Source organism: Staphylococcus condimenti, from assembly GCF_001618885.1.
Lineage (GTDB): Bacteria > Bacillota > Bacilli > Staphylococcales > Staphylococcaceae > Staphylococcus > Staphylococcus condimenti.
Genome location: NZ_CP015114.1, coordinates 1 through 57,671, shown reverse-complemented (window position 1 = coordinate 57,671; position 57,671 = coordinate 1). Strand labels below are relative to the sequence as shown.

Sequence of the window (57,671 nt, the reverse complement as noted above, 5' to 3'; positions counted from 1 at the left end):
TCTAAATGTATGCGGTAAAAAGCTTTCCCTTGTTTTCTGACACTATCCTTAAATTTTTGAAGTACTTCATACAGACCTTGTTTTGAAGTTTGGCTCGTTTCTATCTTCACTTCATCAAAACGAATATATTGAGTGGGCACGAATGTGACATCCAATTTTAATTCATCGCCTTCTACAAGCAAAAACCCTTTTTCGCCTTGTTCATTAAAATGACGTCCTTGTATGTTTCCTGGATAATAAATTGGTGGCATATCACTCAATTGAACACGCTCATGAATATGTCCCAAAGCCCAGTAATGATATAATTTTGTATTTAAATCTTCCAATAAAAATTCCGTATATCTGTGATTATCAGAAGATTTACTATAAGTGCCATGCAAAACACCGATATGCATACCTTTTTCACCTTGGCTAGACGGATATTCATCTAACTTATTTTCATAACTTTCATCATTTTGATAACTGAAGCCATGTAATAATATTTTCTCACCATGCTTTGTTATCGTTTGATATGTTTCTACATTTTTGTCAAAAACTGAAACATTTGCCGGCCAATCTGTTGTGATTAATTCTGACAACGGGTCATGGTTACCATGACAGATATATACAAATATTTGTTCTTTTTCTAGTCTTTCAAATTGTTCTTTTAAAAAGACTTCTGCTCTTAATGATCGATTCTCTTTATCAAATAGATCACCTGCAATAACAATAAAATCGACCTCTTCACGCAAAGCATGGTCGATAATTGACTTAAAGCTTTCATATGTACTTTTCTTAACATCTTCATAAATATTAGGACTTAAATGCGTATGCGATTTGAATGGGCTATCTAAATGCAAATCTGCACAATGAATAAATTTCACCATAATTCGGAAAGCTCCTTTTTGAGATAAAATTCTTTTTTAAACGGCACTTTTATGTAAAAATTATAGTTTGAGAATAAAAGTATCACTTTATTTTACCATATTTTAAACATAGTAGTCTAAAGAACATACGGCTTAAAATACGTATTAAAGAACGATAAAAAAACTGCTGAACAAAATTGTTCAGCAGTTTTTAACTACAACCTAATTGTTAAATTAGTCAGCGTAAACTTCATCTAAAGGTTTAACAATAATTTGGTTGATTTCTTGGAATACTTGGCTCATTTGTTGTTCTGCAGCCATTAATTCAGCAATATTTTCATCTTTTTCAATTGCTTGAGCTTGTTCTTGGGCTTTTTTCAAATCTTCTTCTTCGATTTGTTCGCCTTGCATTTGCATTTGTTGGAATTTCAATTGAGTTTCACGGAACTCATCGAATAATTTTTTAGATTCTTCATGCGCTTTAACTTTGTCATAAGCATCTTTGATTGCTTTGTATTCTTCGCTATTTCTTAACGCTTCTTCTAGTTTGTGTGCATGTTCTTGTAAATTTACTGCCATTTAAACTCACTCCTTAATATTTGTGTAACTACGCCGTCATTACAATAACATAAATCGAGACAACTGTCGAAACATTTAGTCAGTATGGTATTTAAGCTTTAATATTTTAACCACTTTTTAATTACGGCTCTCTTTATTTACATTCCTTAATTTTCATTCTTTAAACAAATAAAGCAACAATTCCTTGTAAGCAGCCTATGATTCCACCTAATAAGAAACCAAGCAACATAATCAATTTTAATTCTTTGTTTGCAATCTCTATAATTAAGCTTTCGATATAGTCTAAATCAAACGAGTTAATTTGTTCTTCTACAATACCGCTCAAATTAACTTGTTTCATAATCGAAGAGAGATGCTCTGCAGCTTTCTCTACAATCAAGTTTGTTGTCCAAGCTGCTGCATGCTGTTCTGCATACTCCACTAAATTTGGTGCTAATTCTTTTATAGGTTGGTTTACTCTTGTAGAAATGTCAGCATAAGCCAAAATTAGAGGAGTAAATTTCGCTTTAATATTATTGAATTGCTCCGGACTGACTACTGAGCCTAATTCATTATTTTTCAACGTATTGTATTCATTATTAATTAACTGTGCAACGATTTCACGCGCTTTAGGGTGATTAGTTAAACGTATCAATTCCATTTGAATACGTTCTGCGATACTTTCTTTTGTCATAAACATCTGCAATAAACCGATAATTTTACCTTTTTCTGCAAAAAATGTATCGAGCATATTGTAGATATCTTGCTCTCCTTTTGATGACGACAAATAAATTCGCGCACGATCACATAGTAATGGTGTCAGTGCTTCGATTTTTTCATCGAGTTCTGCTTCAAGTTCTGATGGAATTAAAGCTTTTAGTGACTCTTGATTGTGTTCTTGATAGTACTGTTCTAATTTCTCATCTATTAAATTGCTTAATTTATCTTCAGCAGTTTTTGCTAAATCAATTCCAAAATAACTGGCAAAATTTTGCAATGTTGCATCATTGCGTTTCAACTTTTGGATTTGTTGTGAAATAAAACTTTCAATTGCTTCGCGTGCACTTAGCGAACTGATTTTTTCTTTAATTAATGACTCAGTAATGAGATGTTCTTCGATAACATTACCAATTTTATAAGCAATTTCTTCTCTTCTTTTTGGTACCAAACCAGGAGTAAATGGTATACGCCATTTACCAATATGATAAGCTCGTTGAGGGTGAAACAACATTCTGATCGCAATCATATTAGTTATTCCGCCAATCAACGCACCTATTACAATCATAAATAATATGACTAAAAATGCATGCATTTTCGTATCTCCTTTTAAAAAACATTCGTGCAATATATTTTACCGTATTTTTGATTACGAGCATAATTTTAAAATTGCAAAAAAAGATTGATGACCTTCTGTAGCCATCAATCTTTTCATTACTTACTTATTTATGGATTAAGTATTTTAATCTCAATTAGAGATTATGCTATAACCTATAACAAAACAAGTTTTAAGCATGAACTAATTCGTCTTTAGAAATTCTTCCAAAGTATGTTTCTGCTTCTCTTAATTTAGAAGTACCGAAAATAGGTTGTTTATCTTGATTCAAGATACGGTAGATTTCACTTACTTTATTACTTTGTAAGATGTATCCGTTGCGAGAATCTAATGTATTCCAATAGATATCGCTTGTAGTTGGATGTTTAGGATATGCACAATGATTTCTTGAAATTGTTTGTACTATTTCTAATGGATCACAACCGAATGTGCTGTTCAAAACATCTGAATCTCTGAATAATGCACAAATTGACACACAAGTTGTCCAGTTCGGCAACACACGTTCTTTTTCAATTTGAACAAGTGTTTTCTTTGATAAACCGATAGTTTGAGCCATTGTATCTTGTGTATAACCTGCTTCTATTCTAACCATCTTGAACTTTGTTTGAATTAAATCTGTAAAACTTTGTCTATCCATTATATAATCTACCTTTCTATTGTGAAATTTCACCGGACACAAGAAATTGCAATTATACACATTTCTTGAAACACAAATTACATCTTAATACAAAATCAACAAAATTAAAAGAGTGAATACGCATTTTTTAACGTATTTCATTAAAGCCGAAATTGTCTAAATTATCTAACACATCTAATGTGTTTACTATTTAAATTGCATATGCCGGTATTTTTCTATTTTTATTGATATGCAAAGGGGTAATATACTTCAATCTCTATTATGGCGAATCTTATCGTTTTTTCAAGTCATTTTTTTATTTTAATTTAATTTTACCTTAAAAAAGGACTTTTAAACCCAATTAAATCTATCAGATAACATAGAAAAAGACTAAAATACAGATTATTTCTGTATCCTAGTCTTATTAATTAGCTTGTTTTCTTCGCCAGTTTTCTATCTTCTTGTTTTGAAATCATAAATGCGCATGCAGCATCACCTGTTATATTAACCGCAGTTCTTGTCATATCTAATAGTCTATCTATACCTATAATGATACCAATTGCTGCCGGATTTAAATCGACAGCTGTTAAAACCATCGCAAGCATAATTAATCCCACACCTGGAACACCTGCAGTACCTATACTTGCTACAACTGCTATAACGATTACTGTTAATATTTGTACAATTGATAATTGGGCACCTGATATCTGAGCAATAAATATTGTTGCAACCCCTTGCATTATTGCTGTACCATCCATATTAATTGTTGCGCCTAGTGGTTGAACAAATGAAGCAATTTCTGGACGCACCCCCATTTTTTTCGTACATTCCATTGAAACAGGTAATGCAGCATTTGAACTAGAACCACCGAATCCTATTGTAATCGCCGGTATAAACCCTTTAAAGAATTTAATCGGACTATCTTTAGCTAAGAATTTAATTGTACCTCCATAAATAAGGAAGAAATGTAAGATGAGTGCTACAAGCACAACAATGAAGTATAACCCTAATTGTTTAATTGCACCTAATCCTGCTCCAGTGAATGCATGAGCAACTAAACAGAACGTTCCGATTGGAGCAAAAACTGTCATAATCATTGATATAATATACATCAATACATCATTAAACTGTTCGAAAAATTGTTTTACAATAATTGCTTTTTCTCCCATAACCATAATTCCTATCCCAATGAAGATTGAAAAAGTAATAACCTGCAGCATATTACCTTGTGTCATAGCTTCAATTGGATTTTTTGGGAATAAGTTAATTAATGTTTGATCAAAAGTTTGTTTGGCCGGTGCTTCTGCCCCTTCATTCTGTTTATCTAATGTTTTTTGATAAGATGATACATCTGCACTTTTCATTAAATCAGAATGGCCGGCACCTGGTTTTACTGCTAATGCTAAAAGTATTGCAATCGTTATTGCGATGGCTGTTGTACATAAGAAGAAAATAAGTGTCTTTAAACCAATTCCTCCTAATAACTTAGGGTCACCTACCCCTACAACACCTAGTACAATTGAAACAAACACTACTGGTACTACAAGCATAAAAATTAAGTTTAAGAAAATCTGACCCACAGTATTAAAGAAATATTGGTCAATAAACTTAACTGTACCTGACTGCGCAAATATATCACAGATAGAACCAATAACAATCCCTAAAATAAGAGCAATCACGATATTTAATGTTAAGTGTTTACTTTTCATTTTCCATCCCCCCTTGAATCCTATAATTATATTATAATCAGATTTTTCTGAAAAGGGAAACAATATTTTATTTGTGAAAATTTATACAAATAAGAAACGTGCTCATAATTGCTTTATTATTGCATTATGAGCACGCTTCAATATAAATTAAATTAATTTATTTTCCATTGCATAAATTGCTGCTTGTGTTCTATCTGTAACCTGTAATTTTGAAAATATATGACTCACATGTGTCTTCACTGTTTTTTCTGAAACAAATAATGTTTCAGCAATTTCTTTATTCGTTTTACCTTTAGCCATTTCTTTTAATACTTCTGTTTCTCGATTAGATAACTTGTTAATGTGGTGGGGTTTTTTAGCCACATCCTCAATTACCTTTTGTACTTCTGGGTGTATTATCTTAGCGCCTTCTAACACTTTATGTATAGATTCAATAAGCACATCTGGTTCTACATCTTTCATTTCATAGCCATCTGCACCTTTATTGATTGCTGAAATCACATGCTCATCATCTGCATAACTTGTTAAAACTAAAATTTTAATAGATGGATACTCTTTTTTTAATTTTTCGGTTACTTCTATTCCATTCATTTCAGGCATAACAAGATCTAGTAGTACAATATCAGGTTGTATATTTTGTGCTTTTAATTCTTCAAAGAACTGTTTTCCATTTGAATAGGATCCTTCAATCGTTAAATCTTCTATGGTAGAAATTAAAAACTCTAAACCTTGTCTAACGATGTAATGATCATCTATTAATGTTACGCGATTTGCCATTTTTTTACTCCTTATCTATTCTAATCACAGGAATCTTCATACTTATATGAGTCCCTTTGCCTATAGTAGATTGTATATCCAATTCCCCATGGATTTGTTTAATTCTTTGTTTCATATTGTGTATGCCATGCGATTCTTCACTTATAAATTCGGAATTAAACCCTGTTCCTTGGTCGCTGATACTGACGGTAAATATATTATTCTCTTGTATCAATTTTATATCAACGTTATCTGTCTGCGCATGCTTTTTGATATTATTTACCGCTTCTTGCACAATTCTATATACATGCTCTTCTATACTGCTGGATAAATTTATCAGACCTTCTACATGTATTTTAGGCTGTATGCCAATCAATTCGCAGTAACGCTTTACTGCACTTACAAGACCATGTTCTAATCCAACGGGTTTCAATTGCCATATTAATGCACGCATTTCATTTACAGCTTGTTGGCTAGTTGTTTCTATAGTTTGAAATGCTTTTTTAGCAATGGGTTCATCTGTCATTCCATATGCTGCGTGTGCAGTTATTTTTAATGAAAACAACATCTGATTAACTGAATCATGTAAATCACGCGCTAATCGGTTTCTTTCATTCAAACGGGCAGCTTCTTTTTCTTGATTTGTCAGTTCAATACGTTTAATTGTTGAACCGATTTGAAAAGCAACTGATTCGAGCAGTTCCAAATCTTCTTCAGAATATTTTTCTGTATATGGAGAGGCAACATTTAATAACCCGAATTTTTCATTGCCTGAGCGAAGCGGTACTGTTGCATGATGTGTTATGCCTTCCGATTCATTATGATATTTCTTATTAGCTGCACTGATTCTCGAGCAATGTATAATGTTTGAAGCTTTCGTCAATCGCTGGCTATTATAAGCTTGAACACACCAACAAGTACCTTCGCTCATGCTTTTGCAATCTTCCTTCATAAGCGATTGAGGAAGATGGTAATCCGCTACCATTTCTTGAATACCATCTGCATTTATAAAGAAAATCCATCCTGTAGAAAAAGAGCTGCCCTCAATTAAACGTTTTAAAGCACCATGCATCATCGCATAGATTTCAGTCTCTTCATTCAAATATTCAGCTATTTCTTTCAATAATGCCAGACGTGTAGGTTTAACCATCTACTCATCCCTTTCGTTAACCAACTTTACTTTATTATACCTTCTTGAAACAATGAACGATAGTATTCTATTGTTTCGACTCTCTTTAGAAAGTCAAATTGTGTTATGATAAGAAGTAATGATTGAGGGAGGAAACTATGAAATTTAAAGTACCTGAACAATATAATAACTATTCTTTACGAGAAATTTTCCAAGACGTTAAGTTGCCCAAAAAAGAATTACACCAACTTAATATGTCAAAAGATATCAAAATCAATAATGATGAAGCAAAATTAACGGATAAAGTGCAAACAGGTGATACTGCATATATTCCGACTCCTGATGAAAAAAGTAATTATTTGCCAAGTTATCGCTATGCTGAAGTATTCTACGAAGACGATGACATTGCGATTATTAAAAAACCTAAAGGTGTTAAAACACATCCAAATGATCTAAAAGAAAGCAACACCTTAATGAATCATGTCATTTACACAATTGATAGTGATTATGCAGAACCCATTCATCGTTTAGATCAAGAAACTGTCGGTCTATTAATCGTAGCTAAAAACCCATTGATGAAAAAGTTATTAGATCGTATGTTGGAAGATAATCAAATCTCTAGAATTTATAAAGCACGTGTCAAAAGCCAGCTGCCTTTGAAGCCGCAGACAATTGATAAACCGATTGGAAAAGATAAATTCCATTCAAATCGCCGTCGTGTTTCACCAACTGGCCAACATGCAATTACACATATTTTAAATTCTAGAATGATTAAAGAAAATGAATGCGAATTAGACATCAAACTCGATACTGGACGTACACATCAAATCCGTGTGCATTTAGCTGCTATTGGCCACCCTGTCTTAGGTGATCCGCTTTATGGAGATTCTAAATTAAGACAGTTGCAATTGCATAGTCATCAAATTGAATTCACACACCCACTAACAAAAGAAAAAATCTCAGTTTCATTAGATGATGAAAAATAAGAAAGAAGCCGCGCCCCCTCAAAGGAGCACGGCTTCTTATTTGTATCCATTAAGCGTTAGGTTCAACCATATTTTCAGGTTTAATCCATTCATCAAATTGTTCTTCAGTTAAGTAACCTGAATCAATTGCAGATTGTTTTAAAGTGATACCTTTTTTGTGTGCATTTTTAGCAATTGAAGCTGCTTTTTCATAACCAATATGTGGATTTAACGCTGTAACAAGCATTAGTGAACGATTCAAATATTGATCAATATTTTCTTCAATCGGTTCGATTCCTTGGGCGCAGTTTTCGTCAAATGTTCTCATACCATCTGCTAAAAGATAAATTGATTGTAATGTGTCATTCATAATAACAGGTTTGAATACATTCAATTCAAAATTACCTTGAGATGCTGCAATACCTACAACAGTGTCATTACCCATAACTTGAACTGCTACCATTGTTAACATTTCACATTGTGTAGGGTTTACTTTACCTGGCATGATAGATGATCCTGGTTCATTTTCTGGAATACTGATTTCAGCAAGTCCAGCACGCGGACCAGAAGCTAACCAGCGTACATCATTTGCAATCTTCATTAAGTCAGCAGCTAAGGCTTTTAATGTGCCGTGTAATTGTACGACTTCGTCATGTGCTGTTAATGCATGGAATTTATTTTCTGATGATACAAAAGGATAACCTGTATTTTCTTTAATTTTTTCAGCAACACGATCACCAAATTCGGGATGCGCATTGATACCTGTACCTACTGCAGTACCGCCAATTGCTAAGTTTAATAAATGTGCTTTAGACTCTTTTAATAATTCATCACATTTGTCTAGCATATAACGCCATCCGCTGATTTCTTGACCAAGACGAATCGGTGTCGCATCTTGTAAATGTGTACGACCGATTTTAATGATGTCATGGAAATCTTTTTCTTTTTTCTCAAAAGTATCACGTAATTGTTTTAATGCTGGTTCAAGATTTGATTCAATTTCATGATATAAAGCAACATGCATAGCAGTTGGGAAAGTATCATTTGAACTTTGAGATTTATTCACATCATCATTTGGATGAACTGTTTCTTCACTGCCGTGCTTTTTCAAATAGTCATTAGCTACATAGCTGACTACTTCGTTTACATTCATATTACTTTGTGTACCGCTTCCTGTTTGCCATACAACTAATGGGAAGTGTTCATCTAATTCCCCTTTGATTACACGATCGCATGCAAATATAATTGCTTCTTTTTTAGCTTCGCTTAATTTGCCTAAATCATAGTTTGCTAAAGCAGCTGCGCGTTTTAATTGTGCAAAACCATAAACCACTTCAATCGGCATACGTTCTTTTCCAACTGGGAAATTACGTTTGCTTCGTTCTGTTTGAGCACCCCAAAATTTATCGCCGGGTACTTCGATTTCTCCGAAAGTATCATGTTCAATTCTTACTGACATTTGACTTTTCTCCCCTTTTTGAGTGATATTTAATTTCAGTATAGCATTAAATTATTTATATTAAAATCTCTATAACGTTAACGCTTTCATTTATAGTTCAAAATTCTCTGAAAATAGCATAATGTAACAAAAAACTGAGCAGAAACTTCCACGTCTCATACTCAGTCATTTTTTAGTCTACTATTTTATTATTGCCAAAATGCAGTTTAACTGCTTGTATAACAGCAATAGCAGAAAGAATATATAATATGATACTTATGGCTAATGTCACTGGACTAATTGCGATTAAAGTGCCTAAAAAACCTGTTAAACCAGCATAAAAATCACTAATTGCTTTCATTAAAATAAAAGTTATAGCAATACAACATACAACACTGATAATAACACCTTTTTGATTACTCTTAATAAACATTTGAGGATCTCTTTCATTTATGAGTCCTTTTGATAAGTTCATTTGTAATTTAACAACACGGAATAAAACAGGTAAATAAAGTGCACCTAATGCAATAGGAAACCCTTTAATGGATAAAAGTCCGACTATGACTGTCAATATCATCAATAATTTCCAATGCTTATGTAAGTTCTGCATTACGTTAATGCATCCTTTCTTTTATTAATCACTTCTTAAAATATATATGAAATGCAGTATAAAAACAAATAAAAATCCGACAAGCAATTGGTTAAGAAACACCAAGTCCCTTGCCGGAGAATTATCAATTTATACTTTATTAAGCGAAGCGTTCAGTAAAATACTGACGTACATCTTCAGGCAGACCTTTTGCTGCAGCTTCATCTAATAGAACATTTACCATGCGATGTGCTTTTAAGTCTGATGGTACATAACTTGAATTACCGTTTTCCTCATATAATTTTTTAACAAGGTCAGCTTTTTCAGCACCTGTAATTACAAGAATAATTTCTCTTGCTGGCATTAAACCAGTTTTAACAGACACATCTAATTCACCTTTGCTGTTAATTGATAAAACTTGCATTGTGAATTTTGCTTTATTTTCTTTAGATTTGATATTTTCTTCAATTTTTTCAACTGGATTATCATTATATGATAATTCATAAATTTGAGTTGCAGGCACGCCTAGAGTTTCATAATATGACTTGTTCTCGTCATAATCAAATATGTTAACTTGGCTGAAATCTACTGGATGTCTTAAAACATTTTGTTTCAAGTCTTCAAGTACAGGTGCATTATCATCTGCTAAATGTACACCCATAATTGTTGTAGGATTGTTATTAAATTGCTTTCTAATTATATCTGCAGCATAACGTGCAGTTGTATCTGCTGATGGAAAAACTTTAAAGTTCATTGCCATAAATGTACACTCCTCTAATTGTTCTCAGTTAGTATATTGATTCAATGTATACTTTCACAAGCAAGAAAAAGAATCACACAGATTCCTACTTACTATAACGGAATAATTTGAATCCCGTGCATTTAATTATACCCATTGATATTTTTAATACCCTATCGAATTTATATATAAACCCGCAGCATAATTTATATGTTTATCTTAATTATACCGATATCATTATTTAATTTCATCTATCTAGAGTTTTTTCTTAATGCATACCTGGATAATTTTGTTGTCTTAAAGCTTCATATACTAAAATTGCTGCTGTATTTGATAAATTCAATGAACGAATATGATCGTTCATCGGAATTCTTAAAGCAGTATCATGATATTTTTCTTTGACCCAATCTGGCAAACCTGTTGTTTCACGCCCAAAAACAAAATAATGTTCTTCTTCAGGGTCTGAATAATCAAAGTCTGTAAAGGTTGTAGCACCGAATTTAGTGATTAAATAATAATGCCCTTCTGTTTGGTCAAAAAACTGTTCTATATTTTCATAATAAGTAATATTAACATGCTCCCAATAATCAAGACCTGCACGTTTTAACATTTTATCATCTGTACTGAATCCTAATGGTTTAATAAGATGCAAATGTGTATTTGTACCTGCACAAGTTCTTGCTATATTCCCTGTGTTTGCAGGGATTTCCGGTTGAAATAACACGACATGATTTGTCATTTTTCTTAATTCCTCTTTTCTAATCCTTTTACCATTTCTTTTTGAACTTCATCAAGCTCATCTGCTAAATGCTGTTCAATAAAGTCTCGCTCACTTTCTCCAGCAATTTGTCCAATTGCCCAATATGCTGTACCGCGAATCATTGGGCGCGGATCATTGATTGCCACTTCTTTCAATTCTGGTATAGCTGTTTCCTCTTTAAAATGCGCTAAAGCAATGATAGCATTACGCTGAATCGGCTTTTTGCCTCTCCATGCACCTGCTAAATGGCCATACGTATTTTTAAATTCTTTATTGCTCATTTGTAATAATGGAATAAGTCGCGGTTTTAAAATTTCAGGTTCTAATACGATGTCGTCTTGTTCTGTATTGATACCGCGATTTCGAGGACATACTTGCTGGCAAGTATCACATCCATAAAGTCTATTGCCGATTTTAGAACGATAGTCATCTGGGAGATAACCTTTTGTTTGGGTTAAAAAACTAATACATTTTTGGCTATTTAATTGGCCGTCTCCGACTAATGCTCCAGTAGGACAACGATCGACACAAATTGTACAGTCGCCGCAACTGTCTAGAAGCGGGTCGTCAGGTTCAAAAGGAATGCTTACAAGCATCTCCCCTAAATATGTCCATGTGCCTAAGTCAGGATTAATTACAAAGCCGTTTCTTCCTGTGTAACCTAGCCCTGCTCGTTCTGCTACTGCTCTGTCTGATAAAACACCTGTATCGACCATCGATAACATTTCAACATCTGGAACTCGCGTTTTTATATATTCTGCTAATTTATCCAAACGTTTGCGCATAATTGTATGATAGTCTTGTCCCCATGAGGCTCTTGCAAACATTCCTCTGCGGTCTCCCCTGACACTTCGCGGAGCACCTTTTAATTTATTGGGGTAACCTACAGCAATTGCTATAATTGACCGTGCTGTAGGCATTGATAATTTGGGATTTACACGTAATTCAATATCAGATTCTTCAAACCCAGATGCATAACCTTTGGCGTGATAATCAACTAGTTTCTGCTTTAATTCATCAAATGGATCTGCTGTTGTAAATCCTATGCTGTCAATTCCAATTTGATAGGCATATTCAATAATATCTTTTTTTAATTGTTTATAATCCAACATAATGCCTCCATTTAAATCGTCCATTTTGTATTTTAACACAACTTACCATGCTTCGAACGATAAATTCATAGAAAAAGACTGCTGTATTTTACACAACAGTCTAAGTAAGCTTTATCAATATTTAATTAAGTACACGTTGTAAAAATTGTTTTGTTCTTTCATTTGTTGGATGCTCAAATATTTCTTCTGGCGTTCCAGACTCTGCTACAACGCCGTCTGCCATAAATATAACCTTATCGCTCACATCACGTGCAAAGTTCATTTCATGTGTTACAACCACCATTGTCATGCCTTCTTTTGCCAATTCTTTCATAACATGCAATACATCCCCCACAACCTCAGGATCAAGCGCCGAAGTTGGTTCATCAAATAACAGTACATCTGGATGCATAGCTAAGGCACGTGCAATTGCTACTCTTTGTTTTTGGCCTCCAGAAAGTTGAGAAGGATAGCTGTCTCCTTTATCTTCTAACCCTACTTTTTTCAATAATTCTTCTGCTTCTATTTTTAAAGATGAAGTATCATTCTTTTTTAATAATTGTGGTGCTAACATAATATTTTCTCTTACTGTTTTATGAGGAAATAAATTGAAGCTTTGGAAAACCATACCCATTTTCTGACGTAAGTGATTCAAGTTTACATTTTTATTTAATATGTTATCCCCTTCAAAAATAATCTCACCGCTATCAGGTTGTTCTAATAAATTTATACATCTAAGCAAAGTGCTTTTCCCGCCGCCAGATGGTCCGATTATTGCAACTACTTCCCCATTCTCTACATTTAAATTGATATCTTTCAACACATCATTTGTTCCAAAACTTTTTTTAAGTTGTTTTATATTAATCACTGACTTTCATTCTCCCTTCAAAGAAATACATCACTCTTGATAAAACAAATGTCAAAATGAAGTATAAAATTGCTGCAACTAATAAAGGTGTAAATGGATCAAAAGATGCCCCCTGAACTACTTGCGCATTAAACATGATTTCACTAACTCCAATTACTGATACAATTGATGATTCTTTTATAACTGTGACAAACTCATTACCTAAGGCTGGTAAAATATTCTTGATCGCTTGAGGTAAAATAATCGTTTTCATCGTTTGACCATAACTCAACCCTAAACTTCTGGATGCTTCAGTTTGTCCCTTATCCACCGCGTTGATACCTGCTCTAATAATTTCAGCAATATAGGCTGAACAGTTAATAACCATGGCAATCATTCCGCATATCATTGCCGAAATATTCAATCCTAATGCAGCTGTTGTACCGAAGAAAACTAAGAATACTTGAACAAGTAATGGTGTACCTCTAATGAATTCTATATAAATTGTTGCTAACCATTTTAAAGGCTTAAATGTACTTAATTTCATCAATGCAAGTAATGCACCGAAAACAGCACCTAAGACTACTCCTATAATCGAGATTAAAATTGTATTTTTAATACCAGTCACAAAAAATGAGCTGTATTTTGTAAAGAAGTTCCCATCATCTTCCATAGCTTGCGCTGCAGTTTCTTTATATTTATCTATTAACCCTTTATCTTTGATATCTTTAATTGAGGTATTTAATTTATCTAAGAATACAGGTGATTCTTTTGGCAAAGCGATACAAGTATCTTTATCTGGCTCTGAAAATTTTACTTTTGCAAAACCGAGTTCAGGATTTTGTTGTAAATATGCTTCTGCCACAGGTCCTTCAATAATCGCACCATCTGTTTTTCCGCTTTTTAAAGCCATTATTACTTCTGGCAAACGTGTCATTGATTGTATGTCTGCATTTTCAATTTCGTTTTTTGCAAGTTCTTCTTGTGTTGTCTGTTTTTGTGCACCTATACGTTTGTTTGCAAAGTCCTTTAAAGATTTGTACTTATCGATATTTGTCTTTTTCACGACCATAGTCTGTCCAGATTTTAAATATGAATCAGAAAAGTCTACTTCTTTTTTACGCTCTGGTGTGGGCGTCATTCCTGAAATAATCATATCTATTTTCCCAGTCTTTAAAGCACCTAACAAACTGTCAAAGTTCATGTTCACAATTTCTAATTTCAACCCGTTATCTTTTGCGATTTTTTTAGCAATTTCTATATCTATACCTACATACTCACGCTTTCCGTTTTTATGACTTTCAAATTCTAACGGTGCATAATCAGCTGATAATCCAACCTTTAACACACCTCTCTTTTTGATTTTTTCCCATGTTTTATCTTGTGATGCTGCGTTTGCTTTAGATCCAAAACTTCCAAAAACTAAAGTAAATGTCAAAAGCAAACAAGTTACGGTTACTAATGTTTTAAATAATTTATTACTTGTCATAACTACACCCCTCCTGGTTACAGAATTATTATACATATAAACGTATTAATATGCAATAAATAATTTCAAATTTTCAGATTATTTCATCGTACTAGAGCTTCAAATAAAAAAGCCCATCTGTCTGTAACAGATGAGCGATATTTTTATAATTAATCTTTGGGTAATTCAAATTTATAAATATCATCATTATAACCAGGAATTACTTTTTTACAAAGTTGATGAACTAAAAAACCTAAAACAAATGGTATTATAAAATATCCGAAAGCTAATAAAATAATATTCGTTGTAGGATCCCCTTGCATACGCGAAAATGCATTGATAGGTCCGACTAATCCTGTATATCCAAAGCCAGCTGACATCGGTGTTCCTTGGACTTTTAGTACATAAGCAATAATTCCAGTAATTAGACCATTTAATATCAGAGGTACGGCAATAATTAAATGTTTAAAATAAACTGGTATCATCATTTTCGCAGCACCAATAATAAGAATAAGATTTACTCCCAATTTATTGACACGTAATGAGCCCCATAAGAAAGTAATACATGCAGCAACAATACCTAAATTTGCTGCTCCACTTCCTAGACCAGTTAAACCGATTGCTGTAGCAATCGCTACTAATGAAATCGGCGTGACCATTAATAGTGAATATGTTATAGAAATTAATATACTCATTAATAATGGATTCAACTCTGTAAAGGAATTAATCAAACTTCCAATCGCTTTTGTTATATGCGAAATATAAGGTAAAGTAATCAAACCTAAAAAGCCTGAAACAACAGGAATAATCACTGGAAGTAATATCATTTCAAGTGAACCTAATCTTCCTGATAGTAGTAAAAACAATAAGCAAGCAATCATTATTACAACAATGATATTAATAATGTCGCCAATGCCTTTTAATGCAATACCTTCCTTGGTGATCACAACTGCTCCTGAGCCTATCATTGCAGAGGTTCCGATCATTGCAGCTCCTGCACCACTAAATTTAAACTGATGAGCTGCTAAGATCCCAACAATAAATGCCATAAAAGATTGAATAACAATAACAATTTGATAAATAACTTCTAAGTATTCATTTCCATCTTTAAAGAACTTTAGAAGCTCACCTAGCAACGCATTAGGTAATAAAGCAATTACTACACCTGCCCCTACAGCATTTAAAATATTACTAAAAAATACTTTCACATTCATTTCTGATTTAGCCATGAGTTATAAATGTTCCCTTCGTTCTTAAACTATGTATAATATTCTATAACAAACTATCACAAGCTACAATGTAAATTTGTAATATCCATAATTAAGCGTAAAAAAAAGCAGAAACGCTACACAAGATAACGTTTCTGCTTTTCGAACAATACGTAGTATTATTCTTTCAGTACCGGCGGTCGGGGTCGAACCGACACTCCATTGACTGGAACGGGATTTTGAGTCCCGCGCGTCTGCCAATTCCGCCACGCCGGCATAATATGGAGCGGAAGATAGGATTTACACCTATACCTCGTTCCGGGAAGGAACGTGTTCTAAGAGTTGAACTACTCCCGCATATTTTATGGAGCGGAAGATAGGATTTACACCTATACCTCATTCCGGGAAGGAATGAATTCTGAAAGTTGAAATACTCCCGCATATTTTATGGAGCGGAAAATAGGATTTACACCTATACCTCGTTCCGGGAAGGAACGTGTTCTGAAAGTTGAACTATTCCCGCATAAATTAAATGGAGCGGAAGATAGGATTTACACCTATACCTCGTTCCGGGAAGGAACGTGTTCTAAATGTTGAACTACTCCCGCAAATTTCATGGAGGCGGCAACCGGATTTGAACCGGTGAATAAAGGTTTTGCAGACCTTGGCCTTACCACTTGGCTATGCCGCCAAAGTAACTGGGCTAACTGGATTCGAACCAGTGAGTGACGGAGTCAAAGTCCGTTGCCTTACCGCTTGGCTATAGCCCATTAATATTAAAGGGCGACTGATGGGAATCGAACCCACGAGTGTCGGAACCACAATCCGATGTGTTAACCACTTCACCACAGTCGCCATGGCAGGGGCAGTAGGAATCGAACCCACATCAAAGGTTTTGGAGACCTCTATTCTACCGTTGAACTATGCCCCTATTAAATTAAGATGGTGGAGGGGGGCAGATTCGAACTGCCGAACCCGAAGGAGCGGATTTACAGTCCGCCGCGTTTAGCCACTTCGCTACCCCTCCAGAGATGGTGCCGGCCAGAGGACTTGAACCCCCAACCTACTGATTACAAGTCAGTTGCTCTACCAGTTGAGCTAGGCCGGCTTAAAATGGTGGTTCAGGACAGAGTCGAACTGCCGACACATGGAGCTTCAATCCATTGCTCTACCAACTGAGCTACTGAACCACAAAATATTAAATTATAATGGCGGTCTCGACGGGAATCGAACCCGCGATCTCCTGCGTGACAGGCAGGCGTGTTAACCGCTACACTACGAGACCAGACATAATAAAATTGCGGGAGGCGGATTTGAACCACCGACCTTCGGGTTATGAGCCCGACGAGCTACCGAACTGCTCCATCCCGCGGTAATAAAATTATAATGGCGGAGGAAGAGGGATTCGAACCCCCGCGAGCCGTTAAGCCCCTGTCGGTTTTCAAGACCGATCCCTTCAGCCGGACTTGGGTATTCCTCCAAAAAAATTATATGGACCTTGCAGGACTCGAACCTGCGACCGAACGGTTATGAGCCGTTAGCTCTAACCAACTGAGCTAAAGGTCCAATATATAATTCTACAACTAATAATGAGTGGCGGTGGAGGGGATCGAACCCCCGACCTCACGGGTATGAACCGTACGCTCTAGCCAGCTGAGCTACACCGCCATTGTAAAGTTATGTTGTAAATAATAAATATGGTGGAGACTAGCGGGATCGAACCGCTGACCTCCTGCGTGCAAAGCAGGCGCTCTCCCAGCTGAGCTAAGCCCCCATATTATTCTAAGGTTATCGGGAAGACAGGATTCGAACCTACGACCCCTTGGTCCCAAACCAAGTGCTCTACCAAGCTGAGCTACTTCCCGTAGAAATAAAGCGCGCCCGATAGGAGTCGAACCCATAACCTCTTGATCCGTAGTCAAACGCTCTATCCAGTTGAGCTACGGGCGCATTATTTAATTGGTGCCGAGGACCGGAATCGAACCGGTACGATAATCACTTATCGCAGGATTTTAAGTCCTGTGCGTCTGCCAGTTCCGCCACCCCGGCAAAAATAATGGAGCAGAAGACGGGATTCGAACCCGCGACCCCGACCTTGGCAAGGTCGTATTCTACCGCTGAACTACTTCTGCAAATGCGGGTGAAGGGAGTCGAACCCCCACGCCTTGCGGCGCTAGATCCTAAGTCTAGTGCGTCTGCCAATTCCGCCACACCCGCTATTCAAATGGTGAGCCATAGAGGATTCGAACCTCTGACCCTCTGATTAAAAGTCAGATGCTCTACCAACTGAGCTAATGGCTCTGAGATGGTGCCGGCCAGAGGACTTGAACCCCCAACCTACTGATTACAAGTCAGTTGCTCTACCAGTTGAGCTAGGCCGGCTATTTAAAATGGTGGAGAATGACGGGTTCGAACCGCCGACCCTCTGCTTGTAAGGCAGATGCTCTCCCAGCTGAGCTAATTCTCCATTATATAATTGCCTGGCAACGTCCTACTCTTGCGGAACGTAAGTTCGACTACCATCGGCGCTAAAGAGCTTAACTACTGTGTTCGGCATGGGAACAGGTGTGACCTCTTTGCCATTGTCACCAGACAATAGAATGATTATACATTCAAAACTAGATAGTAAGTAATTGTCAATTCAACCAGTCAAAACTTGAAATTGGATTAAGTCTTCGATCGATTAGTATTCGTCAGCTCCACATATCGCTATGCTTCCACCCCGAACCTATTAACCTCATCATCTTTGAGGGATCTTATAACCGAAGTTGGGAAGTCTCATCTTGAGGGGGGCTTCATGCTTAGATGCTTTCAGCACTTATCCCGTCTATACATAGCTACCCAGCTATGCCGTTGGCACGACAACTGGTACACCAGAGGTATGTCCATCCCGGTCCTCTCGTACTAAGGACAGCTCCTCTCAAACTTCCTGCGCCCACGACGGATAGGGACCGAACTGTCTCACGACGTTCTGAACCCAGCTCGCGTACCGCTTTAATGGGCGAACAGCCCAACCCTTGGGACCGACTACAGCCCCAGGATGCGATGAGCCGACATCGAGGTGCCAAACCTCCCCGTCGATGTGAACTCTTGGGGGAGATAAGCCTGTTATCCCCGGGGTAGCTTTTATCCGTTGAGCGATGGCCCTTCCATGCGGAACCACCGGATCACTAAGTCCGTCTTTCGACCCTGCTCGACTTGTAGGTCTCGCAGTCAAGCTCCCTTATGCCTTTACACTCTATGAATGATTTCCAACCATTCTGAGGGAACCTTTGAGCGCCTCCGTTACACTTTAGGAGGCGACCGCCCCAGTCAAACTGCCCGCCTGACACTGTCTCCCGCCATGATTAATGGCGCGGGTTAGAAATCCAACACAGCTAGGGTAGTATCCCACCAACGCCTCCACGTAAGCTGGCGCTCACGTTTCTAAGGCTCCTACCTATCCTGTACAAGCTGTGCCGAATTTCAATATCAGGCTACAGTAAAGCTCCACGGGGTCTTTCCGTCCTGTCGCGGGTAACCTGCATCTTCACAGGTACTATGATTTCACCGAGTCTCTCGTTGAGACAGTGCCCAAATCGTTACGCCTTTCGTGCGGGTCGGAACTTACCCGACAAGGAATTTCGCTACCTTAGGACCGTTATAGTTACGGCCGCCGTTTACTGGGGCTTCGATTCGTAGCTTCGCAGAAGCTAACCACTCCTCTTAACCTTCCAGCACCGGGCAGGCGTCAGCCCCTATACATCACCTTACGGTTTAGCAGAGACCTGTGTTTTTGATAAACAGTCGCTTGGGCCTATTCACTGCGGCTCTTCAGAGCGTGAACCCTAAAGAGCACCCCTTCTCCCGAAGTTACGGGGTCATTTTGCCGAGTTCCTTAACGAGAGTTCTCTCGCTCACCTTAGAATTCTCATCTTGACTACCTGTGTCGGTTTGCGGTACGGGCGCCAAATCTCTAGCTAGAGGCTTTTCTCGACAGTGTGAAATCAACGACTCGAGGAAAACATGTTTCCTCTCCCCATCACAGCTTGACCTTGAGAATGGCGGATTTGCCTACCATTCAGTCTTACTGCTTGGACGTGCACTCCAACAGCACGCTTCGCCTATCCTACTGTGTCCCCCCATCGCTTAAAACGATCATTGGCGGTACAGGAATATCAACCTGTTATCCATCGCCTACGCCTGTCGGCCTCGGCTTAGGACCCGACTAACCCAGAGCGGACGAGCCTTCCTCTGGAAACCTTAGTCAATCGGTGGATGGGATTCTCACCCATCTTTCGCTACTCACACCGGCATTCTCACTTCTAAGCGCTCCACATGTCCTTGCGATCATGCTTCGACGCCCTTAGAACGCTCTCCTACCACTGTCCGAAGGACAGTCCACAGCTTCGGTAATATGTTTAGCCCCGGTACATTTTCGGCGCAGTGTCACTCGACTAGTGAGCTATTACGCACTCTTTAAATGATGGCTGCTTCTAAGCCAACATCCTAGTTGTCTGGGCAATACCACATCCTTTGCCACTTAACATATATTTTGGGACCTTAGCTGGTGGTCTGGGCTGTTTCCCTTTCGAACATGGACCTTATCACCCACGTTCTGACTCCCAAGTTAAATTGATTGGCATTCGGAGTTTGTCTGAATTCGGTAACCCGAGAAGGGCCCCTCGTCCAAACAGTGCTCTACCTCCAACAATCATCACTTGAGGCTAGCCCTAAAGCTATTTCGGAGAGAACCAGCTATCTCCAGGTTCGATTGGAATTTCTCCGCTACCCTCAGTTCATCCGCTCACTTTTCAACGTAAGTCGGTTCGGTCCTCCATTCAGTGTTACCTGAACTTCAACCTGACCAAGGGTAGATCACCTGGTTTCGGGTCTACGACCAAATACTCAACGCCCTGTTCAGACTCGCTTTCGCTGCGGCTCCGCATTCGCTGCTTAACCTTGCATCAGATCGTAACTCGCCGGTTCATTCTACAAAAGGCACGCCATCACCCATTAACGGGCTCTGACTACTTGTAAGCACACGGTTTCAAGTTCTCTTTCACTCCCCTTCCGGGGTACTTTTCACCTTTCCCTCACGGTACTGGTTCACTATCGGTCACTAGAGAGTATTTAGCCTTGGGAGATGGTCCTCCCGGATTCCGACGGAATTCCACGTGCTCCGTCGTACTCAGGATCCACTCAGGAGAGAATCGACTTTCGACTACAGGACTTTTACCTTCTCTGGTCCAACTTTCCAGTACGGTTCGTCTAATCGATTCTTTTGTAACTCCATACAGAGTGTCCTACAACCCCAATGAGCAAGCTCATTGGTTTGGGCTCTTCCCGTTTCGCTCGCCGCTACTCAGGGAATCGAGTTTTCTTTCTCTTCCTGCGGGTACTAAGATGTTTCAGTTCTCCGCGTCTGCCTTCAGACATGCTATGTATTCACATGTCGATAACACAACATAACTTGTGCTGGGTTCCCCCATTCGGAAATCTCTGGATCAACGCTTACTTACAGCTACCCAAAGCATATCGTCGTTAGTAACGTCCTTCATCAGCTTCTAGTGCCAAGGCATCCACCGTGCGCCCTTAATAACTTAATCACGTTATTAATTATGTGAGTAATCTTCTTTGCCGTCGGCAAATTGATTACTAGCGATTCATTTAAATGAATAAAGCTTTTAAAACTCTAATTCACTCGGTTTTGCTTGGTAAAATCTATTTATTACTTACTTATCTAGTTTTCAATGTACAAATTTAAATCTTATATGGTGGAGACTAGCGGGATCGAACCGCTGACCTCCTGCGTGCAAAGCAGGCGCTCTCCCATCTGAGCTAAGCCCCCATACATGTATTAAATTTAAATGGTGGGCCTAAGTGGACTCGAACCACCGACCTCACGCTTATCAGGCGTGCGCTCTAACCAGCTGAGCTATAGGCCCATTTAAAAGAATGAATAAACATTCAAAACTGAATACAATATGTCACGTTATTCCGTCAGTTTCTGTTGAAACCGTTCCGTATATATCCTTAGAAAGGAGGTGATCCAGCCGCACCTTCCGATACGGCTACCTTGTTACGACTTCACCCCAATCATTCGTCCCACCTTCGACGGCTAGCTCCTAAAAGGTTACTCCACCGGCTTCGGGTGTTACGAACTCTCGTGGTGTGACGGGCGGTGTGTACAAGACCCGGGAACGTATTCACCGTAGCATGCTGATCTACGATTACTAGCGATTCCAGCTTCATGTAGTCGAGTTGCAGACTACAATCCGAACTGAGAACAGCTTTATGGGATTTGCTTGACCTCGCGGTTTCGCTGCCCTTTGTACTGTCCATTGTAGCACGTGTGTAGCCCAAATCATAAGGGGCATGATGATTTGACGTCATCCCCACCTTCCTCCGGTTTGTCACCGGCAGTCAACTTAGAGTGCCCAACTTAATGCTGGCAACTAAGCTTAAGGGTTGCGCTCGTTGCGGGACTTAACCCAACATCTCACGACACGAGCTGACGACAACCATGCACCACCTGTCACTTTGTCCCCCGAAGGGGAAGACTCTATCTCTAGAGCGGTCAAAGGATGTCAAGATTTGGTAAGGTTCTTCGCGTTGCTTCGAATTAAACCACATGCTCCACCGCTTGTGCGGGTCCCCGTCAATTCCTTTGAGTTTCAGCCTTGCGGCCGTACTCCCCAGGCGGAGTGCTTAATGCGTTAGCTGCAGCACTAAGGGGCGGAAACCCCCTAACACTTAGCACTCATCGTTTACGGCGTGGACTACCAGGGTATCTAATCCTGTTTGATCCCCACGCTTTCGCACATCAGCGTCAGTTGCAGACCAGAAAGTCGCCTTCGCCACTGGTGTTCCTCCATATCTCTGCGCATTTCACCGCTACACATGGAATTCCACTTTCCTCTTCTGCACTCAAGTTTTCCAGTTTCCAATGACCCTCCACGGTTGAGCCGTGGGCTTTCACATCAGACTTAAAAAACCGCCTACGCGCGCTTTACGCCCAATAATTCCGGATAACGCTTGCCACCTACGTATTACCGCGGCTGCTGGCACGTAGTTAGCCGTGGCTTTCTGATTAGGTACCGTCAAGGTGCGCATAGTTACCTACGCACTTGTTCTTCCCTAATAACAGAGTTTTACGATCCGAAGACCTTCATCACTCACGCGGCGTTGCTCCGTCAGGCTTTCGCCCATTGCGGAAGATTCCCTACTGCTGCCTCCCGTAGGAGTCTGGACCGTGTCTCAGTTCCAGTGTGGCCGATCACCCTCTCAGGTCGGCTACGTATCGTTGCCTTGGTAAGCCGTTACCTTACCAACTAGCTAATACGGCGCGGGTCCATCTATAAGTGACAGCAAAACCGTCTTTCATTGCAGAACCATGCGGTTCCGCATATTATCCGGCATTAGCCCCGGTTTCCCGGAGTTGTTCCAGTCTTATAGGTAGGTTACCCACGTGTTACTCACCCGTCCGCCGCTAACGTCAGAGGAGCAAGCTCCTCATCTGTTCGCTCGACTTGCATGTATTAGGCACGCCGCCAGCGTTCATCCTGAGCCAGGATCAAACTCTCCATAAAAGTTATGATTTGTTTGACTAGCTCATAAAAACTAATTTGTTTTAAAACGTCTAAGACGTTTGTTAATTTGGAATTAACGTTGACATATTGTCATTCAGTTTTCAATGTTCATTTTTTCGCGTTACAATTATCTATTATATCACTTTGAGATAACTGAGTCAAGAACTTTTTTAAAATTATTTTTTCGTTTCAACTCGTTCGTTTTTCTCAACAATAAATATTTTATAATGTTTGTAACTGAGAATCAATAGTAAAATTTACACTTTGTTAAAGTTTTTAATTCAACTTTTTAAATCTCAATGTTAAATTTACTGTGCCGTTTCAACGACCTATTCATCATATCAAGATACAGTTCGTGAGTCAATAAATATCTTAAATAATTTTTGTATAATATTACTTATAGTGTGGTTGTTTGCATAGATATATAAAGAATTACTGTATTTCGTGTAATTGCGATGCAGTTCTCTTTTCCTTTTACGTGTATTTCTTCAATAAAACCAGTTGCTAATTTTTAATTAGCTTCAACTCATATTTACTTAACGTTACTATTCTTATTGTTGTTACATCTTTATATAGTAAAAAAGCGAACCTTTTTATAAGGTTCGCCTTTAGAAAAGTAATCGGTTATTTAATTTCAAAACTTATTGGTTATCTTTTTCCTGACACTCAGGACATAAACCATAAATTTCCATTCTGTGATGGGATATTTTAAAACCAGTTACATGCTGGGCTAAATGCTCCACTTCATGAAGTTGCGGATAATGAAAATCAACGATCTTTCCGCAATTTTCACAAATTACGTGATAATGATTATGTGTATTAAAATCAAAGCGACTAGATGCATCTCCATATGTCAGTTCGTTGACAATACCTGTTTTCTTAAACACGCGCAAGTTATTATAAATTGTCGCAACACTAATGTTAGGAAAATCTGGTGACAGTGCCTGATAAATTTCATCTGCAGTTGGATGAGTATCACTTGAAATCAAAAATCTTAAGATAGCTTGTCTTTGCGGTGTAATTCTGATTCCGGCATTTCTTAAAGATGCAATCGAGTCCTCTAATTGATGTTCAATAGATTCCATTTCTGCACTCATCTAATCCACCGTCTTTCTACTTAATAATAATTATTACTTACTATAAATATAACGGTTGAAATACCGAAATGTCAATGATTGTACTTTATTTGCTTAATATCCTTTGTTTAAATCAACCTTATTCTCAATTACATCACCATCATTGAGAAAATGCTTGAAATTCTTAATAAATATTTCACTAGCATCTTTAAAGTTATCTTTATAGTTGCCAGTTATATGTGCAGTAATAGTAAGATTTTCAACATCATATAACGGGCTATCGCTACTTAAAGGTTCATCTTCAAACACATCTGCATAAGCGTGTCGAATTTGTTTATCGTTGAGCGCTTTAATTAATGTCTGCTCAGGAGTAATTGTGCCTCTTCCTACATTAATAAATAACGCACTATCTTTCATCGCCTCAAATTCTTTTTCTTCTAATAAATGATAAGTGTCTTTTGTTTCAGGTAATACATTGACAACAACATCGGCTGAATGCAACGCTTTGTCCAAATCATTAATTGAATATACTCTATCAAATTCTTCGACTGGATGCCCTGTAGTATTTACACCTTCAACATGCATTCCAAATGCTTGGGCTAAATGAGCTGTTTTACGTGGTATTGTTCCAGTTCCTAATAAAAGAATAGTTTGTCCATCTACTCTCTCACCTGTAAGTTTAGAATCATATACTTTATTTTCTTGATTACGTCTTGAAACAGCCATTTTTTTATAATCATCAAGTATATAAGCAAAGATAAATTGACTCATCTGTTTAGCATGGACACCTGAAGCATTTGTTAATAGGATACTATTATCTTTAAAATAATCTAAAGGGAGTTTATTCACGCCTGCAGCATACCAAGCAACCCATCTTAACTTGGGCATTTCCTCAAAGAATTTCTGATCGGCTTTACCGCTATAGCCAATGACTATTTCAGCGTCTTTTTTATCCGCTTCTTCTATCTCATCTACATTTTTGCGAAAAACAAATTCTACATCGGGAAATGTATCCTCCAGCATTTTTTCAGCATCTTTCAATCTATTTAATGATAGAACTTTCAAATTCATCACCCCAACATTTCTTTTAATTGATCCATTTGTTCTTTAACTTTTACCTTTTCTATAACATGCGTTACGATTCCATTTTCATCAATTACAAATGTTGTTCTTACGATACCCATTGATTCTTTTCCAAAACTCTTCTTCAATTGATAAACACCAGTTTCCTCTGCTAATTTATAATCTTCATCTACTAATAAATCAAAATTCAAATCATGTTTAGCAATAAAATTTTGATGTTTCTTTTTTGAATCTCCGCTTATGCCATACACAGCAATATCTAAATCGTTGAACATTGCCATATTATCTCGGAAGTCACATGCTTCAGTTGTACAGCCTGGTGTATTATCTCTAGGATAAAAATAGAGAATCGCTTTTTTACCTTTTAATGTTTCATTGGTGATGACTTCACCATCTTGATTTTCTAATGCAAATTCTGGAAATTTTTCTCCTTTTTCTAACATAAGCTCACCCTTCTTCTTCTTATAGTTAATTATATGATACGATAAGAGACGTAAATATTAAATTAAAAGAGGTTGATAAAACATGGAATTTACTGAAAGCGAACGACTTCAGAGCTTATCAGATGAGTACATTTTAGGCGGTGTCAATTCACCTTCACGTTCATATAAAGCAGTAGGCGGTGGTGCACCGGTCGTTATGAAAGAAGGTAAAGGTCAGTATTTATACGATGTTGATGGAAATCGCTATATTGATTATCTGCAAGCATACGGTCCAATCATTACAGGTCATGCTCATCCACACATAACAAAAGCAATTCAAGAACAAGCAGCAAAAGGTGTCTTATATGGTACACCTACTGAATTAGAAATTGAATTTGCCAAAAAATTACGTGAGGCAATTCCTTCTTTAGAAAAAATGCGCTTTGTAAACTCAGGGACTGAGGCAGTGATGACAACGATTCGTGTAGCACGTGCTTATACAAATCGTAATAAAATCATTAAATTTGCCGGTTCTTATCATGGACACTCAGATTTAGTATTAGTTGCTGCTGGAAGCGGACCTTCTCAACTAGGTTCTCCAGACTCTGCCGGTGTTCCTAAAAGTGTCGCTCAAGAAGTAATTACAGTACCATTCAATGATATCGACGCTTATAAAGAAGCAATGGAACATTGGGGTAATGAAGTTGCTGCTGTACTTGTGGAACCTATTGTCGGTAATTTCGGAATGGTAGAACCTAAACCTGGTTTCTTAGAAGCTGTTAATGAAATTACTCATGAATATGGCGGATTAGTTGTATATGATGAAGTTATTACTGCATTCCGCTTCCATTACGGCGCAGCTCAAGATTTATTAAACGTTTACCCTGACTTAACTGCATTCGGTAAAATTGTAGGTGGCGGATTACCAATAGGCGGATACGGCGGTCGCCAAGATATCATGGAACAAGTTGCCCCTCTAGGACCTGCATACCAAGCTGGTACAATGGCAGGAAACCCACTTTCTATGAAAGCTGGTATTGCTTTATTAGAAGTATTAGAACAAGATGGCGTTTATGAAGAATTAGACCGCTTAGGTAAAAAATTAGAAGATGGATTAAATGAATTAATAGATAAACATGGTATAACTGCTACAATCAACCGTGTTTACGGTTCACTCACACTATATTTTACAGATGAAAAAGTAACGCATTATGATCAAGCAGAAAATGCAGATGGTGATGCCTTTGCTAAATTCTTCAAGTTGATGTTGAATCAAGGTATCAACTTAGCACCTTCTAAATTTGAAGCTTGGTTCTTAACAACAGAACACACTGATGAAGATATCGAAGAAACATTACGTGCTGCAGACTACGCTTTTTCACAAATGAAATAAACTTGAAATTCGTAATCAATCATTGTATAACTTTATTATACGTTATTATTGTTGAAAGAAATTTCATCATAAATCCGTTTATAAATAGGTAAAAAGGAGCACAAAAAAATTTGAAATTAGGTGCCAGAATATTTAAGACGGGAATTGCTATTGTATTTGCGATGCTGATTGCATCCTTACTTCCAAAAAGTGCGGGATTGCCGACTGTTGCTGGTATTGGTGCCATCGTTGCTATGCAACCAAGTGTTTATCGTTCTTATAAAACGATAAAAGACCAGTTCCAAGGTAATGTAATCGGCGCAATTTTAGCTGTTATTATGGTCAGCTTATTCGGAGATAACATTATTATAATGGGTGCTACAGTAATCATACTTATAGCAATGTTATTCCAATTCAAATTACAACATGTTGCAACCCTTGCCACAGTTACCGCATTAATAATCATGGGTCAAGGAAGTACAACAGGCAATTTCTATGCTGCTGCATTCTTTCGATTTGTTTTAGTGATGATCGGTGTTTTCAGTTCATTTTTTGTTAATGTAGCATTCTTTCCGCCAAAATATGAAACGAAACTATATTATAATTCAATGAACATCGCAAACGATGTGTTTAAGTGGATTAAATTAGTGCTGAATGACACAACAGAATATCATCATGTAAAAGAAGATACTCAGACAATAAAGAAACGGTTGCAAAATTTGGATCAACTTTTTGATTACTATAAGGAAGAACGACCCTTGTTTAAAAAGCATCTACCCGAATTGAACCGTAAAAAAATCATTTTCAGACAAGTTGTTATAACAACAAGACGTGCTTATGATGTCTTAAGGAGAATGCATCGATATCAAAATGATTTGCACCAAGCCAGCAATGATTTGATGCTGCAAATCAAATTAGAACTCGATGACTTAATGACTTCTTATGATCAGATTATGTTGAGTATTGCTCAAAAAGCACGCTATGATTATGAAAACTTTCAAATGCCTGTAGATAATCCGCAAAAAATTGAATTGATAGAAGCATTCAAACAAGAAATGGTGGAACATAAACCTGAATCCGTTTACTCTGTTTCAAATTTGATGCAAATCATATCAGCAATCGAAGAATTAAGTAACGATTTAGAACATTTAGATCGATTAGTTTTAAGTTATTTTGAATATCATAAAGATGATTCTGAAATAGAAATTGATGATGAAGATTTAGATTTATAATTAAAAAGGAGTATAACCGCTGAAACATTGCGGTTATACTCCTTTTTTTATAGGTTCTATACTAAATCGGACTGGTGAGAAAATCACTCGTCCGATTTTTTGATATAAAAATAGCGCAATTATCTCTATAATTTAAAGTGACCAAACCCAAATTAAAGGAGATAAGTTGCGCCTATGAATCATTTTATATCAACTACACTGGGAATTAAAGATAAAAATATAGAATTCGACACTAAGATTGAAGAAAAAGAGTATAAAGGAAAAACATGTCTATTCTACTTTGGAAAAATGACGTACGTACCTGAACACTGCGAAAACTGCGGATTTAAAAATATCGACCACTCCATTATAAAAAATGGAATGAAGAATTCCCGTATTACGATACCTAAGGTATCTGAAAGACAAGCCTATTTGAACCTGAAGAAGCAGCGTTTTTACTGTAAGCACTGCTGTACGCACTTCACTGCTGAAACAAAAACAGTTGAAAGACATTGCCATATTTCGGATAATACCCGTTTAGCTGTTTTGCAGAAAGCTACCGAAATCCGTTCTCAAAAGTCAATTGCTGAATCTTGTGCTGTCGGGGCTTCTACAGTTGCTCGGATAATAGATAAAGCTGCTTCTCAGATTGCTCAAAAGCCATTCAGCGCTTTGCCTGAACATTTAATGATGGATGAATTCAAAAGTGTCAAACATGTCAGCCATAATATGAGTTTTATTTATGCTGATGCCGTGACCCACCGTATCGTAGATATTGTTCCCGATCGCAGATTGGCAGCTCTGAAAACGCACTTTTATCGTTATTCACTAGCTGAAAGACAACGTGTGAAGACGGTATCTATCGATATGTACGAACCTTATATGTCTTTGATCAACGAAGTATTCCCTAATGCCAAAATTATTATAGACCGATTCCATATTGTACAATCATTGAATCGTGCTTTGAATATGACTCGTGTCAGTGTTATGAATACTTTCCGAAATAACGACAGACCGCTTTACAATAAATATAAGCGTTACTGGAAACTGATTTTGAAGCCTTATGAACAATTGGAGATGTTCGAATATAATAAAGTTCCGCTGTTCAAACAATGGAAAACAACCAAAGGAATCGTAGATTTCTTATTGGATTTTGATGATAAATTGTTAAACACGCATCACTATGTCCATCAGCTGCGTTACGCTTTAAAAGAAAATGATGAACAGTTATATACATCAACCATACAGGCAATAACCATGGGAAACATCGCCCCCAAACTTCAAATTTCCATCAGAACACTTAAAAATTATCATGACATGGTACTGAATACTTTGGAATATTCGAATCTGACCAACGGTCCGCTCGAAGGTATTAATAATAAGATCAAACTGATAAAAAGGGTTTCTTTCGGTTATAAAAACTTCACTAATTTGCGCAATCGTATTATTTTATGTACGAGACTTTTTTCCTCGAATCCTAAAAAAGAGATTAAGCAGCTAAAAGCTGCTTAACCTCTATAATTTGAGCCACCAGTCCTATTTGACAGAGAGCCTTTTTATAGATCTTGAATTGTATAAAGATGATGGTAAGCACCTTGTTTTGCAAGTAATTCTTGATGTGTACCAGTTTCAATAATATGTCCGTTTTCTATTACTACAATTTTATCTGCATGTGTAATCGTTGAAAGTCTATGCGCAACGATTAATGTAGTTCTATTTTCGCTTAGATGGGTTAATGCTTCTTGAATAATGGCTTCACTTTCTAAATCTAAAGCACTTGTTGCTTCATCTAAAATAATAATAGGCGGATTATTTAAGAAAATACGCGCAAGAGAAATACGTTGTTTTTGACCACCTGACAATTTCACACCGCGTTCCCCTACTTCCGTCTCATATCCATCCGTTAAGCTCATAATAAAATCATGTGCATTAGCAAGTTTTGCTGCTTCAATTACTTCCTCATCGCTCGCTCCAGGTTTACCGAGCAAAATATTTTCTCTAATTGTATCTGAGAATAATATGTTATCTTGCTGTACTAAACCGATTTGATTACGCAAGCTTGATAACAAGAAATTTTTAACTGGGTGATTGTCAATAGTAATTTCACCTTCAGTAACATCATAAAATCTAGGAATCAAATTAATTAAAGTAGATTTCCCGCCACCTGACATACCGACAAATGCAACAGTTTCTCCATGTTTCACATTTAATGAAATATTATCTAGAACTTTCGGTGCATATTGATTATAACGGAATGAAACATTTTGAATATCAATATCACCGTTCTCTATCTTAATCGGCTTAGCGTACGGTTCATCTTTCACATCGTAATCTTCATCTAATAATTGGAACACACGATCCATTGAAGCAAAACTTTGCGTTAAAGTTGTAAATGAAGAAACAAGACGGCGCAATGGTCCAAATAATTGTTCTAAATAACCTACAAATGCTGCAAGTGTACCTACTGTAATAGAACCGTTTACAGCTAAATAACCACCAACACCAATGACAATAATCGGACCTAAGTCAGTAACTGTATTAATGGCTGCAAATGAATAAGCATTCCAACGTGTATGCTTAAATGCACGATGCAAGAAATGTTTATTTCGTTTATCAAAATTTTCCGCTTCGTTCTTTTCAATAGCGAAACTTTTGATTACTGAAATACCTTGAACTCTTTCATGTAAGAACCCTTGAACTTCTGCTAATGCTTGAGAACGTTCTCTCGTTAAACCTCGTAATCTTCCAAAGAAATAATACACTGTCAAAATATAAAACGGGAAAATAAACATTGCAGCAAGTGTCAATTTAACATCTAAGAAGAACATGATGGATAAAGCAATAATGATTGTGACACAATCCAACCATATATTCATAAGTCCTGTTAAAATAAAATCTTTCGTTTGTTCTACGTCGTTAATAACACGTGAAATGACCTCTCCTGCTTTATTATTCGAATAAAAACGTGCACTGAGTGCTTGTAAGTGATCATATAATCGTTTTCGAATATCATAGAGTATCTTATTACTTGTCCATTGTGCTAAATATTGCCTTGCATATTCAATCGGTGGTCTAAGTACCGCAAAAATAAATAAAGCAATACCAATGGAAATTGCTAAGCGCATCATTTTTTCATGTGTCGTTATATCGTGATTATTTATAACACCATCAATAGCATATTTAATAAGTAAAGGGATTAGCATCGGAATGCCGAATTTGATTATCCCAATGATTATCGTAGCTATGATACGCCATTTATACGGTTTAACAAATTTTAGATATCTGCGTATCATTTTATTCTTATCCTCCCTTACAATTCATCCATTTTAAATGAATGCTTTCAAAAATCAACGAGGCTGAACCTTGCTTTTTCAAGCTTGAGTTCAAACCCCGTTTTATACCGTATATAATAATATAGCCATTATAATGAAATTCTATATAGAGAATAAAGAAATCTGCTTTGTATTATGATTTCTGACGCAGTTTTTTATAGCGTTCTCTCCAAACCTTTATAAAGTCTGGAGCAAACGGTCCTTTTTTCTGTTCAATCCACTGTTGCAGTATATCCACGTTTCGACGTAAAATGACATCAATATCCTTTGGATAATTCATCTGCTGCATATGCTGTTGATATTCATCTTCATCTAATAGATGATATTTTCCATTTGGATAAACTTTGATATCTAAATCATAATCAATATACTTAAGTGCCTCTTCATCACATACAAAAGGAGAAGAAAGATTACAGTAATAATAAACACCGTCTTCTCTAAACATACAAATCACGTTAAACCAATATTCAGAATGAAAATATACAATCGCAGGCTCACGTGTTATCCATGTCCGTCCATCACTTTCAGTTACAAGCGTATGATCATTTCCACCAATTACAACATGATCTGTACCTTTTAAAATAGTTGTTTCTGACCACACGCGGTGAATGTTGCCATCGTGCTTGTAACTCTGAATTTTGATGTTTTCTCCTTCTTTCGGTATGGTTTCTTTTACCACGCTCCACACCTCCTTGCTGGCTTTTTTACACAAAACTTATTATAACATAAAGGCTTGGCCTTCTCAGTCTTTGTTATTTTCCTTTTCAAGATAATCTAATATCTTATGCATGGAAGCCGGGAAATTAAACTGATTTCTTTCAGATAATTTCAACCAACGGAATTGAGAGTTTAAAGTGAAATGATCTGAAGAAATTTCTTCTTTAATTTCGTAGACTTTTATATTCCATGTTAAATGTGTGAATTGATGTTTTAGTTGAAAAATTGGTTTATCTGGAACTTCTATGTTTTCATCCAGCAAAGCATTCAATTTTTGTTCACTTTCTTCCTGTTCATACATCGGAAACTCCCACATACCATTCAACAGTTTTGCTTGTCTTTGTTCTATCAAGTATTCCCCTTTTTCATTTTGGATTATAAAACAATCTTGGTGTACAGTTTTCTTTTTAACTTTTTTGATTTTAACAGGCAATTTTTCTACAGTACCTTCTTGAAATGCTTCACAATGAGATTGTACCGGACATAACAAACAAAGCGGTGATTTCGGTGTGCATATCAATGCCCCTAATTCCATCATTGCTTGATTGAATTGGCCCGCTTCAGTTTCAACATAAGGCATCAATTCATTTTCGAAAGCTTTTCTTGTAGATTGTTTTGCTGTATCACTGAAATCATTATTCAATCGAGACCATACACGAAAAACATTTCCATCCACGGTAGGCAATGGCAAATCAAATGCTATACTCATTACTGCTGCTTTAGTATAAGGCCCCACTCCTTTAAGCTTCTCAAAAACCTCAGGGTTGTCGGGTACTTTTCCGTGATAAGATTCAGCTACTTCTTGAATTGCAGTATGAAAATTGCGAGCTCTGCTATAATAACCGAGCCCTTCCCAATATTTCAGCACTTCATCTTGTTCTGCCATACTCAAATCTTCTATAGTAGGAAACCTTTCTGTAAATCGATGGTAATAATCAATGACTGTTTTCACTTGTGTTTGTTGAAGCATTACTTCACTTATCCATATGTAATACGGATTGGTTGTTTCTCGCCATGGCATTTCTCGTTGATTTATTTTGAACCAATTTAAAATATCATCTTTGAAAGTATCAGGCTGTAGCATATATACATATTTCTCCTTTGCGTCTTAAACAGCTTTATCAATTTTGTTATTTCAGTTTATCATTTATAATAGATATAAGACTATTTGAAATGAGTGAACGATTATGGATACAGGAACACATATAGTGATGGGTATTGGTCTTACTGCATTAGCGATGCATGACCCATCTATGTCGGGTCATTTTGGTGTTGCTGCAACTACACTAATTGCCAGTTCACTAATCCCTGACAGCGATACCGTTTTAAAACTTAAAAATAATGCTGCCTATATATCTAATCACAGAGGGATAACACATTCAATCCCTTTCACACTTTTATGGCCGATTTTAATTACTTTATTAGTATTTACTTTTTCAAAAGGCGTAAATCCGATGCATATTTGGCTTTGGGCCCAACTCGGAGTATTCCTCCATGTCTTTGTTGATATATTTAATTCATACGGTACTCAAGCATTACGTCCTTTTTCGAATAAATGGATACAATTAAGTGTGATTAATACGTTCGATCCTTATATTTTTATATTATGGTGCTTAGGAATTGTACTATGGGCATTTGGATTAAACGCTTATGCAGTATTTTTTCCAATATTTATTATTCTTTTCTTTTACTATGTTGTTCGTTTTATTTTCCGATCTGCTATTAAAAAACAAGTGCTTCGCATGGTAAGCAGCCAGGATAAAGCCCACTTAGTAAAAGTTTTCGTAGCTCCTACTATAAAATTTATGGAATGGCGTGTAGCTGTTCAAACAGCAACACATGATTATGTAGGAAAAAGTTATGGTCGAAATATCGTATTTGCGGATAAAGTAAAACGCCAAGAATTTCCTGATGAAGCATTAATGACCTCATTACGAAAAGATCCAAATATTAAAGCCTTTTTAAATTTCTCATCTATTTATCGATGGGATGCTAGACAATTAAGCGATAATATCTATGAGGTGCGCTTTATTGATTTAAGATATTTAAAAAATGACCATTATTCTTTTGTTGCAATTGCTCATTTAGATAAGGATATGAATATTAAACATTCTTATACAGGCTGGGTGTTCAGCGAACAAAAACTGATAAAAAAATTATATGCACATTAATAAAAAACGGAGTGGATTTAGCGTCCACTCCGTTTTCTTAATTTGTTATATTAGTTGATTTTACTTTTTCAGGATCAGCAGTATTTTTTAAATGAATAGAACGATTACGTGTCATTCTAAATTTTTCATAAGCAATATGCGGTCGGAATATGTAAAGTAATAATCCCGCAATTCCAATCCAAACTAAGAAATAAACATGATAAGGCAGGTTGCCTAAACTATTAATACCTATAATAACCGCTTCCTCTATACCAGAAACAAGGTAAAAGAGTGGATTCAACATTAATATATGCATTAAAATTGATGGTTTCTCAGAAGGAATAAAGATAATAGGAACCGTCAAAAACATTACCGCAAACATGATATATAAAATGACATCAAATAATTTATATCGACTGACCATGCGAATTAAACCTAATACCTGTGATACTAAAATAATAAATACATTCCACATGAACCAATAAAATGCAATCGCAATAAATGAACTGTCTAAGTTCACCGGCTTAGCAAATACTACTACACCAATTGAGATTAATAATCCTATGGAAAAAATCACTGTATAAATGATTGTCTTAAATGAAACAGGATAATCAAAGTTTTTATATTCATAGTAATCTCTACGATAACGCATGATATTGAAGTAAAGTGTCACAAGTGTCCATAGTAATGTTATTAAACCGATATAGCGATAATACCAAACTGCTTGCGTTTCTTCAGTAGTTTTATTGATTTTAAACCCTATCAGCATGATAACCAACAAGATAATTGATGTTACTAAAGGTGCAACTAACCATTTCCAATTTCTTTTTAAACTGCCGCCTAAATGTCTAAGTAATTGCGGTAAGCTATGGTAAAAATTGATTGTATTATTAATAATTTTATCTATCATAATGCTCCACCTACAATTCTATATATATCCATTTGTTATTTTTCATATCTGCAATATAGTAACCTTTTCCTGATTTGCAAATCCAAATATCACTTTTAACATTAAATTTATCCTTAAACTTATCCTTATTAACCATTGGATAGACAAAACCGCTAAGGTGTTTTGAATCGTTAAATAACATACTGACTGGTTGCTGTGTAATCGGCACAACAAATCGATTATCTTTTTCTGGTACCAATGATTTTTCTACTTTTTCTTTGGATTGTCCAAGATGACTATTATAAAAATCAATGTAGTTAATATAATTTGATTTCATATAATCTTCTAAAGCAGCTTTACCATGTGATTCATATAAACCAGCTGGATTAAAGTATCGAATATTCCCTTTATTCGTATCATAATCTTGTCCATCAACATCTATACGATATTTATTGTCATTTTCCCCAGTAATCGTTACCAAAGCATAATGAGGAATTTTTAATGTATTGTTCCCTTTTTCAGCTTTAGCATTCAATTGTTTTTCGGTCACAATACCATAAGATAATTTATCCTCGAAGGCCTGTTTAGAATTGGATTGTAATTTTGTTTGCTCTGTATTTTGCGCAAATTGCACAATCCCTTGATTGGTGAAAAGAAGTGCTGCAGTGATAATAAATCCTAAGGCTAAAGCAATACTCCAACCAATGACTCTAGCTAAAAAAGGTGTAGGTTTTGCGTGTTTATATCGTTCTATTCGTCTGAAATTGTATGTCATTTCAGGAATTCTTGTTCTTTTTTTCTTCCAGTCAACATCGAAATTTTTCTTTTCTTCATCTGTTTCCAGTGATTTTCGGTCATTTTCATGTTCTGTAAAAGTTGGAAGCACTCTGCTTAAAGGACCTTCCATACGCATTTGACCATGAGAAATCCAAACAGCATAGTTACTGACTTTTCGAATAACGTTTAAGTCATCGTCGATTGTTATTATTGTTAATTCATCATCAATGTAATCATCTGCCAACTCAACCGCGCGCTCTAAAAATGTTTCATCTAAATAATGAAGCACATGATTGAAAACTATAATTTCAGCTTTTGAAGTACGCGCCAAGCTCAGTATCAATTGTGCATATTGTCGTTCAGTTAATTGATACACAGCCTTGTTTTTTAAATCATTCAACCCTGCATAACGAATGATTTGTTCTGTCTTATGATCTGAACCTTTGTATGTAAATAGTTCTACCGCATTTTGTACATAAGCTTCTACTGTTTCTTCATGTAAATGCTTATCCTCCAAATCGCCAAAAAACAAACTGCCTGTTCGGTTCATGCGTCCTTTATCAGGATTTACTTCGCCTGCTAATATTCTGCCTATTAAAGTTTTTGAAGCGCCCGGCTCACCTATAATGCCTAAAGATTCCCCTTGGTATATATATAATGAAACATTATTCAATTCAATGTCTTCAGCATCATAACCGTAAGGCAGATACCATTTTTTTCGGTTTTTTCTGCGATAGTAATGTGTAATATTCAGTAATTTTAATACAATTGAACTCGCCATATCTGCTTACATCCTTCTATAGTTTTAATAATGCGACTGGGAGGCCTTCTTCCTTTTGACTGCTATGTAATATTTTTCCCCACGCAAAAATACCCTTCATACGATCAACTCGCATATATCGCTTGGTACCATCGTTTAATTCATATATTTTTCCAAATTCGATTTTACTTTGATCTACAAGGTAACTTTCAGCAATAATAACTTTAGTACGATAAACATCATATTCATTTAAGATACCATTCATTTCTGCTTTTCGCATTTTTTCTTTATATTTTTGAATTTCATCCAAAATTTCATTTTTAGTCATTTTGCTTAAACTTTTTTCACTCATCGCCTATCCCGCTTTCTCTCATTTTATCTTTAATTGTATCATACTCATAACCTTTTCGAAGCAAAGCTTCAATAGTTTTCATCTCTAATTGTCTACCCTCATATTTGCGTTCATATTTATGATAAACCTTTTCTAATTCTCTTTGTAAAAGCAATTCAATTTCTTCGCTGTCAGGTTCAAAATCAAGATTTTGCATCGCTTCATTTATTACTTCAAAAGAATAACCTTTTTGAAGTAAAGATTGCTTAACTTTATCAATTCTTTTCTTTTTAGGTCCTTTTTTCTGATGCAGTAATTTATCAGCCAGTACTTCTATATCTTCAAGCGGCTGCTCTTCTTCATATTTAGCGGTATAGTTTTCAACCAATGGTTTCTCGATACCAGCTTTAATCAGTTTTTGACGGAATATTTCAGGACCTTTATCTGTTGTACGAATCATGGTATTTTTTAAACTTTCAGCATAATCATCATGATCGATATACCCTTCTCTGTTGCAATAATTAATCACTTCTGCAATAGCTGATTCGCTGATTTCATGTTTTTGAAGATGCTGAATCACTTCTTGTTCAGTACGTTTTCGATAAGAAAGATATTGTATTGCTAGATGCAAGCCGAAACGAAAATGTTCATATTTTTGAATTTCTTCCATATTCGCTGCAGTAAGGACGTCCCCTTTTTTCAGATTGAAGTGTACTAAAGTATCCATATCAATACCCATTTCAAAACTTTCATCTAAATACAAATTAAATCGTTCTTTATTCTTTTTTTGAACTTCAATTTTAGTAACTTTCGGCATACTTTCAACTCGCTTTAAATTCATTAAATTCTATTCGATACTTATTGTAAAACAAAATTGCTGAGTTTTATAGCGTTATACTTTACTTAAATTGCAGATGGATTCCAATAGATGCGCTTTTTCAAATAAAAGAAACACAGATAAGCTTTTAAGACTTACCTGTGTTTCAAATACGCCTTTTAAACACCTAACTGTGCAAGCGCTGTTTTATATTGTTCTTCGTTAATATATCCTTGTTGTTTCATTTTTTCTAAATTTATCTTTACACGATTCACATAATTTTGCGACATATCATTTACATCATACACACTTGGCGCATTGATTTTACTTGCTAAAATAGCACTCTGCAATACTGTAATGGTTGGCATATTCTGACTGTTTTTAACAGTTGTTGTTCCAAAGTAATGGTTCGCAGCACCTTCAATTGTATATTGGTTATCACCGTAATATATATTATTGATATAAAAACTTAAAATTTCATCTTTTGAATACTCACGTTCCATACGACTTGCTACCATAATTTCTTTTACCTTACGAGTAAAACTTTGTTCATTATCATAATAATAATTTTTCACTACTTGTTGACTTATTGTACTTCCGCCTTGAACATTATGATCGCTGATTGTTGTGAACAAGGCTCTGAATATTCCTTTCACATCAAATGCGCCATGATCATAAAAACGCTCGTCTTCCATCGATATAAAAGCACCCTTTGTATAATCAGGCATATCTGATACAGGTACATACGTTGATTTATCTTTAATTGTTTTTAAATCATCAACATTCGCTTTTGATGACAATGCATACATTGCTCCGAAAAATATAGCGGCAATAATAATAAGACCTATTACTATTTTAAAAAATAATCCTTTGCCTTTTTGCTTTTTCGGTGGCGCACCAACAGGTTGATAATACGTATTATAGTGTGGTGCATTTTGTGTGTTCGTTCTAGCATTTTTTGACTCTCTAGATAGTCTTTCGCTTCTTTTCATCAGACACACTTTCTCCTCAATTGTAATTTTTACTTCATAACTTATTATAATTGAGAATGACGTGTCTTAAAATAATAATTCATTAAATTAAGTAAAAATCAGTCTCAAGAAGTATCTTGCTTTACGCCTTGATATGTAAAAAAACGAGCATTTCAAAAGAAATGCCCGTCACTCATTTAAATAAGTTTCAATTTATTTGTTTTCTTTATTTAATGATTCAACAATAGCATGATTGAAATCATTTAAATCGTCAGGTGTACGACTTGTTACAAGATTTCCATCTACAACTACTGATTCATCTTTTACATGTGCACCTGCATTTGATAAGTCTTTACGTACATTTAAAACTGCAGTTAATGTGCGATCTTTTAAATCGTCAGTATCAATTAATACTTGCGGTCCGTGGCAGATTGCAAAGACTGGTTTGTTGTCTTTCATAAACGCTTTTGCGAATGTACCATAACGTCCATCTACATCGCCGCGCAAGTGGTCTGGTGAAAATCCGCCAGGAATGAGTAAAGCTGAGTATTCAGAAGGTTCTGCAGAGCCGATACCTACACCAACTTTAGCTTTCGTACCATGTTTACCTACAACTTCTTCACCTGCTTCATGGCCGATAATAACAGTTTTATAACCTGCTTCTTCAATTGCCTCTTTAGGGCTAGTTAATTCAATATCTTCAAAATCATTTGCTAAAATAATTGCTACTGGTTTAGTCATAAAATTATCACCTTTCAATTTATATTTAAATTAGATAGCGTGAATATTAATCAATGTTATTTATTGACATATATTATTATTTAGACCAAATCAGAGAATTTTAAACATATCTTTAAACTCAGAATTATTTTTCGTGTTGAACAGTTTTCACTTTTTCTTCTAACTGATCAAGTAACCCAATCCATTCATCGACGTCTTCAACACTGACTTTATCAGGATCAACGTGATTGATTTCATCTACAAATTCAGACAGTCTTGTTTGGATATGTGAAATTAATTCTTTTTCGCTCATTTTCATTCTTTGACGCTCCTTTAAAAAATATATCATTATTCTAACATGAATTTGACAAAAATAACTAAAATATTAATAATATGTTTTGGTTGAATTTAACTTTCGATAATTAATATGCAATGTATAGAAAGAAATTTAATAGTCTCAAAACTTACTTACCCCTTTTCAAGATTACCATTCAAAAAGTATAATACTTAAATATAATGATATAGAAAGAAGGCAAACTGATGATTGATTATTCCACTCACATCAAGCAACCCATTACCATTCATAACGACCCATGGGAAGCTTATAATGATGTTGAAGAATTTGGAAACCTTCAGCTAAGCAATATTGAATTCACAACTACTAATTTATGCAATATGCGTTGCAGCCATTGTGCTGTAGGATATACACTTCAAACTCAAGACCCTGCCCCATTACCTATGGAATTAATTTATAAACGTTTAGATGAGATTCCAAACTTACGTACACTGTCTATAACAGGCGGAGAACCTATGTTTTCCAAAAAGTCTATTCGAAATGTTGTAAAACCATTATTAAAATATGCGTATAATCGCGGTATTTATACTCAAATGAATTCCAATCTGACACTACCTCAAGATCGTTATCTTGATATTGCTGAATACATAGATGTAATGCACATCTCACATAACTGGGGTACAACAGATGAATTTGCTGAGGTTGGATTTGGAGCGATGGAAAAACAACCTCCATTAAAAGCAAAATTGAAACTCTACGAGCAAATGATAGAAAACTCAAGAACTCTATCTGAACAAGGTATGTTTGTATCTGCTGAAACAATGTTAAATAAAAGCACTCGTCCTTATTTAGAAAAAATTCATAATGAAGTCGTACATGATATGAAATGCAGTCGCCACGAAATACATCCAATGTACCCTTCAGATTTTGCAAGCCAATTAAGTGTATTAAGCTTAGGAGAAATCAAAGATACAATCCGTCATCTGCTTAAAATACGTGATAAAGATACTTGGATGCTGTTTGGTACTTTACCAATCTATCCATGTATTCAAGATGAAGATGATAAAGCGCTATTTGATGCATTGAGAAATGCTGAAAATGTTTCATTAAGAAATGATCCTGATGGACGCAGTCGTTTAAATGTCAATGTATTTACTGGAAATGTGATTGTTACGGACTTTGGTGATGAAAATGGAACTATTTCTAATATCAAAACAGATAAATTAAATGATGTCTATAAACAATGGTTAAATTCAGATTTAGCACAAAGTTTAAATTGTCATTGTGAACCTTATCATTGTTTAGGTCCGAATGTTTTAGTTAAAAATATGTATTATCCAAATACTGATTTTCGAGAAAATGAAAAAATGATGCATCGAATTTTTCAACAATAATTTCAAAAAGGGGCTGGGACATAATTCCGGTCTCAAATAAAAGCCGGTGAAAACTTTTAAAGTTTTCACCGGCTTTTTTATATAAAATATACATATTATTTCAAAAAAATAAAGGCCTCGCTTATAATTAGAGAATAACCACAAACCCAAATCATAGGAGGACCTTTATGTATAAAAATTATAACATGTCTCAAATCTCTCTGCCACTGACAACAGAATTTACGTTTTCCGAAAGTGATACTGCCAGCATAGTTAATGAAATCGTCGGAAAAATCCCTGAAACAGCTTTCGACAGCTATAAAAATCACAGAGGCGCCCCTTCTCACAATCCACGCATGATGCTTAAAATAATATTGTATGCTTATAGTAATTCGATATTTTCCGGACGGAAAATAGAATTTGCATTAAAAGACAGTATTAGGTTTATGTGGCTGGCACAAGAACAGCAACCTTCTTATCGAACAATCAACCGTTTTCGTTCTGACTCCAGAACAAATAAGTTAATAAAAGATTGTTTTGTAGTTTTCAGAACTTTTTTAGTCGAAAATCAATATATTGATGAAGAAGCCGTTTATATAGATGGTACTAAAATCGAAGCTGATGCTAATAAGTATACGTTTGTTTGGAGAGCGAATACTGAACGCTATAGCAAAGCCAACTTGGAAAAGTCGGAAGCTGCGTATGAAGAATTATTACAAAAGGAAATCATACCGAATATAAAAGAAGAGTCTTCAAAGGAAATACAATCTCATGAATTAGAAGCAATCGAAGATTGTTTGAATAAGAAGGTTGAAGAACTGACTGATGATATTGAATCCAGCAATGATACTGAACAAAGAAAAATATTGAGATCAGAACGCACTGAATTAAAAAAGCATAAGAAAGTAATTACAGAATGTAAAGAGAAAAAAGAAAAGTACGAGGAACAAAAGAAGATTTTAGGTACAAGAAATAGTTATTCCAAAACTGATAATGATGCCACCTTTATGCGAATGAAAGATGATCATATGAGAAACGGTCAATTAAAACCAGCATACAATATTCAAGTAGGTACAAATAATCAATTTGCTTTGGCAGTAGGTGTATATCAAAATCCGACGGATACAAGAACTTTAGAAAATTTTTTAAACAGGATTCAAGAAGTTAATAGTGACATTCCTGAGTATATAGTATGTGATGCAGGGTATGGCAGCGAAAGCAATTATGGAATAGTTATAGATATATTTAACAGAACTCCTGTAATGCCGTACGGCATGTTTTTAAAAGAACAAAAAAGAAAATATAAAAACAACCCATTCAATTCATTAAATTGGAATTACGACGAAAAAGATGACAGGTATATATGCCCGAACAATAAAATTCTATTCTTCTCTGGATACAGATACAGTACTGATAAATATGGATATCAGAGACAATTCAAAGAATATAAATGTTATGACTGCATAGATTGTCCGCTTAGACAAGAATGTATGAATCCAAAAGCCAAACCGGATACATTAAAAACAATTCGTCGAAATATGGTTTGGGAATTTTATAAGCAGTTCACTAGAGAAAAGCTTTCAGATCCGAAAACATCATCAATTTACAGCAAAAGAAAAACTGATGTTGAAACATTTTTCGGTAATTTGAAGGCTAATTTGGGTTTCACTCGAATGTCTGTAAGGGGCATTGAAAAAGTTGAAACCGAAGTTAGTATTGCTTGTATGGCAACAAACTTAAAGAAATTAACAGCTCTACGAGCTGATTTTTTCTTTAAATTATATAAAAAAGGGCGATTTTCGTTTTCAATTGTGAAAATCGTCCTTTTTTCGGGATTCTAGAGCATTAATGTCCCAGCCCCTTTATCTTTTTATTGAATATGTCTTGTACGTGTTAAGAATTCTAATGTTTCTTTACTTTCTTGTCTTCTTTCTTTTCTTCGTTTAACACGCGCAGGCGCCGTCTTATGGAACCATTCTTGAATTTCATTTTCTGGATATACACCTGGCACTTTTTTAGGTTTCCCATTATCATCTAATGCAACAAATGTTAGGAAACTCAATGCCGCCATATATTTTTTATCTTCCATAATATCTTCAAGTATTATTTGTACACACACTTCCATAGAAGTAGAACCTGCATATGATACCATCGCTTCATACGAAATGACATCACCTGTTCTGATAGGCAATAAAAAGTCTACTGAGTCAGTTGAAGCTGTTACTACAGGAGCACTACTATGTTTCATTGCACAAATCGCAGCAATTTCATCAATATTGGCCATCAACAATCCACCAAACATTGTATGGTGGTGATTGGTATCTTGCGGATACACTTGACGATCTTTGATACTTAATGAAGCTGACATTGGTCTTTTTTCTCTATCTTCCACAATTGGTCTCCTTTTTTGATTTTATTTTTTAATTAATATGCCCAATTTCCATCTTTAAATATAATTTCTTCTTTGCCATCTTTTGTTATTCCATAAATAGTTAAGTCTGAGCTTCCGATCATAAAGTCTTCGTGAATAAATGCATCGTTTAATCCTTCAGAACTTAACTCTTCTCTAGACATAGATGTCCCATCTTTTATTGTAAATGGATAACCTGCACCTAAAGCAATATGACAAGAAGCATTTTCATCTAACAATGTATTATAGAAAACTCGATTTCGATTTGAAATTGGTGAATCATCTGGTACTAAAGCAACTTCACCTAAATATTTTGAACCTTCATCTGTTTCTAGCAAGTTGCGTAATACATCTTCCCCTTTTTCAGCAGTAAAATCAACAACTTTTCCATCTTTAAAAGTTAATGTGAAACCATCGATTAAACTTCCGCTATAACTTAAAGGAAGTTTGTTTGTTACATGACCATTCACACGGTTTCTGTCTGGAGCTGTAAACACTTCTTCAGTTGGAATGTTTGCGATGAATTCTTGTCCATCATTCGTAAAGCTAGTAGCATCTTGCCATAAATGATTTTCAGGAAGACCAATCGTTAAATCTGTTCCTTCAGAAATATAATGTAATGCTGAATAATGTTTGTCTTGTAAATATTTTGCATGCTTACTTAAGTTCTCAACATGCTTATTCCAATTTTCAACTGGGTTATTGCCATCTACGCGGACAATATCCAATAATTCATCAATGAACTTTTCATACGCTTCATCTTCACTTAATTCCGGATATACACGTTGTGCCCATGGTTTATTTGGATATACAACAACACACCAAGGGAAATCATTATTTTGACTTGCTTCCATATAGCCTTTAAAACCTTTAGAGTATGCATTACTGAATGCTGCTTTTTTATCACTATCGACACCACTTAATAAATCTGGGTCGCTACTAATTAACGCTAAATTTGCAGCACCGCGTTCAACATAATCCATTCGCTCATCAACGTCATATGATTTTAAGCTTTTTTCTGCAAAAAATTCAGCATCTTCATATTTGAACTTTAATTTCGTTAGTGTATCATCAGCATACTTAACACGTACATCAGAAGCTCCACGTTCATACGCTGCTTCTACAATATCATGCGTAAGTTCTAATGCATCTACAGATGAACGTATAAAAACGGGTTGTCCTTCTTGTACATTCATCCCAACATCTACGATTAATTGTGCATACTGTTTTAATTTTTCTTCTAATTGTGTCATTCATAAATTCCCCCTTATAGTCTATTCGATGTTATTTCTTATGATTGGCGTAATTCACCGAGTTCAGAAGCTATTGCTGTTACCTCACTTGGAGAAAAATTATCTTTTGATGTAACAAAAGAATGAATTTCTTTCACTTTTTCTTCATCAGCATCCTCAAATTTATCAGGATCAATTAGTTGTACGTTTACAACATTCAATTGTTCACGTATTTCTTCAATCATTTTTTTATTATTTGACGCCATAATTTTCACCTCTTTATTTTTTTATTCTATCAAAGTACGGTTTTAATGAAAACTTTTAACGAAAAAGAGAAATTCTCTCTTTAGATATGAGCCAAAAACCGATAAGATAGTGATATATAGGTATATTTCACAAATGTTCGGGTAAATATAATCTATGGAACGATAGGTATACCTTGTATAAGCTAACATATGTATTTAATATTTACCCAACAAAATATCTTTTGGAGGTAAAACATGGTAACAGTTGCATTTGTCTGCTTAGGCAATATTTGCCGTTCTCCTATGGCTGAAGCCATTATGAAACAGCGATTAAAAGATAGAAATATCAGTGGTATTGAAGTAACATCACGTGGAACGGGTAAATGGAATCTGGGTGAACCACCTCATGAAGGCACTCAAAAAATTCTTCGTGAGCATAACATTCCATTTAACGGTATGATTAGTGAGTTATTCGAGCTATCTGATGACTTTGATTACATTATTGCAATGGATCAAAGTAATGTGGATAATATTAAACAGATAAATCCGCATTTGAAAGGTCAATTATATAAATTGCTGGATTTCAGTGATATGGATGAACAAGATGTACCTGATCCTTATTACACTAATAACTTTGAGGGTGTCTTCGATATGATACAATCATCTTGTGATAATCTAATCGATTATATTCTTAAAGATTCAAATTTAAAAGAGGGGTAGATGAGTTATGAAAAACAAATTAGTACCAGGAATTCTATTAGGCGCTGTTGTTGGCGGTGCAATTACACTTGCTGATAAAAATACGCGTACATCTTTAAAAAATAGTTATTCAAATCTAAAAGAAGGCAAACGTAATGAAAATGCACAACCTTCTAAATTCAACGTTCTTAAAGACGAAATTATGTACTGGAAAGATGCAGTCGAAGAAATTCGTCGTAACAATCCAGAATTAGAACGTGCGCTTAAAGATGCTAAAAATACTTTCCAAGAGCGCAAAAAGAATGACAAACACTTAAATGGCTAAATCATAGTCAATTTTATATGAACTATCTTAAGGGATAAGCACACCTATATTTAGGCATGCTCTATCCCCCTTTTTTCAAATAAAAAAATTAATATCAATGTATTAAAGGAGTTTACGTTATGTCTAAGAAAAAAGATCATAACAAAGAAAGCAACTCTGGTTTATTAAGCAAGGTAAAAGAAAAATCGGCAGAAGTCACACACCAACGAGACAATAATTATGTGCCGCCGCAAGAATTTCAATCAAAAAAGCCGAAAAAACCAAATCAAACTTTCTTTGTAGCTAAAAATAATAAACCTGCTAAATATACAAAAGATTCAAATTTATTATCATATTTAATTTACAGAATCGGCAAAGATGATGCTTCAGGGTTAGCAGCACAACTTTCTTATTATTTTATGTTGTCATTATTCCCAATGCTATTATTCTTAATGTCATTATTGCCACTATTTAAAATAGACCGTGATAAAATTGTAAATATGATTGCGAATAATGCTCCTGCTTCAACTGCCGATTTATTAACAGGAATAATCGGCGATATCATGAAAAATGCAAGCGGCAGTATTTTATCAGTCGGTTTAATTTTAGCATTATGGTCCGCTTCAAATGGTATGACTGCATTAATGAATGCATTTAATGTGGCCTATGACGTAGAAGATGGACGCAACCCTATTGTCCTCAAATTAATCAGCGTGTTATTTACAGTGATTATGGGTGCTGTATTTATCGCTGCGATGATTTTCCCAGTATTCGGACAACAAATCGGTCATTTATTATTTGGGCCGCTCGGGTTAGATAGTCAGATAAAATGGATTTTTAACATTCTCAGTTATGCATTGCCATTTGTAGTCATTTTCCTTTTATTTGTAACGCTATATACACTAGCGCCAAACATTAAAATTAAAATGAAATCTGTAATTCCAGGTGCTCTATTTGCATCAATTGTTTGGATTTTAGGAACTGCTGCATTCGGGCTTTATGTCAGTAACTTTGCGAACTATTCTAAAACATATGGTAGTATCGGTGGTATTATCGTATTAATGTTATGGTTATACATCACTGGTTTTATCATTATTGTAGGTGCTGAAATTAACGCTATCATTAATCAACGTCGTACATTAAAACATGCAGATTCATTAGAAGAACGCGAATTCAATATGTCAGAACTTCAAAATCCGCATGACGATCGTTCTTAAGCATTTTGAGATGCCCAACAAACTTGTTGCGCATCTCTTTTTTGAATAAATATTTCATAAAATGTTCACAGTGGGATATTTTGGGGTATACTATTCATTGGTTGAAAAATTTAAAACATACATATCTTTTTTCAGCTGTAAGATTCTACAACTTGAGAAAGCATAAATTATACAATTTCAAGAAAATAGGAAGTGTAAAATATGACGTTATTAGAAAGCATTTTAGCTTATAATAAAGATTTTGTCGGCAACAAAGAATATGTAAATTATTCCACAAGTAAAAAACCAGATAAAAAAGCAGTGTTATTTACTTGTATGGATACACGCTTACAAGATTTAGGTACAAAGGCACTCGGTTTTAATAACGGCGACTTAAAAGTTGTTAAAAATGCAGGTGCAATTATCACGCATCCTTATGGTTCAACGATAAAAAGTTTACTTGTTGGTATTTATGCATTAGGTGCTGAAGAAATTATTATTATGGCACATAAAGATTGCGGAATGGGTTGTCTTGATGTCAGCACTGTTAAAGATGCAATGAAAGAACGCGGTGTAACAGAAGAAACATTTGAAATCATCGAACATTCTGGTGTAGACGTGGACAGCTTTTTACAAGGGTTCAAAGATGCTGAGGAAAATGTTCGTAGAAATATCGATATGTTATACAATCACCCGTTATTTGATAAATCTGTACCTATTCACGGATTAGTAATTGACCCTCATACAGGGGAATTAGACTTAATTCAAGACGGCTATGAATTAGCTGCTCAAAATAAATAAACTTATAAATAAAAAGCTGAACCCGATTTAGAATGGGTTCAGCTTTTCTTATTGGATTAAATCATGTTGGAAAGCGTAAATAACTGCTTGTGTTCTATCTTGCACTTCTAATTTACTTAAAATATTACTAACATGCGTTTTTACTGTCTTAATTGTAATATGAGAAGCACTTGCAATTTCTTGATTGGAATACCCTTTTGCAATTAATAACAGGATTTCCATCTCTCTTTCAGTGAGCATTTCATATAATTCAGCACGTTGGTTCATGCGATTACGCATTTTAACAAGTACTTCTGCTTCAAATACAGATTCATTATGTTGTGTTTTTCTAATTGCCTCTGCAATGTCACTTGCACTTGTTGTTTTGAGGATATAACTGTCTACCCCTGCATCTAGTGCACGATAAACTTCATTATCTTCAATATAACTTGTTAACATCAACACTTTAATATCTGGCAAATCTTTTTTGATTTGCTGTGTAGCTTCAACACCATCCATATCTTCCATCAATAAATCCATTAATATTAAATCAGGATGCAGTTCATGTGCTTTTTCAATAGCTTCTTTTCCAGACTTTCCTTCCCCTACCACTTCAATATCTGGTTGTGTCGATAAATAACTTGAAATGCCGATACGCACCATTTCATGGTCATCAACAAATAGCACTTTAATCGTCATCGAATTCCTCCTTGTTCAACGGCGCTTTCACTTCAATTCTTGTCCCTGCACCAGGCAATGATACAATATGCAGTGTTGCTCCGATTTCTAATGCGCGTTCTCGCATATTTTTTAATCCATAACTTTTTTCCATTTTTTCATCTACATCAAAACCTTTACCATCATCTTGAATACGTAATAGTAAATAATCGTCTTTATTATATAAATCTATCGTCAATTTAGTACCTTCGGCATGTCGCAAAGTGTTTGATATACCTTCTTGTGTTATTCGGAATAAATGATCTTCTATCCCTTTTGGCACTTCAAAATCTTCGATATCATAAACTACCTTCATCGGAACTTTTTTCTGCAAGTCTACAACCAAGTCTTTAATACCTTCACCTAATGAACGGTCCTTTAAGCCTAATGGACGTAAATGAAGCAATAAAGCACGCATTTCAAGTTGTGAATCTTGTACCATCTTTTCAAGTGTTGGAATTTGTTGATCTAAAGGCGGTTCTAACTTAGTTTCCTTTATAGCAGACAACATCATACTTGCAGCAAATAATTGCTGGCTCACCGAGTCATGCAGTTCTCTTGCTAAACGTTGACGTTCATCTTCTATAATTTTTTTTACTTTTGTATCATTTAAATTATAAGTTTCATTCGTTAAATCTTGTGTTTTAATACGTAAGCGGTGCAATTCTTGATTTAAAGGTACCAACATATGATAGATATCTAACGTCTCTTGATAAAGTTCGATATTTTGATCATTAATACCTACGACTTCACCTTCAATAGAATGTTCAATTTGGTCTTTAATCCAATGATTTTGCTGGTTCACTTTATACGCTAATACAGAACCTACGATAATACACATCAATATTACAATGATATTTAAAAACAAAAAAACTGGAATTCCGAAAATTTGTGTATAGAACATTCCTTGAAAAAAGACAATATTTACAAAGACTTTATCGATGAAAAAGAAAATAGCTAAAATGCTGTAAATCAATATTAACATTGAACCTATCGCTCTTATATAATGGTTCATCGATAAACCACCTCTACATCTCCAATAAATGTAGAAGCATAAATATTAATATTATAATTCTCAGCTTTTGTTTCTTCTTTCATCTGAATATGGTTATTTTCAACTTTGATTGTTTCTTGATTAATAGATGCATTACCGTAAAAAGCAGCGAAATGCAGATTTACATTGTAATTTGTCGGTACAATGATTAAAATCTTACCAATGAAATGACGCACTACAATTGTGTTGTTTTCTTTAATATTAGCTGCTTTCGTCAAATCAATGTGAATGTCACCAATGCCATGCTGAATTTGCATGTCTTCCCATTTATAAACATAGACAGGTGTTTTTTGATTTCCAAACCACTTTTGCTTAATAAACTCAGGAGATGTGACTTCTTTGTCAGACGCTATAATTTTCAAAGGTTTAAATTTAAAGATGATGTAACGAATAATCAATAACAACATGAATAAGAATAAAATAATAATCGTATATTTATTTGAGAATAAGGTAAACGCAACAAGTAATACACCTATCCAAAAGGCTAATAATCCTCTAACTTTATGAAAATAAAGGTAGCCGACATAAATTAAGATAATCCCTAATAATAATACGAGCAAAAAGCCAATTTTTTCAAAAAAGATGTAGTAAAAATTGGCTATGATCATTAATGCAGTGAAAACAATCAACATCTCAGTTGAGATATATTTATTTGTCATTTTTCGCCACCTTTTCTAAGCAACTAAACTCATTTGTGCAATCATATCACATTCTCTTTCCAAAGTAATTCGTATTTTATTTTGATATGTTAAATCTGCTTCAATTCTGGCACAATCAGTTTCTGCGTCGTTTAATTCCTTCATCAACGCATTAAGTTCTGCATTTTCAATATTCTCCATACGCTGAATGTTAGAAATTTGATACTGATCTAATAAATCAATATATTTATTTTCAATTTCAAGCGTAAGCTTTTCTATCAATTCAACAATATATACTCTTTTGCGATTTAAATATTGAATATATTGTTTAGTTGAATGTAGTTTTTTATTTAAATTTTCTTGGCAGTTTACAATACTGCTTTTAATTGTATTTTGATAAATTTTTTCTAGATAAACTGTAAACAAGTTCATGGAACCACCTCATTCATTGTTGATTCCATTATAAAAGAAAGCCGGAGACAACGGGATAGTCTCCGGAACCATCTTTCATTCATACTTTAGTCCTAAACCGCTTCAAGTTTATTACAGCGCGATTTCAACAGTATTATGATTCTTTATCATAGTCAATTTTAGTTGTAAGTAAAGGACCATCTTTCGTAACGATAACAGTATGTTCTATTTGTGCTACATAACTTTTATCGCTTGTTTCAAAAGCCCATTCATTTTTACCTTCAGTCACAAACGTAGCATTTGATGAAATAAATGGTTCTACTGCTAATACAAGTCCTTCTTTTAGTAAAGTTTTCTCTTTAGGGTCATAATAATTCAATACATAACTAGGCGCTTCGTGTAATGAACTGCCGACGCCATGACCTGTTAAATTACGAATCACTTTCAAGTCATTTTTGCGTGCAGTCGCATGAACTGCTTTACCGATTTGGCTTAATTTACTGCCTGGTTTCACTTTTTTCATTGCGTTTTCAAATGCTTCTTCAGCTACTTCACATACTTTTTCTTTCATTGGATCAGAAGGTTCACCTACTACAAATGAAATTCCTGTATCTGCATATAAACCATTTTTCAATGCTGAAACATCAATATTTACTAAATCGCCTTCGCGGATTTTTCGTTTACCTGGGATACCGTGTGCGACTTCTTCATTCACACTGATACATGTTTGGCCAGGGAAATTCTCATCATGAATTGGCGCTGACAACGCTCCATGTTCTTCAAATAATTCTTTTGCGATGTCATCTAACTCTTTAGTCGTTACACCTGGTTTAGTTGCTGCTTGCATTTTATCTCTGACTAACGCACAGATATATCCGATTTCTTTCAATCCTTGTAACTCTTCTTCTGTTTTTACAATCATGTGTGATCCCTTTCCTTTTTTCAAAAATTAATTCAGAAAAGTTGACGCTCATCTGATATGATTCGTCACTACCTTTTCATTGCTGTCATGCAAAAAATTAAACAAACTCATCACAATTCAGCACTCATTCTACCTTATTATACCAAAATTAATCTGATATACTAAACGTAGGAATTTTTAAAACAGAATGAACACATTTTTACGTTAATTTTTTATGCAAGTGCTTCATCCAAGAGAGGTTTTATTTATGACACACGATAAATGGTATAACAAAATCATCGGAGCAAGAACAATTAAAACAGGACTAGCGACTTTTTTAACTGCTTTCTTTTGTATGTCGCTTCATTTAAATCCTATTTACGCAACACTTTCAGCAATTGTAACAATTGAACCTACAGCCAAAGCTTCTTTAAAAAAAGGCTACAAAAGACTGCCAGCAACCGTTATTGGTGCATTGCTTGCAGTACTCTTCACATATATCTTCAGCGACAAATCCGCTTTAGCCTATGCATTCAGTGCAACTTGTACAATTTTTATATGCGCAAAATTAAAATTGCATGATGGAATTACTGTTGCGACTTTAACAGCAATGGCAATGATACCAGGGATTGGTGATGCTTATTTATTTAATTTCTTCTCTCGATTACTCACTGCAGTCATCGGTCTTGTCACTGCAGGATTGGTCAACTTAGTTATTTTACCGCCTAAGTATTATCATCAAGTCGAAACATCTGCCTTACAAACAGAAAAAGATATGTATCAATTATATAGCGAAAGATTACATGAACTTGTAATCGGTAAATTTCATTCTACACAAAGTAATAAAAAGCTCGAAAAATTACTGACTAAAAGTATGCATGTTGAAACTTTAATTCGGTATCAAAAAGATGAGTTGTCTTATCACAAGCATGAAGATGATTGGGTACTGTTAAAAGCATTAACAAATCGCGCTCATATCGATCGTTTATTTATTACGCATTTATCTAATATTATCTATTTGCCTAAAGATACTTTTGTTGTTTTTACTTCAAAAGAACGTGCAGCTATATTGAAAATTGCTAAAAGTATTTCTGAAATTATTGCAACAGGTTATTTTGAACGTGAAGAAGCAGAAGCAAGGCTATTAAAAACATCTGTCACACATTTGGATGAATTTGATAAAGAGCAATTAAAAAGCCATTTAATTTATGAAATTCTATTAACCTATCGTATCTTAGATAACCGTTATGCATAATGAAAGAGCGGATGACCAACTTCAAATCAGGCCATCCGCTATTTTTATGTTATTTATGTTGTTTTTCTAAACGCTCAACAATTGCTTGTTTAGCCGCTTCTTCTTCTGTATTATCTAAAGCTTCTGGTTCAAAAGGAATACCTTTTCTTTCACACGCTTTTTTCAGTAAGTAGTCTGTGATTTCATGGTTTTTCGGCAATACAGGTCCATGAAGATAAGTACCTAATAAATTTTTATAATGAATACCTTCTCTTTGATCTTCTTCATTATTTCCAAAACCATATTTCACTTTGCCGAAAGTGCCGAAATCATGATAAGTTCTGCCACCGTGGTTTTCAAATCCAACAATTGTCCCAAAGGTATCACTTTCAATAACAATGTCACCTGTTAAACGCTCTTTTTTAGACTCCGTATAAAAGTCTAAAATACCTAGCCCTTCAAGTTCAGTTCCATCAGGAGTGATATATTTTGTACCTAAGAATTGATAACCCCCGCAAATTGTAAGGCCGGGCATACCGTCTTCAATCGCAGTTTTCAATTGGCTTTTAATTTTGCTTAGTTCTTCTGTAGCTAATGCTTGTTCACGGTCACTGCCGCCGCCGATGAAGAAGATATCGCAATTCTCTAACGTTACACCTTCTGTTTCATTCACTTCGACAACATTCAGTTTGATATTGCGCCATTTTGCACGTTGTTTTAAAGCAATAATATTACCAATATCACTATATAGATTCAATTTATCTGGCATAAAATGATAGACTGTTAATTCATTCATTGATTTTCCCTCATTTCAAATGAACGGTTCAATTGTTCAAGCATCGGCTCAAGTGATGTATAGTTTGGAATTGCGACTGTTTTGCCTGAATAATCCATTGTGCGTGCTGTTGCTTTATAAATATCTTTTTCAACAACAACCGCTACATTAACTTCAGCTAATTTTAATCGCAACTGCAATTCTTCTGCACGAGAACCTGTCACAATAATTGTTTCAATATCTTGATTGCTTAATTTTTCAAAGTCGGCATCGTAAATCCAAGAAATATCACGACCATCTGCAGGATTATCATTTAAGCTGATGACATAAACTTTCTTACCTTCTAATTGTTCACCCATTGATAAACTGGCATTCATCCCAGCAGGATTTTTTGCTAAATTAATCATCGCTTCTTTGTTGCCGGATTTAAAGTACTGCATACGTCCATTGTCTGAAGTATACGTTTCAAAACCATTTTTAATCGATGCATCATTTAAGCCAAGTTCTCTTAATACACTGTAAGCCGCAATTGCATTATATGCATTGAAATCACCAGCTATTTTCATATCAAATGTTGTATCTCCGATTGTTAAATGAATAAATGGTGAAATTGTAAATTTCGAAACTTCGTATTTTGGTTTTTCACGTTTGAAGCCGCACACACAGTGATAATGACCGATTTGATTATAATGTATGTAATCATAAGCAAGCAGTCGTCCGCAATTTGGACAGTATTTACTTTCGTTCATTGTACTTTGTTCGAATTCGTGAGCATGAGCTTTCATACCGTAGTATACGTTTGATTCACTCGCAATTTTCAATCTGCTTACGAAAGGATCATCAGCATTTAATATCAACTTGATACCTTTATGACTAATAGCTTCAGCAATATTGTTCACCATAATATCAATTTCACCGAATCGATCCATTTGATCACGGAAAAAGTTTGTGAACACCATCATTGTAGGTGTCATTTCTTTTAATACACGTGGGATTGATCCTTCATCAATTTCAATAACCGCTATTTTAGTATTTGGATTGGATTGCACAATAAATGCAGATGTGATACCTGCAGCCATATTTGCGCCTTCGTTATTATGAATAATATCTATGTTATTAGCTTTTAAAGTGTGGCCAATTAAATTCGATGTAGTTGTTTTACCATTTGTACCACTGATAAATACAACATCATCTACTTTTTCAGCTAAGTTTCTTAAAATATCTTTATCAATTCTTCTTGCAACTTGACCTGGCAAATCCGTACCACGTTTGCCGACAGCTCGGCTTGCTTTGCGTGCAAGTTTCGCCAAGTTAATCGCCGTCCATTGTCTCATGCACTTCACTCCTCTAAATTTCCTAGATAATTATAACATGTGTTTACGGAAGATAAAAAATTATTTCCCACTTATTTTAAGAATCTTAATTCCTTGACGTACGATTTATTTTCCAGTAACATTTTACTATTCTATATTAAGTATAGTTAGGAAGGTCGTTTGCAATTATGAATGACAAAAATGCATTTGTCGCTTTAGACTTTGAAACTGCAAATGGTAAACGTACAAGTATTTGTTCTGTAGGTATGGTAAAAGTGGTCGATAATGAAATCGTTGAAACGTTTTATACCCTTGTAAATCCTAATGATTATTTTTCACAACAAAATATCAATGTACATGGTATTCAACCTGAAGATGTAGCAACTGCTCCAGATTTTAATTTTGTGCTGCCGTATATGCTTCAATTTATTGAAAACTTGCCTGTTGTTGCACATAATGCCGCATTTGATATGACCGTTTTGCATGCTAGTATTCAAGCACTTGGTTTAGACACACCAGAAATGACTTACTTTTGTTCACTACAACTAGCAAGACGTACAGTGAATGCTAATCGCTATGGCTTGAATCATATGATGGAATACTATCATCTAGATTTCCATGGTCATCACGACGCGTTAAATGATGCTAAAGCTTGTGCCATGATAACATTTCGTTTACTAAAAAATTATGATAGTTTAAATGATATGCTCGCTGTTTATGGTAAAAATTTAATAGATAAAGGATAATCGATTGTGACATTTTCAAATGCACCAATCCGATTTTTATAGAAAGTCATATATTGACATATTTTGATATTCAGTTGTTTCAAATTACCAACTGTTACACCAATAAGTCGAATAGGTACGTCTGGATCTTTCAATTCATTGTAAAGTGAATAAGCAGTATTATAAATATCAATATCACTTCTGATTGGATCTCTCAAACTGCGTTGTCTTGATAGTGTTTCAAATTGATAAGTTTTAATTTTGACCGTTACAGTTTTTCCTGATTTTTGAATCCGACTTAATCTTTCTGCAGTTTTCTCACTTAATTCTCTTACCTTCAAGTTTTCATCATCATTAATATCAGTCGCAAATGTACGTTCGGTCCTACTGACTTACGAATGCGAAAATTTTTTAACTGGTTTATGATCAAATATAATCCATGGCCGCGTTTACCGAATATACGAATCAATTCTCTTTTCATCTTTATTATATAAGTCTTGGCATTATAAATGCTATTGGCATGCATTACTTCTTTAGTCGCTTTGCCTACACCAGGAAAATCACCAATATCTAAATTCATTAATATATCATTAACGTTATTATAATGAATAACAGTAATTCGTTAGGTTTTATTCATTCGCTAATTTTGCTAAATTATTTTTGATTTCTGTTTATTTAAATTAATTTGCTGATAAATGGACGTACGTGTGTAATATCTAAATATGCTTCATCAAGCGACATCGGTTCTACTATTTTTCTGTATAGCTTTTAAAGATGTCCATAATGATTTGAGAAGTTTCTTTATATACTTCAAAGCGAGGTTGAACATAATAACCGTCTGGGCATAACTTATGTGCTTGCGCCATCGGCATTGCTGAATGAACACCGAATTTACGCGCCTCATATGAAGCTGTGGATACGACGCCTCTCCGCTAGCTTTCCCAACAATGACAGGTTTTCCTTTCAACTCTGGTTTGTCTCTCATTTCTACTTGTGCAAAAAAATAATCCATATCGATATGAATAATTCGCCGTTCACTCATTTTGTCCACCTCACTTTCTCTCTTATATTAATTTATATTACATTTGGCAAGCACTTCAGAATATGTTGTTTATTCAT

General features: G+C 35.3%; 51 protein-coding genes, 27 tRNA genes, 3 rRNA genes and 2 pseudogenes (1 of these 83 running past the window's edge). 13 read left to right on the top strand and 70 right to left on the bottom strand.

From position 1 onward, the window contains the following. The 7 genes from A4G25_RS00395 to A4G25_RS00365 all read right to left on the bottom strand — a co-directional run. On the bottom strand, positions 1-866 hold the 5' portion of the coding sequence (locus A4G25_RS00395; RefSeq protein WP_047132979.1) for a metallophosphoesterase family protein. 325 nt of this gene lie to the left of the window's left edge; 866 of the gene's 1,191 nt are visible here — the first part of the coding sequence; the start codon lies at positions 864-866; its stop codon lies beyond the left edge, outside the window. Positions 867-1,079: 213 nt separating this feature from the next. Then, positions 1,080-1,424, bottom strand: a complete 345-nt coding sequence (locus A4G25_RS00390) for a YlbF/YmcA family competence regulator (RefSeq protein ID WP_047132978.1) — start codon at positions 1,422-1,424, stop codon at positions 1,080-1,082. A 160-nt stretch (positions 1,425-1,584) separates the two neighbouring features. Next, complete coding sequence (locus A4G25_RS00385) at positions 1,585-2,715, bottom strand: DUF445 domain-containing protein (RefSeq protein WP_047132977.1); 1,131 nt, start codon at positions 2,713-2,715, stop codon at positions 1,585-1,587. A 193-nt stretch (positions 2,716-2,908) separates the two neighbouring features. Continuing rightward, complete coding sequence (gene xdrA / locus A4G25_RS00380) at positions 2,909-3,373, bottom strand: XRE family transcriptional regulator XdrA (RefSeq protein ID WP_047132976.1); 465 nt, start codon at positions 3,371-3,373, stop codon at positions 2,909-2,911. 407 nt (positions 3,374-3,780) lie between these two features. Then, complete coding sequence (locus A4G25_RS00375; protein ID WP_047132975.1) at positions 3,781-5,061, bottom strand: dicarboxylate/amino acid:cation symporter; 1,281 nt, start codon at positions 5,059-5,061, stop codon at positions 3,781-3,783. 147 nt (positions 5,062-5,208) lie between these two features. After that, positions 5,209-5,838: a response regulator gene (locus A4G25_RS00370; RefSeq protein WP_047132974.1), complete on the bottom strand. Its 630-nt coding sequence runs from the start codon at positions 5,836-5,838 to the stop codon at positions 5,209-5,211. 4 nt (positions 5,839-5,842) lie between these two features. Then, on the bottom strand, positions 5,843-6,967 hold the full coding sequence (locus tag A4G25_RS00365; RefSeq protein ID WP_047132973.1) for a GAF domain-containing sensor histidine kinase: 1,125 nt from the start codon (positions 6,965-6,967) through the stop codon (positions 5,843-5,845). Between the two features lie 137 nt (positions 6,968-7,104). Here A4G25_RS00365 and A4G25_RS00360 point away from each other — a divergent pair, with 137 nt between their 5' ends. After that, positions 7,105-7,932: an RluA family pseudouridine synthase gene (locus A4G25_RS00360; protein ID WP_047132972.1), complete on the top strand. Its 828-nt coding sequence runs from the start codon at positions 7,105-7,107 to the stop codon at positions 7,930-7,932. A gap of 49 nt (positions 7,933-7,981) precedes the next feature. Here A4G25_RS00360 and fumC read toward each other — a convergent pair whose 3' ends face one another. From fumC to bcp, 41 genes are all read right to left on the bottom strand, one after another. Then, positions 7,982-9,370 carry a class II fumarate hydratase gene (fumC, locus tag A4G25_RS00355; protein WP_047132971.1) on the bottom strand — a complete coding sequence of 463 codons (1,389 nt, stop codon included), beginning with the start codon at positions 9,368-9,370 and terminating at the stop codon, positions 7,982-7,984. Positions 9,371-9,542: 172 nt separating this feature from the next. After that, a complete protein-coding gene (locus A4G25_RS00350; protein WP_047132970.1) occupies positions 9,543-9,959 on the bottom strand; it encodes a hypothetical protein in 417 nt (138 codons plus the stop codon). A 139-nt stretch (positions 9,960-10,098) separates the two neighbouring features. Continuing rightward, entirely contained in the window at positions 10,099-10,698 is a 600-nt protein-coding gene (locus tag A4G25_RS00345) for a 6-phosphogluconolactonase (protein WP_047132969.1), read from the bottom strand. Positions 10,699-10,945: 247 nt separating this feature from the next. Continuing rightward, positions 10,946-11,416, bottom strand: a complete 471-nt coding sequence (gene trmL, locus A4G25_RS00340) for a tRNA (uridine(34)/cytosine(34)/5-carboxymethylaminomethyluridine(34)-2'-O)-methyltransferase TrmL (protein ID WP_047132968.1) — start codon at positions 11,414-11,416, stop codon at positions 10,946-10,948. A 5-nt stretch (positions 11,417-11,421) separates the two neighbouring features. Continuing rightward, entirely contained in the window at positions 11,422-12,546 is a 1,125-nt protein-coding gene (gene queG, locus A4G25_RS00335; protein WP_047132967.1) for a tRNA epoxyqueuosine(34) reductase QueG, read from the bottom strand. Between the two features lie 124 nt (positions 12,547-12,670). Next, positions 12,671-13,396: an amino acid ABC transporter ATP-binding protein gene (locus A4G25_RS00330; RefSeq protein ID WP_047132966.1), complete on the bottom strand. Its 726-nt coding sequence runs from the start codon at positions 13,394-13,396 to the stop codon at positions 12,671-12,673. Continuing rightward, positions 13,389-14,864 carry an ABC transporter substrate-binding protein/permease gene (locus A4G25_RS00325; protein WP_103163169.1) on the bottom strand — a complete coding sequence of 492 codons (1,476 nt, stop codon included), beginning with the start codon at positions 14,862-14,864 and terminating at the stop codon, positions 13,389-13,391. Before A4G25_RS00325 ends, A4G25_RS00330 begins: the two co-directional genes overlap by 8 nt. Positions 14,865-15,013: 149 nt before the next feature. Further along, positions 15,014-16,072 carry a PTS sugar transporter subunit IIC gene (locus A4G25_RS00320; RefSeq protein ID WP_047132965.1) on the bottom strand — a complete coding sequence of 353 codons (1,059 nt, stop codon included), beginning with the start codon at positions 16,070-16,072 and terminating at the stop codon, positions 15,014-15,016. Between the two features lie 170 nt (positions 16,073-16,242). Beyond that, positions 16,243-16,327: transfer RNA gene (locus A4G25_RS00315), tRNA-Leu, on the bottom strand. Between the two features lie 6 nt (positions 16,328-16,333). Next, a tRNA-Gly gene (locus A4G25_RS12920) sits at positions 16,334-16,408 on the bottom strand. A gap of 91 nt (positions 16,409-16,499) precedes the next feature. Continuing rightward, a tRNA-Gly gene (locus tag A4G25_RS12915) sits at positions 16,500-16,574 on the bottom strand. 10 nt (positions 16,575-16,584) lie between these two features. Beyond that, positions 16,585-16,659 (bottom strand) — tRNA-Gly (locus A4G25_RS12910). Positions 16,660-16,667: 8 nt separating this feature from the next. Continuing rightward, positions 16,668-16,742 (bottom strand) — tRNA-Cys (locus A4G25_RS00310). 7 nt (positions 16,743-16,749) lie between these two features. Next, a tRNA-Gln gene (locus A4G25_RS00305) sits at positions 16,750-16,821 on the bottom strand. Positions 16,822-16,833: 12 nt separating this feature from the next. Further along, positions 16,834-16,906, bottom strand: a tRNA-His gene (locus A4G25_RS00300). A gap of 2 nt (positions 16,907-16,908) precedes the next feature. Further along, positions 16,909-16,982 (bottom strand) — tRNA-Trp (locus A4G25_RS00295). Positions 16,983-16,994: 12 nt separating this feature from the next. Further along, positions 16,995-17,078 (bottom strand) — tRNA-Tyr (locus A4G25_RS00290). 5 nt (positions 17,079-17,083) lie between these two features. After that, a tRNA-Thr gene (locus tag A4G25_RS00285) sits at positions 17,084-17,159 on the bottom strand. Positions 17,160-17,165: 6 nt separating this feature from the next. After that, positions 17,166-17,241 (bottom strand) — tRNA-Phe (locus A4G25_RS00280). Between the two features lie 19 nt (positions 17,242-17,260). Beyond that, positions 17,261-17,336: transfer RNA gene (locus tag A4G25_RS00275), tRNA-Asp, on the bottom strand. A 13-nt stretch (positions 17,337-17,349) separates the two neighbouring features. Further along, positions 17,350-17,423 (bottom strand) — tRNA-Met (locus A4G25_RS00270). A gap of 15 nt (positions 17,424-17,438) precedes the next feature. Then, a tRNA-Ser gene (locus A4G25_RS00265) sits at positions 17,439-17,531 on the bottom strand. 12 nt (positions 17,532-17,543) lie between these two features. Then, positions 17,544-17,617 (bottom strand) — tRNA-Ile (locus A4G25_RS00260). A 28-nt stretch (positions 17,618-17,645) separates the two neighbouring features. After that, a tRNA-Met gene (locus A4G25_RS00255) sits at positions 17,646-17,719 on the bottom strand. A 30-nt stretch (positions 17,720-17,749) separates the two neighbouring features. Next, positions 17,750-17,825, bottom strand: a tRNA-Ala gene (locus A4G25_RS00250). Between the two features lie 17 nt (positions 17,826-17,842). Continuing rightward, a tRNA-Pro gene (locus tag A4G25_RS00245) sits at positions 17,843-17,916 on the bottom strand. Positions 17,917-17,927: 11 nt separating this feature from the next. Continuing rightward, positions 17,928-18,001: transfer RNA gene (locus tag A4G25_RS00240), tRNA-Arg, on the bottom strand. Positions 18,002-18,011: 10 nt separating this feature from the next. Beyond that, positions 18,012-18,100: transfer RNA gene (locus tag A4G25_RS00235), tRNA-Leu, on the bottom strand. An 8-nt stretch (positions 18,101-18,108) separates the two neighbouring features. After that, positions 18,109-18,183: transfer RNA gene (locus A4G25_RS00230), tRNA-Gly, on the bottom strand. A gap of 3 nt (positions 18,184-18,186) precedes the next feature. Continuing rightward, positions 18,187-18,268 (bottom strand) — tRNA-Leu (locus tag A4G25_RS00225). Positions 18,269-18,276: 8 nt separating this feature from the next. Beyond that, a tRNA-Lys gene (locus A4G25_RS00220) sits at positions 18,277-18,352 on the bottom strand. Between the two features lie 5 nt (positions 18,353-18,357). Continuing rightward, a tRNA-Thr gene (locus A4G25_RS00215) sits at positions 18,358-18,433 on the bottom strand. A 9-nt stretch (positions 18,434-18,442) separates the two neighbouring features. Then, a tRNA-Val gene (locus tag A4G25_RS00210) sits at positions 18,443-18,518 on the bottom strand. An 11-nt stretch (positions 18,519-18,529) separates the two neighbouring features. Then, a 5S ribosomal RNA gene (rrf, locus tag A4G25_RS00205) occupies positions 18,530-18,644 on the bottom strand. Positions 18,645-18,714: 70 nt separating this feature from the next. Further along, positions 18,715-21,639, bottom strand: a 23S ribosomal RNA gene (locus A4G25_RS00200). A 166-nt stretch (positions 21,640-21,805) separates the two neighbouring features. After that, positions 21,806-21,881, bottom strand: a tRNA-Ala gene (locus A4G25_RS00195). Positions 21,882-21,901: 20 nt separating this feature from the next. Further along, positions 21,902-21,978 (bottom strand) — tRNA-Ile (locus A4G25_RS00190). Between the two features lie 92 nt (positions 21,979-22,070). Beyond that, positions 22,071-23,622 (bottom strand): 16S ribosomal RNA (locus tag A4G25_RS00185). The 16S, 23S and 5S rRNA genes sit together here with 27 tRNA genes alongside, the layout of an rRNA operon. A 641-nt stretch (positions 23,623-24,263) precedes the next feature. After that, on the bottom strand, positions 24,264-24,719 hold the full coding sequence (gene perR, locus A4G25_RS00180; protein WP_047133001.1) for a peroxide-responsive transcriptional repressor PerR: 456 nt from the start codon (positions 24,717-24,719) through the stop codon (positions 24,264-24,266). 93 nt (positions 24,720-24,812) lie between these two features. Then, on the bottom strand, positions 24,813-25,763 hold the full coding sequence (locus A4G25_RS00175) for a phosphoglycerate dehydrogenase (RefSeq protein ID WP_047133002.1): 951 nt from the start codon (positions 25,761-25,763) through the stop codon (positions 24,813-24,815). A 5-nt stretch (positions 25,764-25,768) separates the two neighbouring features. Beyond that, a complete protein-coding gene (gene bcp, locus A4G25_RS00170) occupies positions 25,769-26,224 on the bottom strand; it encodes a thioredoxin-dependent thiol peroxidase (protein WP_047133003.1) in 456 nt (151 codons plus the stop codon). 82 nt (positions 26,225-26,306) lie between these two features. Between bcp and A4G25_RS00165 the strand changes: the two genes are divergently transcribed. The 3 genes from A4G25_RS00165 to A4G25_RS00155 all read left to right on the top strand — a co-directional run bounded on the left by A4G25_RS00165 (position 26,307) and on the right by A4G25_RS00155 (position 30,298). After that, on the top strand, positions 26,307-27,596 hold the full coding sequence (locus A4G25_RS00165) for a glutamate-1-semialdehyde 2,1-aminomutase (RefSeq protein WP_047133004.1): 1,290 nt from the start codon (positions 26,307-26,309) through the stop codon (positions 27,594-27,596). 110 nt (positions 27,597-27,706) lie between these two features. After that, positions 27,707-28,807: an FUSC family protein gene (locus A4G25_RS00160; protein WP_047133005.1), complete on the top strand. Its 1,101-nt coding sequence runs from the start codon at positions 27,707-27,709 to the stop codon at positions 28,805-28,807. Positions 28,808-28,981: 174 nt separating this feature from the next. Further along, positions 28,982-30,298 (top strand): ISL3 family transposase, encoded by a 1,317-nt coding sequence (locus tag A4G25_RS00155; RefSeq protein WP_063164605.1) that lies wholly within the window; start codon positions 28,982-28,984, stop codon positions 30,296-30,298. Here the strand turns inward: A4G25_RS00155 and A4G25_RS13360 are convergent. The 4 genes and pseudogenes from A4G25_RS13360 to mutY form a co-directional block, all read right to left on the bottom strand. Continuing rightward, a pseudogene (locus tag A4G25_RS13360) lies at positions 30,276-30,344 on the bottom strand (hypothetical protein); the annotation flags it as partial. The gene A4G25_RS00155 and the pseudogene A4G25_RS13360 sit on opposite strands and share 23 nt — an antisense overlap. After that, a complete protein-coding gene (locus tag A4G25_RS00150; protein WP_047131762.1) occupies positions 30,343-32,079 on the bottom strand; it encodes an ABC transporter ATP-binding protein in 1,737 nt (578 codons plus the stop codon). The gene A4G25_RS00150 and the pseudogene A4G25_RS13360, both read right to left, overlap by 2 nt. A 172-nt stretch (positions 32,080-32,251) precedes the next feature. Beyond that, entirely contained in the window at positions 32,252-32,797 is a 546-nt protein-coding gene (ntdP, locus tag A4G25_RS00145) for a nucleoside tri-diphosphate phosphatase (protein ID WP_047131763.1), read from the bottom strand. A gap of 63 nt (positions 32,798-32,860) precedes the next feature. After that, on the bottom strand, positions 32,861-33,919 hold the full coding sequence (gene mutY, locus A4G25_RS00140) for an A/G-specific adenine glycosylase (RefSeq protein WP_047131764.1): 1,059 nt from the start codon (positions 33,917-33,919) through the stop codon (positions 32,861-32,863). Positions 33,920-34,022: 103 nt separating this feature from the next. On the opposite strand from mutY, the gene A4G25_RS00135 reads away from it, so the two are divergent. After that, positions 34,023-35,006, top strand: coding sequence for a metal-dependent hydrolase (locus A4G25_RS00135; RefSeq protein WP_047131765.1), 984 nt, complete (start codon positions 34,023-34,025; stop codon positions 35,004-35,006). Positions 35,007-35,043: 37 nt separating this feature from the next. Here A4G25_RS00135 and A4G25_RS00130 read toward each other — a convergent pair whose 3' ends face one another. The 7 genes from A4G25_RS00130 to A4G25_RS12905 all read right to left on the bottom strand — a co-directional run bounded on the left by A4G25_RS00130 (position 35,044) and on the right by A4G25_RS12905 (position 40,563). Continuing rightward, on the bottom strand, positions 35,044-35,895 hold the full coding sequence (locus tag A4G25_RS00130) for a hypothetical protein (RefSeq protein ID WP_047131766.1): 852 nt from the start codon (positions 35,893-35,895) through the stop codon (positions 35,044-35,046). A gap of 10 nt (positions 35,896-35,905) precedes the next feature. Continuing rightward, positions 35,906-37,432, bottom strand: a complete 1,527-nt coding sequence (locus A4G25_RS00125; RefSeq protein ID WP_047131767.1) for an ATP-binding cassette domain-containing protein — start codon at positions 37,430-37,432, stop codon at positions 35,906-35,908. Positions 37,433-37,448: 16 nt separating this feature from the next. Then, positions 37,449-37,763, bottom strand: a complete 315-nt coding sequence (locus A4G25_RS00120; RefSeq protein ID WP_041612988.1) for a YfhH family protein — start codon at positions 37,761-37,763, stop codon at positions 37,449-37,451. Then, complete coding sequence (gene recX, locus A4G25_RS00115; protein ID WP_047131768.1) at positions 37,756-38,559, bottom strand: recombination regulator RecX; 804 nt, start codon at positions 38,557-38,559, stop codon at positions 37,756-37,758. Before recX ends, A4G25_RS00120 begins: the two co-directional genes overlap by 8 nt. 179 nt (positions 38,560-38,738) lie before the next feature. Continuing rightward, the gene (gene sgtB / locus A4G25_RS00110) at positions 38,739-39,551 is read right to left on the bottom strand and encodes a monofunctional peptidoglycan glycosyltransferase SgtB (RefSeq protein ID WP_047131769.1); all 813 of its coding nucleotides are present in this window, start codon (positions 39,549-39,551) and stop codon (positions 38,739-38,741) included. 192 nt (positions 39,552-39,743) lie between these two features. Then, on the bottom strand, positions 39,744-40,271 hold the full coding sequence (locus A4G25_RS00105; protein ID WP_047131770.1) for a type 1 glutamine amidotransferase domain-containing protein: 528 nt from the start codon (positions 40,269-40,271) through the stop codon (positions 39,744-39,746). A gap of 124 nt (positions 40,272-40,395) precedes the next feature. Beyond that, positions 40,396-40,563: an SE1561 family protein gene (locus tag A4G25_RS12905; RefSeq protein ID WP_231635415.1), complete on the bottom strand. Its 168-nt coding sequence runs from the start codon at positions 40,561-40,563 to the stop codon at positions 40,396-40,398. Positions 40,564-40,790: 227 nt separating this feature from the next. Here A4G25_RS12905 and yfkAB point away from each other — a divergent pair, with 227 nt between their 5' ends. Beyond that, positions 40,791-41,939, top strand: a complete 1,149-nt coding sequence (yfkAB, locus tag A4G25_RS00100; protein ID WP_047131771.1) for a radical SAM/CxCxxxxC motif protein YfkAB — start codon at positions 40,791-40,793, stop codon at positions 41,937-41,939. Positions 41,940-42,106: 167 nt separating this feature from the next. Continuing rightward, on the top strand, positions 42,107-43,759 hold the full coding sequence (locus A4G25_RS00095; protein WP_063164604.1) for an IS1182 family transposase: 1,653 nt from the start codon (positions 42,107-42,109) through the stop codon (positions 43,757-43,759). Positions 43,760-43,788: 29 nt separating this feature from the next. Here A4G25_RS00095 and A4G25_RS00090 read toward each other — a convergent pair whose 3' ends face one another. From A4G25_RS00090 to A4G25_RS00080, 3 genes are read right to left on the bottom strand one after another with little or no spacing between them, the layout of a single operon-like run. Continuing rightward, positions 43,789-44,286: an acyl-CoA thioesterase gene (locus A4G25_RS00090; RefSeq protein ID WP_103163145.1), complete on the bottom strand. Its 498-nt coding sequence runs from the start codon at positions 44,284-44,286 to the stop codon at positions 43,789-43,791. A 56-nt stretch (positions 44,287-44,342) separates the two neighbouring features. Next, positions 44,343-45,581 (bottom strand): aminopeptidase, encoded by a 1,239-nt coding sequence (locus A4G25_RS00085; protein ID WP_047132854.1) that lies wholly within the window; start codon positions 45,579-45,581, stop codon positions 44,343-44,345. Between the two features lie 38 nt (positions 45,582-45,619). Beyond that, the gene (locus tag A4G25_RS00080; protein ID WP_047132853.1) at positions 45,620-45,826 is read right to left on the bottom strand and encodes a DUF1128 family protein; all 207 of its coding nucleotides are present in this window, start codon (positions 45,824-45,826) and stop codon (positions 45,620-45,622) included. Positions 45,827-46,060: 234 nt separating this feature from the next. On the opposite strand from A4G25_RS00080, the gene A4G25_RS00075 reads away from it, so the two are divergent. The 4 genes from A4G25_RS00075 to A4G25_RS00060 all read left to right on the top strand — a co-directional run bounded on the left by A4G25_RS00075 (position 46,061) and on the right by A4G25_RS00060 (position 48,805). Beyond that, complete coding sequence (locus A4G25_RS00075) at positions 46,061-46,525, top strand: low molecular weight protein-tyrosine-phosphatase (protein ID WP_047132852.1); 465 nt, start codon at positions 46,061-46,063, stop codon at positions 46,523-46,525. Between the two features lie 7 nt (positions 46,526-46,532). Further along, a complete protein-coding gene (locus A4G25_RS00070) occupies positions 46,533-46,829 on the top strand; it encodes a hypothetical protein (protein WP_047132851.1) in 297 nt (98 codons plus the stop codon). Between the two features lie 119 nt (positions 46,830-46,948). Beyond that, on the top strand, positions 46,949-48,025 hold the full coding sequence (locus A4G25_RS00065) for a YihY/virulence factor BrkB family protein (protein ID WP_047132850.1): 1,077 nt from the start codon (positions 46,949-46,951) through the stop codon (positions 48,023-48,025). Between the two features lie 201 nt (positions 48,026-48,226). Beyond that, positions 48,227-48,805: a beta-class carbonic anhydrase gene (locus tag A4G25_RS00060; protein WP_047132849.1), complete on the top strand. Its 579-nt coding sequence runs from the start codon at positions 48,227-48,229 to the stop codon at positions 48,803-48,805. 48 nt (positions 48,806-48,853) lie between these two features. Here the strand turns inward: A4G25_RS00060 and vraR are convergent, their stop codons facing one another. From vraR to map, 5 genes are all read right to left on the bottom strand, one after another. Then, on the bottom strand, positions 48,854-49,483 hold the full coding sequence (vraR, locus tag A4G25_RS00055) for a response regulator transcription factor VraR (protein ID WP_047132848.1): 630 nt from the start codon (positions 49,481-49,483) through the stop codon (positions 48,854-48,856). Further along, entirely contained in the window at positions 49,473-50,516 is a 1,044-nt protein-coding gene (vraS, locus tag A4G25_RS00050; RefSeq protein WP_047132847.1) for a sensor histidine kinase VraS, read from the bottom strand. Before vraS ends, vraR begins: the two co-directional genes overlap by 11 nt. Then, on the bottom strand, positions 50,513-51,214 hold the full coding sequence (gene vraT / locus A4G25_RS00045) for a cell wall-active antibiotics response protein VraT (RefSeq protein ID WP_047132846.1): 702 nt from the start codon (positions 51,212-51,214) through the stop codon (positions 50,513-50,515). Before vraT ends, vraS begins: the two co-directional genes overlap by 4 nt. A gap of 15 nt (positions 51,215-51,229) precedes the next feature. Further along, positions 51,230-51,625: a hypothetical protein gene (locus A4G25_RS00040; RefSeq protein WP_047132845.1), complete on the bottom strand. Its 396-nt coding sequence runs from the start codon at positions 51,623-51,625 to the stop codon at positions 51,230-51,232. A 133-nt stretch (positions 51,626-51,758) separates the two neighbouring features. Next, positions 51,759-52,526, bottom strand: coding sequence for a type I methionyl aminopeptidase (gene map, locus A4G25_RS00035; protein WP_047132844.1), 768 nt, complete (start codon positions 52,524-52,526; stop codon positions 51,759-51,761). Positions 52,527-52,773: 247 nt separating this feature from the next. Between map and A4G25_RS00030 the strand changes: the two genes are divergently transcribed. Continuing rightward, entirely contained in the window at positions 52,774-53,760 is a 987-nt protein-coding gene (locus tag A4G25_RS00030; protein WP_047132843.1) for an FUSC family protein, read from the top strand. Positions 53,761-53,809: 49 nt separating this feature from the next. Here the strand turns inward: A4G25_RS00030 and gatD are convergent, their stop codons facing one another. Continuing rightward, positions 53,810-54,535, bottom strand: a complete 726-nt coding sequence (gene gatD, locus A4G25_RS00025) for a lipid II isoglutaminyl synthase subunit GatD (protein WP_047132842.1) — start codon at positions 54,533-54,535, stop codon at positions 53,810-53,812. Then, complete coding sequence (gene murT, locus A4G25_RS00020; protein WP_047132841.1) at positions 54,532-55,848, bottom strand: lipid II isoglutaminyl synthase subunit MurT; 1,317 nt, start codon at positions 55,846-55,848, stop codon at positions 54,532-54,534. The genes gatD and murT overlap by 4 nt, the downstream gene beginning before the upstream one ends. A 167-nt stretch (positions 55,849-56,015) precedes the next feature. Between murT and A4G25_RS00015 the strand changes: the two genes are divergently transcribed. Then, positions 56,016-56,573 (top strand): 3'-5' exonuclease, encoded by a 558-nt coding sequence (locus A4G25_RS00015; protein ID WP_046100408.1) that lies wholly within the window; start codon positions 56,016-56,018, stop codon positions 56,571-56,573. A gap of 36 nt (positions 56,574-56,609) precedes the next feature. On the opposite strand, the pseudogene A4G25_RS00010 reads toward A4G25_RS00015, so the two are convergent. Continuing rightward, positions 56,610-57,594, bottom strand: a pseudogene (locus tag A4G25_RS00010) (Y-family DNA polymerase). Between the last annotated feature and the right edge of the window lie 77 nt (positions 57,595-57,671).

Bases quoted from the DNA above. Each gene is read 5' to 3' on its own strand.
- A4G25_RS00390 (WP_047132978.1), bottom strand. From the start codon at position 1,424: ATGGCAGTAAATTTACAAGAACATGCACACAAACTAGAAGAAGCGTTA.
- A4G25_RS00385 (WP_047132977.1), bottom strand. From the start codon at position 2,715: ATGCATGCATTTTTAGTCATATTATTTATGATTGTAATAGGTGCGTTG.
- xdrA (WP_047132976.1), bottom strand. From the start codon at position 3,373: ATGGATAGACAAAGTTTTACAGATTTAATTCAAACAAAGTTCAAGATG.
- A4G25_RS00375 (WP_047132975.1), bottom strand. From the start codon at position 5,061: ATGAAAAGTAAACACTTAACATTAAATATCGTGATTGCTCTTATTTTA.
- A4G25_RS00370 (WP_047132974.1), bottom strand. From the start codon at position 5,838: ATGGCAAATCGCGTAACATTAATAGATGATCATTACATCGTTAGACAA.
- A4G25_RS00365 (WP_047132973.1), bottom strand. From the start codon at position 6,967: ATGGTTAAACCTACACGTCTGGCATTATTGAAAGAAATAGCTGAATAT.
- A4G25_RS00360 (WP_047132972.1), top strand. From the start codon at position 7,105: ATGAAATTTAAAGTACCTGAACAATATAATAACTATTCTTTACGAGAA.
- fumC (WP_047132971.1), bottom strand. From the start codon at position 9,370: ATGTCAGTAAGAATTGAACATGATACTTTCGGAGAAATCGAAGTACCC.
- A4G25_RS00350 (WP_047132970.1), bottom strand. From the start codon at position 9,959: ATGCAGAACTTACATAAGCATTGGAAATTATTGATGATATTGACAGTC.
- A4G25_RS00345 (WP_047132969.1), bottom strand. From the start codon at position 10,698: ATGGCAATGAACTTTAAAGTTTTTCCATCAGCAGATACAACTGCACGT.
- trmL (WP_047132968.1), bottom strand. From the start codon at position 11,416: ATGACAAATCATGTCGTGTTATTTCAACCGGAAATCCCTGCAAACACA.
- A4G25_RS00325 (WP_103163169.1), bottom strand. From the start codon at position 14,864: ATGACAAGTAATAAATTATTTAAAACATTAGTAACCGTAACTTGTTTG.
- A4G25_RS00320 (WP_047132965.1), bottom strand. From the start codon at position 16,072: ATGGCTAAATCAGAAATGAATGTGAAAGTATTTTTTAGTAATATTTTA.
- perR (WP_047133001.1), bottom strand. From the start codon at position 24,719: ATGAGTGCAGAAATGGAATCTATTGAACATCAATTAGAGGACTCGATT.
- bcp (WP_047133003.1), bottom strand. From the start codon at position 26,224: ATGTTAGAAAAAGGAGAAAAATTTCCAGAATTTGCATTAGAAAATCAA.
- A4G25_RS00165 (WP_047133004.1), top strand. From the start codon at position 26,307: ATGGAATTTACTGAAAGCGAACGACTTCAGAGCTTATCAGATGAGTAC.
- A4G25_RS00155 (WP_063164605.1), top strand. From the start codon at position 28,982: ATGAATCATTTTATATCAACTACACTGGGAATTAAAGATAAAAATATA.
- A4G25_RS00150 (WP_047131762.1), bottom strand. From the start codon at position 32,079: ATGATACGCAGATATCTAAAATTTGTTAAACCGTATAAATGGCGTATC.
- mutY (WP_047131764.1), bottom strand. From the start codon at position 33,919: ATGCTACAGCCTGATACTTTCAAAGATGATATTTTAAATTGGTTCAAA.
- A4G25_RS00135 (WP_047131765.1), top strand. From the start codon at position 34,023: ATGGATACAGGAACACATATAGTGATGGGTATTGGTCTTACTGCATTA.
- A4G25_RS00130 (WP_047131766.1), bottom strand. From the start codon at position 35,895: ATGATAGATAAAATTATTAATAATACAATCAATTTTTACCATAGCTTA.
- A4G25_RS00125 (WP_047131767.1), bottom strand. From the start codon at position 37,432: ATGGCGAGTTCAATTGTATTAAAATTACTGAATATTACACATTACTAT.
- A4G25_RS00120 (WP_041612988.1), bottom strand. From the start codon at position 37,763: ATGAGTGAAAAAAGTTTAAGCAAAATGACTAAAAATGAAATTTTGGAT.
- recX (WP_047131768.1), bottom strand. From the start codon at position 38,559: ATGCCGAAAGTTACTAAAATTGAAGTTCAAAAAAAGAATAAAGAACGA.
- sgtB (WP_047131769.1), bottom strand. From the start codon at position 39,551: ATGAAAAGAAGCGAAAGACTATCTAGAGAGTCAAAAAATGCTAGAACG.
- A4G25_RS00105 (WP_047131770.1), bottom strand. From the start codon at position 40,271: ATGACTAAACCAGTAGCAATTATTTTAGCAAATGATTTTGAAGATATT.
- A4G25_RS12905 (WP_231635415.1), bottom strand. From the start codon at position 40,563: ATGAGCGAAAAAGAATTAATTTCACATATCCAAACAAGACTGTCTGAA.
- yfkAB (WP_047131771.1), top strand. From the start codon at position 40,791: ATGATTGATTATTCCACTCACATCAAGCAACCCATTACCATTCATAAC.
- A4G25_RS00095 (WP_063164604.1), top strand. From the start codon at position 42,107: ATGTATAAAAATTATAACATGTCTCAAATCTCTCTGCCACTGACAACA.
- A4G25_RS00090 (WP_103163145.1), bottom strand. From the start codon at position 44,286: ATGTCAGCTTCATTAAGTATCAAAGATCGTCAAGTGTATCCGCAAGAT.
- A4G25_RS00085 (WP_047132854.1), bottom strand. From the start codon at position 45,581: ATGACACAATTAGAAGAAAAATTAAAACAGTATGCACAATTAATCGTA.
- A4G25_RS00080 (WP_047132853.1), bottom strand. From the start codon at position 45,826: ATGGCGTCAAATAATAAAAAAATGATTGAAGAAATACGTGAACAATTG.
- A4G25_RS00075 (WP_047132852.1), top strand. From the start codon at position 46,061: ATGGTAACAGTTGCATTTGTCTGCTTAGGCAATATTTGCCGTTCTCCT.
- A4G25_RS00070 (WP_047132851.1), top strand. From the start codon at position 46,533: ATGAAAAACAAATTAGTACCAGGAATTCTATTAGGCGCTGTTGTTGGC.
- A4G25_RS00065 (WP_047132850.1), top strand. From the start codon at position 46,949: ATGTCTAAGAAAAAAGATCATAACAAAGAAAGCAACTCTGGTTTATTA.
- A4G25_RS00060 (WP_047132849.1), top strand. From the start codon at position 48,227: ATGACGTTATTAGAAAGCATTTTAGCTTATAATAAAGATTTTGTCGGC.
- vraR (WP_047132848.1), bottom strand. From the start codon at position 49,483: ATGACGATTAAAGTGCTATTTGTTGATGACCATGAAATGGTGCGTATC.
- vraS (WP_047132847.1), bottom strand. From the start codon at position 50,516: ATGAACCATTATATAAGAGCGATAGGTTCAATGTTAATATTGATTTAC.
- vraT (WP_047132846.1), bottom strand. From the start codon at position 51,214: ATGACAAATAAATATATCTCAACTGAGATGTTGATTGTTTTCACTGCA.
- A4G25_RS00040 (WP_047132845.1), bottom strand. From the start codon at position 51,625: ATGAACTTGTTTACAGTTTATCTAGAAAAAATTTATCAAAATACAATT.
- map (WP_047132844.1), bottom strand. From the start codon at position 52,526: ATGATTGTAAAAACAGAAGAAGAGTTACAAGGATTGAAAGAAATCGGA.
- A4G25_RS00030 (WP_047132843.1), top strand. From the start codon at position 52,774: ATGACACACGATAAATGGTATAACAAAATCATCGGAGCAAGAACAATT.
- gatD (WP_047132842.1), bottom strand. From the start codon at position 54,535: ATGAATGAATTAACAGTCTATCATTTTATGCCAGATAAATTGAATCTA.
- murT (WP_047132841.1), bottom strand. From the start codon at position 55,848: ATGAGACAATGGACGGCGATTAACTTGGCGAAACTTGCACGCAAAGCA.
- A4G25_RS00015 (WP_046100408.1), top strand. From the start codon at position 56,016: ATGAATGACAAAAATGCATTTGTCGCTTTAGACTTTGAAACTGCAAAT.